Below are 57,671 nucleotides of genomic sequence, written 5' to 3'. Positions count from 1 at the left end.
AACTAAATAATCAAATGGGCCATGTGGTAAATGACAATCTTGACATTGCACTGTGACACCGGCTCTACCACCACCATGAGCTGACGCCATAACCTCATCTCTTAACGAATGGTCACGGTGACATGTCATACAAAAAGCATCGGTACTTGTTGCATGCAAAGTTTGTTGTGTTGTGAAATAACCTACGACACCCACTATTACACCAACCACTATAAGGGCAATAATCGAGTACTTCGCGCTTGGTTTAAATAGTGCACGCCAGTTCATTGTTCAATCTCCGTAATAGCAAAAAAGGAATTTCTAATATTTATAAGTCTAGTTTAGGATTATTCGAAATTATAAAATTGATTTTAGTCGCTATTTTGAGAATTATTTATCTAAAAAATGTCTAAAGTGCGAGCTAGGTCTCGACTTTTGCACATACATGACCGAAATAAATATCGATGACTAAATTTAGTTAACCAAGCGGTCAATAAAGATAATGCTGAACGAAAAAATGAGTTAAATGCCACCTAATTTGACTACGGCTATAAGCCTTCGCCCTTGGCTAGCGGCTGATAACACTTAAGGCAAAATATTAACCACAGCAAATTTAAGTCAATGCATTTTCTTGGATAAAGGTACGGCTATTGTCGTCCGTTGACAGCACTTGTTTAGCTTCACGATTAACATAAATTGCTGCAAACTATGAGTCACTTAACCGCTAATGCTAACTCGATGGTCATTTAAAGCCTGATTGACTCGCATAAAACGCTTTTTAACCAAACAAACAAACAAAAATAATAAGGTTAATTTAAATGCATAAAACTGCAAGAACACTCCATAAATGGCTAATGCTTTTTCTCGGACTACAGTTCGTTATTTGGTCAGTGACAGGAACATATATGGTGTTTATGCATATTGACTATATTCATGGTGATTCGCTGATCAGTAACCCCCAGACAAAAATCAACCCCGATAAGCTAGAGTATTCATTGGCAAAACTGTTACAAACTTACCCTAAAGCAGAGCAAATAAGCGTCGGTAAACTGATGCAACAAGACGTATACCGCTTTTCCATTCCAACCAAAACAGCAACTCAGCAGCTAATGCTAAATGCCCAGACAGGGGAACGTTTATCGCCACTTAATCAAACAACAGCCTTTGCATTAGCCCAATATTATTACCTTGGTAATGAGCCGATTACCGACGTGAGTTTACTGATCGATAATCCGCCTTTTGAACTTAGTGCTCGCCACTTACCTGCGTGGCGAATTAATTTCGACCACTTTTCCGCACCATCAATTTATATCTCTGCTGACAGCGGATTAGTAGTAGCAAAGCGCCATGCATTTTGGCGTTTATTCGACTGGATGTTTCGCTTTCATGTGATGGATTATGGCGATGCTGAAGAAATCGATAATCAGTTATTATTCTGGATAGCACTGCTCTCAACTTTAGCTGCCGTTAGCGGGTTAACCTTGACGTATTTCAGGGTATTACGTCGTACTAAAAACAAACGCAAGCCTATGTTGAGTAAGCGTAAACACAGTGGGGTTGCCTAATGCTTTGGATCAGAAAACTGCATAAATGGGCATCTGTCATTGTAGGGATCCAGTTACTGCTATGGTTAATCAGCGGCCTGTATTTTAATCTCATGGATCACAATAAAGCCCAAGGTCTTACCCACCTTAACGATACTCACGCTGACGTGGTAATAGAAACTCATCGTTTGCTTGAACCTAGCACTATTTTGGCCACATTTAAGCCTAGCGTGTCACTGAACCTCATGACTTTATTAGGTAAGCCTTACTACTTATTAACCCATGAAAAAGGCTTATACAATAATCTTAACCATGACTACACCTTAGTTGATGCGTATGACGGTAACCCAGTCGTAATTGATACCACAATGGCACAACAGCTGGCCAAAGCGTCCTACTCTGGAGAGGCCGAAATCAGTTCAACTCGCTTACTCACCCCACCATTAGACGACTTTCCAAAACAGCACAATGACACTTGGCAGATAAACTTTGCCGATAACATTACCACCAGCGTGTATATTGAAGCGCAGTCGGGTCGACTCGTCGGCCACAGTGATGAACATACACGTTTAGCCGATGTATTTTTTATGCTGCACTTTATGGATTACACCAATCAAGGCAGTTTTAATAACATCCCTATTATGATGTTTGCATTTATCACTTTATGGTTAACCTTCAGTGGATTAATTTGGGTGATTGATATGCTCAAGCGCAACAGGTATAGGCTCAAACTAAAAGGTAAATAATGCCGTTTTAAACCTAAGTGGACCCTAAATTAATGAAATGGAATGTGTATCACACGATAATGGTCATAAAAGCGTTATCATCATTTTCAGATTAATGAATATAATGTGTTATTACTTGAAAGATGTTTACTGAAGTAAAGGTCTGTTAAGCTAACCCCATAAAACGACTTGGTTAAGGCTAAATGAGAGCAAAGCAGTCAAACTATTGGATCATCATAATCACTTTGTTCGCACTTGTCGGACAGGGGTTGCTGACTAATGACAGTTTGATGGTGCCAATGGCCCATGCAGAAATGGCTCAAAAAATGTCCGCTAACACTGACAACACCACAACAACGATGACGATGCACGGGGCAATGAAGAATTGTCATGATATGCCAAGTGCTGTCAATAATGTGGATGAATCCATTGCTGCATCGTTACCGCAAACCAGCTGTTGTAATGGTTCAGGTGTTTGTAGTCCAGATTGTAACCACTGTTTGACTATTTCGTTTACCGCTAACCTAATTGATATGCCATTGGCGATGCTTAATATTCCGGTCTATCCTGCACCGCTTGCAATGGTTGTTAACCGTGTATCAATCGCTTTCCCTCCTGCGTTCCGCCCTCCTATCGCTTAATTCAATTGATCATTCTTGTGCGTTGAGCACAGTCAATACTATTGTTTTTTAGCGTTTATCATCATGACGATCGTCAGTATTATCATGATGAATATCGAGGTTATTATGAAAAATTTACCATTTTTTAGCGTGCTATTAAGCGCATTCGTTGGTGTCATCATCCCAGCAGCTCTCACATCACCTGTTGCTTATGGCGCAGAGCACGATCATACCCAGCATCAGTCGCAAGCCAGTCAAACCTATACTTGCCCGATGCACCCTGAAGTGATCAGCGATAAAGAGGGACGCTGTCCCATCTGCAATATGTTCCTCGTCGTCAAAGAGGAGCAAGCTGAGTCCAGCGCTGGCGACACTCATCATCCAATGGCAAACATGCAGCATCCAATGACAAACATGCAAAACGCTATCCCAGTAGAACAAAGCATAGCAAACAAGTTTAATTGATTATTCTTGTGCATTGCGTACGTTCAATATAATTGTTTTTAGTGTTTCTCATCATGACGATCGTCAGTATCGTCATGATGAATATCGAGGTTGTTATGAAGAAATTACCACTTTCTAGTGTGCTACTAGGCGCGTTTGTTGGGGTAATAATCCCTATTACTATGACATCACCTGTCGTTTATGGCGCAGAGCACGATCATGCCCAGCATCAGGTACAAGCTGGTAAAACCTATACTTGCCCGATGCACCCTGAAGTGATCAGTGATAAAGAGGGAACCTGTCCAATTTGTAATATGTTTCTCGTCGTCAAAGAGGAGGAAGAAGAATCCACAGTTGACGACACTCAGGCGCCAATGGCAAACATGCAAAGTGCTGCTTCTGTAGAAAAAAGCCAAGCAGATAAGGTGTTTAGTCAACCTGAACCCGCATTAGTCGCTAAATTAATGCCGACAGCCAATCAGAGCGATAGCACCAATGTAAAATATGTCTGTCCTATGCATCCACATGTGATATCCGATGCACCTGGAACTTGCCCTATCTGTGGTATGAACCTTGAAAAAGTGACCGTGACAGACCCAAGCCAAGAAATTGTGGTCGGTGTATCTGGCGGCATGCAGCAGGCATTAGGCATGCGAAGTCATGTCGTTGAAAGAACGAGCTTATCTCGCCAAGTTAACACCATAGGCACAGTAGAATATAACCAAAATGCGATTGGTCATGTGCATACACGCGCAACCGGATGGATAGAAACGCTAACGGTAAATAACGTGGGACAACAAATAAAAAAGGGCCAACTTTTATATGAGCTGTACTCGCCAGAACTGGTCAATGCCCAAGACGACTATTCCCAAGCACAAGACTACCTTAAACAAGATACAAAACGGGGCAGTAGTTTATTACGCAAAGCACGCAAACGCTTAGAACTACTCGGTGTTGATAGCTCTGTAATCAAGCACTTAGAAAAAACCGGTGAAACCATTTTTAAAGTACCTTTTTATGCTCCGCAAGATGGTTTTATCAGTAAATTAACCGTTCGCGATGGTATGTACATTCAGCCAGGTGATACCTTGTTTGAAATCGTTAATTTAGACAGCGTATGGGTGATTGCAGATGTGTTTGAAAACGAACAAAATTGGTTACAACAAGGTCGTAAAGTCACTGTGAGTGCCGCGGCGCAAGGACTGTTTGATATCGACTCAACCATTGACTACATCTACCCCGAATTAGACCCAGTCACCCGCGCAATGCGAGTGCGGATCAAACTGAATAATCATCACGACAAGCTTAGGCCCGGTAGCTTAGTGGATGTGACCTTATATGGTTTGCCTAAAAATAACGTGCTCACTGTGCCAACTGAGGCGCTGATTCTTACCGGACGTGAGAACCGTATTGTGGTGCAGCGCAGTGATACCAGCTTTGCTTCGGTGCCAGTCAAAATTGGTATGATGGCAGACGGTAGAGCCGAAATTTTAGAGGGACTGAATGAACATGACAAAGTGGTTATTTCAGGGCAGTTCTTATTGGACTCAGAAGCCAGTATTCAAGGCAGTTTACAGCGTTTAAGTAATGCGCCAATAAATGCCACTGCGACAGATGCTCACCAGCACTAAAGGAGCACAACAATGTTAGCAAAAATTATCAGTGCTTCAATAAAACAACGCGTTATGGTGTTGGTACTCACGGCCGTTATCGCCTTAGTGGGTTATCAAGCGATGCGCATGACACCACTCGATGCGCTTCCCGACTTATCCGATGTGCAAGTGATTGTTAAAACGTCATACCCAGGCCAAGCACCGCAATTGGTTGAAGATCAAATTACCTATCCATTGTCATCGGCCATGCTTGCCGTGCCCGGTGCTAAAACGGTGCGTGGGTTTTCAATGTTTGGCGATTCATTTGTGTACGTCATTTTTGAAGACGGCACCGACATTTATTGGGCACGTTCACGGGTATTAGAATACTTGTCTCAAACCCAAGATCAACTGCCTGCCGGCGTTACGCCAAGCATTGGGCCAGATGCTTCTGGTGTAGGTTGGATTTTTCAATACGCCTTAGTCGATCGCAACGGACAATATGATTTAGCTCAATTACGTTCATTACAAGATTGGTTTTTAAAGCTTGAATTACAAAGTGTTGCAGGAGTATCTGAAGTTGCTACCGTCGGTGGTATGGAACAAACTTATCAAGTGGTCGTCGACCCGCATAAGCTAGCTTTGTATCAAATCGACTTAATGACCATTAAAAATGCCTTAGATAATTCCAATAGCTCGACTGGCGGCTCGGTGATTGAAATGGCCGAAGCAGAATATATGATCACCTCAAGTGGTTATCGCCAGACCATTGCTGACTTTGCTGAAATTCCCTTAGGTATCTTGTCCGAAACCGGCACGCCGGTATTAATGAAAGATGTCGCGCAATTAAGAACCGGCCCGGCAGCGCGCCGTGGCATTGCAGAACTTGATGGTAAAGGCGAAGTCGTCGGCGGCATTGTCGTAATGCGCTACGGTGAAAATGCCCTTGAAACCATTAATAATGTGAAGAAAAAACTCGAGCAAATCAGTAATGGACTACCTGATGGTGTCGAGTTAGTCACCACTTATGACCGCTCAGACTTAATCTTGCGCTCAGTCGATAACCTTACTCATAAAGTACTTGAAGAAATGCTCGTAGTTGGGCTTATTTGCCTACTGTTTTTACTGCATGCCCGCTCAACCTTAGTGGCGATTATCACCTTACCTATTTCAATTTTAGTCAGCTTTATCGCCATGAATATTATTGGAGTCAATGCCAATATTATGAGCTTAGGCGGTATTGCCATTGCCATTGGTGCTGTGGTTGATGCCTCTATTGTGATGGTCGAAAATACTCATAAACATTTAGAACATTATCGTCAAAAACACGGTAAGGCTCCTGAGGGAGAAGATCACTGGCAACTGGTAAAAGAAGCCTCAATTGAGGTCGGCCCAGCACTGTTCTTCAGCTTATTGATCATTACATTAAGCTTTACTCCAGTCTTTGCCCTTGAAGCACAAGAAGGACGTTTATTCCATCCACTGGCCTTTACTAAAACCTTTGCCATGGCCGCATCTGCAATCTTAGCAATCACCTTAATTCCAGTATTAATGGGCTACTTTGTCCGCGGGAAAATCCCTGATGAGCGTAAAAACCCTATTAGTCGGGTATTGATTGCTATCTATCAGCCATTACTTAAATGGGTACTGAACTTCCCTAAAATCACCATTGGATTGGCGATTATTGTGCTATTCAGTGCTTACTACCCATTAAGCCAGATGGGATCAGAATTTATGCCCACCTTGGAAGAAGGTGATCTGCTCTATATGCCAACCACATTGCCCAGTGTCAGCGCGGGTAAAGCGGCAGAAATATTGCAGCAAACCGACCGACTAATAAAAACCGTTCCCGAAGTCAAACGGGTATTTGGCAAAGTGGGCCGCGCCATTACCGCAACGGATCCTGCACCGCTAACCATGCTCGAAACCACTATTATGCTCAAACCCACAGCAGAATGGCGTGATGGCGTAACCTTAGAAAGCATTATTGCAGAACTGCAAAAAACCGTGCGTATTCCAGGGATGACTAATGCTTGGGTGCAACCGATTAAGACTCGTATCGATATGTTATCTACTGGGGTGAGAACACCTGTTGGCATAAAGATATCGGGGTCGAATGTCGAAGAACTGCAACGTATTGGCGCTGAAATAGAAGCGGTAGTAAACCAATTACCTGGCACAGTGTCAGCATTTTCACAGCGCAGTAGCGGTGGGCGATATATTGATATTACCCCAGATCTTAAAAATGCTGCACGCTATGGCATGACCTTAAAAGATATCCAAGATGTAGTGCAAATGGCTATTGGTGGCATGACCATTGGTGAGTCAATTCAAGGCCAAGAACGCTATCCCATCAATATACGTTACCCGCGAGAGTTACGAGATAATATCGAGAAACTCAAAAACTTACCTGTGCTGACTAAAACAGGGAAATACTTACCATTAAGCTATTTAGCTGATCTCAACATCAGTGATGGTGCCCCCATGTTAGCCAGTGAAAATGGCCGCCTGATCTCATGGGTGTTTGTCGATCTCAAAGACATTTCGATTGGTGAATATATCGTTGCGGCTGAAAAGGCACTTAAGCAACAAATTACTCTGCCTCCGCGCTACAACTATAGCTTTGCGGGGCAATACGAGTACATGCAGCGGGTTGATGCTAAGATGAAAATGGTGATCCCATTAATGATTGCGGTAATTTTTATGCTGCTAATGATGACATTTAATTCGGTCATACAAGCATCGGTGATCATGTTAAGTTTGCCTTTTTCATTGGTAGGTAGTGCATGGCTACTTTATGGGCTGGATTTTAACTTTTCCGTTGCGGTATCGGTCGGTATGATTGCCCTCGCTGGGGTTGCCGCCGAGTTTGGCGTAGTAATGCAGGTATACCTTAATAATAGTATTAAGGCCTATAAACAAGCCGGCAACTACCACAGTAGAGCGGATTTAACTGCCGCCTTAGTTGAGGGTGCCGTAATGCGAATTCGCCCTAAAGCCATGACAGTCGCCACCATATTTTTTGGTTTACTGCCAATTATGTGGGGTAGCGGAACTGGCAATGAAGTCATGCAAAAAATTGCCGCACCTATGGTCGGCGGTATGGTGACTGCGCCGCTATTATCGCTATTTGTTATCCCCGCAATTTATTTGCTGATATATGGTCGCAAGTTGCCTAAGCAATAGCGGAAACGTTAACGCCAAGTAGATATAGACTACAAATATTTACAGCAGAAATATTTACGAAAAACAACAATCCCCAAGTCATCTTATGGCTTGGGGATTGTTGTATAAGCCTTGCTTTGGTGAAGTTAAATTCGGCTTAATCGATTATTAACTCAGACAACGACAATGTAAATTAGGCAGGTTTAGGCTTTAACGTAACCGGTTGAGGCCTTTTTTACCTTAGAGTAAAAGGTGTCTATGGATTTAGTTGAGCAGCACAAAGTCCTCAAGTTCAGAGTTTACTTATCCATTTCTACGCCAAGAAAACTAACTTATTTGTGGCCCATTATTGGCTGGTAGTTAAACTTTCGTCCGAATAATGCCCAACCTATTTCATATCTACTAGTTTGTTTTAAATCGTTAATTCAATGTTATTAATTACCTGCCGCAGGCTTTAGTGCAGATAATCCAGTGAGACGCCGCTGCACATCCTTGTGGGCTCAACCAAAACATCCGTGTTTTGGATACTCCCTAGCTTATCTACACCTGAATTTTATCTCTTCGATTCAACTTAATTGATGGCTATGGAAAAGTGCTATACAAGAACATGAGTTAACTTATTTCTGGACAAAAGTGGATTTAAGATAGACCTACGATCACTAACGCTTAAGATCGCAAGGTTCCACACTGCACGGGCCAAATACTTTGTCATTCCGGCAATGTTTTTGAGCCGGAATCCAGCTTTGTTTTTTATATCTTGTACTTATGGCCTTCGGCCTACTGCCGCTAACGTCGTGGCGCTTCGCCCACACCAGACCAAGTGGAAACCAACGGCTGTTCGCTCTTTACAAAACAACAGCTGCGAAAAGTCGCCATGGGGTCAGATTTAACTTTGACCTACATTTGCAGACTGCTTCGGCCCATCATGCAATAAAGAGTGAAAATACTATCGCTTCCGATGGTACATCTGATATGAATGGATTCACGAATGTCGTGATGGCAGGATGCCAAGGAACGACCTGTACCACGAAAGCTAGCGGGCTAGCTCACGCACTCTTTTATAAAAAAGACTTCAACGGCCTCAAGTTCAAAGCTGAATTTAGGCTTTTTCAATCAAGGAATCTAAATCATTTATGGACAAAAATGAGCTAGAACCAAACTCTAAAAATGACGACTAGTGTTAGGAAAAGTATGGGAATCGAATATTCGATAACGCCCAACTCAGCGGGCAATTGAAGCGCAGCGAAAATTGATCCGCTGCAGTTGCTTGTTAAACCTCGCCAACACGAAGAATACCTCTAAAGTCTTCCTCTACAGCATTGCGAGCTTGCCCCATTTCATAATTTACTTTTTCAAATAATTTTTGAAGATTCGGAGTGTCACCCTTACCCAATGATTCACCGGAGTTGATAGCAACGCGAGCTTGGCCCAGCGTCTGCGCTGCGGCCACATAAAACTCAGATACTATTTTTGCTATGTCAGCAGAAAAATATATTTTGTTCTTCTCAAAGCTTTCAACAAAAGAATCAAATTTTGGTAGTGCCAACTCATATGCTTCTTGTTTTGATGGCTTGTCCCTACCGAAGTAATCAGGTCGAATTGTGTCGTATATTGCCTCGTGTAGCTCAACTAATAGCTTGTAAACATCATCAATAATTGAGGCTCGTTTTTCGATTAGCTTTGCATGACCTAGTTGTGCTGCGTGTCTTTCAATCTGTAGTTCATGCTCAAGTGATTGAGTTTGACGTGCATGTGAAGATTCAATCTGCTTCAGTGCCGCATCAAATTGGTATTTTTCCCTCATATGAATGCGATTTTTCCATATGGCACCTAAAAAAGCTGAAAATGCAGCTAGTATCGCCGCTGCTCCCCCGACTTCTTTTAACGTGAAGCTTAAAATTTCATCCATTATCGATTACTACTCCATGAGGTTTAACAGCGTATTAACGAGAATTCCGATAAACATCCTGAGAAGCTCACCAAAACACAACATCCAAATGGCTTTAATTATTAATGATTTTAGTAACTTATCAGCTTAAATAATCCAAATCAATCACCTTTTAGTCTAGGCAAAAGCAAGAATTTAGATAATTGAGAATAATACAAACTCGTTATGCAGAGCAGATATGTTAACAAAAATCAGCTAATTCAATTAGATAGAATTATCCTTTAGGTAAAACCGAGAATTTTCGCAATTACATAACGAGAAACAACACTGTTGTTCTAACACAAATGAATTATAACTGTGTAAAAACACAGTATGCTGTCGCAAAGATTCTATGATGTTAATCGTAGATAAATTTATATCAAAATGGTGCTTTCATAAATTAGCGATAACTAAGTTCGAGCAAAGTTTAAATTGGATGCTCTCTAACAAGCTTTGGGGCAAAGACGTGTTTCAAGGTGGCCTAGTGAATGACCGTAAATTGCACAGAATTACTAAATCTCTACTACGTTCTGCCCCTGATAATGTTAAAATCTCCGCATCAGAATTACCGAGAAACTCAATGTTTATCCATCATGTTAACGGCATCGACTGGCTAGTGATCACAGCTTTTGAAGAACTGAAAACTATGTTTATCGAAGAAGCCGGTACGATACCCTCTTGCTTCTCTACCGCCAGCGAATTGAACCTGGTTGATCAAGCAAAGCGAACTTATAGATATTTGCCTACTCTCAGCGGCGTAATCACCGATATCGGCACATATCAAAGACAGGGTAACGAAGAAGATTTGGACCCACAGCTTGCCTGCTTAGTTGAGGGGCGTGGTCGGGTATTTATCTATCACGGCGGCTTTGTAGCTTTTGTGGATGACGAGCAAACCTTTATTACCCGAATAGACTGAAAATTATTCAGTAAGTTGAAATTGGCGAATTGGCATCCCTAGCAAGGAATGGGGCAAAACCAGGTTAGCTGTTAACTTAACATTCGTACCAAATGAAGCTAAATCGAAGAGATAGAATGACCCAGTGTAGATGCGCCTGAGGGTATCGAAAACAGGGATGTTTTCGTTAAGCGGCCATGGATGGCGCAAAGCGTCCCGAAGTAGTATCTGCACATCAGCTCACTGCAAGTGATTAACTGCATTGAAGGTACAAGCTTCAAACTCATTTAACCAACACCCACTCAGCTAAACACGACTCAACCAAACATAAAAAATGCCAAACCTTCATTCGAAGGCCAACAAAATTTAGGCACAACGAGTTCGTTTTCTTGACTTAGAAACGGACAAAAGTAAGTCAGCACTAAACCGCTCTATCACACCTTTGTAATCGCGACATTCGCTATCCTGTAGCACACTTGCAGCAGGTAGTGAGTAGCAATTAAATCATGTGATCAATCAAACTTAACCGAACAAAATAAGCTAAGTTAATCAATATCTCACTTACGTTGTTGTAATAAGAGTTGCTTTTCACGAGCAAGCATTACCATGCGAAACATGCCCCACGCCATAATCACAGCACCTAAAAGCAACATGACATTAACAATGACAGCTTGGTTAGCGAGTATAGGTAAAAAATCTTGGTCAAATCCGGCAACTAAACCGTAAATGCCTAGACCAAACAACAGTGCTCCAGGGAAATCAATTAAGGCGACTATCATCATACTGCGATGAATTCTAGCCAACTCGGCTTGGGTGTTATTCTGTGTCATTTGCTCATCCTTGCCTAAATACACTTAATGAGTATCTATTACAGATACCACGATTATGCCCAAAATAGCGCTTTGCAATTGAAGTATCAGCGTCATCAACGGCAACATAAACCATCCAATTGAGGATATGGTTATTGCTATCATGCCAGCAAATAGCTTATTGACCAACATACCATTGGTTGTTAAACATCAGCCAGAATAGTCACAAACAAAAAAGCCTTCAAACGAAGGCTTTCTGAATAATTATAATTCGATTGTAACAAGTTGCGGTTATTTAAATACCGGTAAGATATCTGCCATTGCCAGTAAGTGACATGTTGCGGTCACTATCCCAAACAACACCACAAGCACAATCAGTGGCGTTCCGCCTGGCACCTTAAAGCCAACATAATCGGGATACTGCTGCCTCACCTTATAAGCCAGCAAAGCTGGAACAATCACAGCCCATATGGTGGCTGCAAGTGCAGCAAAACCAATGGCGAGGATAAACCCATTCGGAAACAGCAAGCCCAATATTGTTGGCGGGATAAACGTAACCGCTGCAGTTTTAATCCGTCCGGTGCGCGAATCATCAAAACCAAATAGATCAGCAAGGTAGTCAAACAGACCTAATGTGACACCTAAAAATGATGATGCCACGGCAAGATTGGCAAACAGGGTCAACATGCTATCAAGCCATTGGCTGGCAATAACCCCTGACAACGCTGCAACTAACACCCCAATATTACCGCCTTGGGCAATAACATCGGCAAACTGGCTGCGCTGAATATTACCCATAGTTGCCACTAACCAACACACATAAATCACTAATGCGATTGTGGTTCCGCTAATGATAGCCTTAACAATGGTTTTAGCATCTTTACCGTAATATTTAACTAAACTGGGTACGTTACCGTGATAACCAAAACTGGCTAAGCCAAAAGGAATCGCAGCGAGCAGATAAGGTAAGTAACGCGACTCACCATCGGGTGATACCAGTTTCACGGTATCGATATCGATCAATAAATTACCAATGGCCAAGAAGAAGGTAATGACCATGCCACCAAGCATGATGGTGGTAATGCGATCAACCGCTTTAGTACTGACAAATACCACTAGCGCCAGCACCACGGCAAACACTAACCCTGCCACACTCTGAGGTAGACTGACACCCAATGCCGATAAACTGTGATTAACAATCGATCCGCCACCACTGATATAGGCATAAGTTAAAATGTACAACACAAAGGCTATAGAGACGCCGTTAATGACTCGCCAAAACTGCCCTAGGGTTACTCGAGTTAAGGTATCGAAACTGTCACCGGGTTCAAAATGCAAGTTAGCTTCTAATAACAGCAAACCCGACATTAGCATGCAAAACCAGACGCCGAGCAACATCGCTATTGAGTAACCAAACCACATCCCTGCACCAACAACTGGCAAGGAAAACATTCCCGCACCCACTGTAGTGCCAGCAATGATCATCGCCCCACCCAATACTGACTTACCACTAGTGCGATGCTTGGCCGCATTCATATGGTTTGCCATTATTGTCCGTGCTCCGCATCCACACTGTCTACTATGGTTTGTTTCACTGACGAACTCAGTAACTTGTTGGCATGATCTCGAATTCTGATCACTTCGTCACGATGTTCAACACTGCATAAGTAACCTAGTTCTTTTAACTTAACACTCAAGGTGTTATACAGTTTTTTGTCATAAAACTCTGGAGCGGTAATCCCGTGAAGTGCGCCTAGTCGTTGGGCCAACAAGTGACTGTCGGTTTCAAGAGCAGAACGTTCAAGCTCAGGCTTTATCGCCAGTAAATTAAAGATAATGGCATAACGCTGCAAGGTCTCACTGATCGTTTCAGCCAGAAGTAATACTTGGGTAATATGACGAGGCGTGATGACAAAGTTATCATTGTCGCTCAACAAACCTTGCTCAAGCATAAAGTCTAAAACGCCATCAACATATTTAGGCACATCATCAATGCCCATAAATAACTCTGCTTTCAACAATGGATAAAAATCCATCACGATGGCATGAATGCGCGCGCGATCGCAGTCATCATAGCGCAATAAACAACTGGCAATTAATGACGGTATCGCCATTAAATGAATAATATTATTACGGTAATAACTCATGGTGATGGCAATTTTTTCATCAACAGAAATAATCTCACCAATAGAATCTTTGGTACTAACAAACTTATTTAACGACAAACAATGATCAACAATCGACTTACCATCACCCTCGGCGACCGATGCGTAATCGGTATAAGGTACGGTTTTCAATAAGGCTAAATACAGATCAAGTTGGCGTTCTAACTGACTTCTTTCTAATGCATTTTGCTCTGAGGCTAATAACACTAAACTGGTTAATGTTACCGAGCTCGCGGCGGCAGCACCGTTAATATTGGTCATCACGCGGTTAGCGAGTAAATTAACCGATGGAGTAAACCACGATGGTTTTTGATCAGGCTCTTTCGCCAGTTCGCTACGCCATTCTGGCGCTTGTTGATTTAAGAAGTGCTGTAAGTTAATCGGCTCACCAAAATTAACATAACCTTGGCCAAAATTGCCGAGTTTACGCAGCGCACCAAATAACTGCCAAACAGATTCTTTTTTCTTTTTCTTGCCGCTTAATTCTTTGTGGTAAGTGGCCACTTCCATCACATGATCATAACCTAAATATACTGGCACTAACGTCACTGGGCGCTCTATGCCGCGTAGTACACTGTTTATGGTCATTGCCAACATGCCGGTTTTAGGCGCAAGTAAACGCCCTGTACGCGAACGCCCACCTTCGGTGAAATACTCAACCGAATAACCTTTAGCAAATAACTGATCTAAATACTCACGAAATACTGCGGTATACAGTTTATTACCATTAAAGCTGCGGCGGATGAAGAATGCTCCACCACGGCGGAACATTGGCCCTGCTGGCCAAAAGTTCAAGTTAATACCGGCCGCAATATGCGGCGGAACCATACCCTGATAATACAAAATGTATGACAGCAACAAGTAATCCATATGGCTGCGATGACAAGGTACGTAGACAATTTCATGGCCATCATGGTGAAGCTGTCTTACCTGTTCAGCACCTTTGATATTGATACCGCTATATAATTTATTCCATAACCAAGTGAGAAAACGCTCGGCAATGCGCACTAAACTATCTGAATAGTCTGCGGCAATTTCATCGAGGTATTCAATCGCAGTTTCACGGGCTTTTTCAGGAGATACTTTTTTGTTGACCGCTTCTTCTTCAATAGCCTTTTTAATTGAATCTGACTTTAATAAAGAGGCAAATAGCATTTGACGATTAGGTAATTGTGGCCCTGTCATAACTTTACGTTGGCGACGGAAATGCACTCGCGCGACACGGGTTAATTTATGCGCAATTCTTTTATCTGTACCGTGCTCATCCGCCATATGGCGCAGCGATAACGCATTAGAAAACTGCACAAAATTATGTCGCCCTAAAAATAAAATCATCAGCCACTTACGTAACCAAGTTGGGTTTTCTCTTTCAAAAACAGCCGCTGTCATGCTGTCTTCTTCCTTACCAGGAGTACGTCCCCAATAAAGACAAACTGGCACTAATTGAATATCAAGGTCAGCATTCTCACTATGAAGCGATAATAAACGGGTAAAATAATTAAGGAACTTCTCACCACTTTCACGTTTACCAAATAGAGGTTTACGCCCCTCTAAACACACCACTCGAGGCACTCTTAAACCATCAAGCTGTAACGGCTCATAAGGACTTGGCATACCAAATCCTTCAGTGATTTCGCTCAAGGCGGCAATATCACTAATAGATTCCGTTTTCATCAAATAAACCAAGGGCTTGGTCGGATCTATATTGAGGTCATCAAACGGATCATGGGGCACCACAATGGTCTGTACCATCCATTTCTGAACCCATTTTAATGCTTGTAAAAATATTGAATCTGGTTTTGACATGGTTATTTTCGCAACATAAGCCATTGTAATATTATCGTATAGGATACCAGAAACCACCCTGCTTACACTATCTGGCCGACTTATCTTTACGCGTAAGCTCTCACTTTAAGGCATAGTGCAAGATAAAAAATATATAATAACTAATAAAAACATCAATTTAAGTTACAAAAAACCAATAAAACACAAAAAATAGTTGGTTAATACTTGCACGAACACAAACACTGTATATAATGACAGTCACTGTATAAAAAGACAGGAATCATCATGAGACCGTTAACGCCGCGCCAAGCAGAAATATTAGACTTAATTAAAAACAATATCGCCGAAACAGGTATGCCACCCACTCGTGCTGAAATTGCGAAACGTCTTGGCTTTAAAAGTGCTAATGCTGCCGAAGAGCATTTAAAAGCATTAGCCAAAAAAGGCTTTATCGAGATCATGCCTGGAACCTCTCGAGGTATTCGCTTACCTCATGAAGAACAGATTGAAACCGGTTTGCCTCTGATTGGACAAGTTGCAGCTGGTGAGCCTATTTTGGCTCAAGAGCACGTTGAACAGTATTATCAAGTCGACCCGAGCATGTTTAAACCTGCCGCAGACTTTCTGTTGCGCGTTCGTGGTGACAGCATGAAGAACATCGGTATTTTAGAAGGCGATTTACTCGCGGTTCATAAAATGCAACAAGCACGTAATGGCCAAGTTGTAGTAGCGCGTGTTGATGATGACGTCACCGTAAAACGATTTGAACAAAAAGGTAATGTGATTTATCTGCACGCAGAAAATGACGATTACACCCCGATTAAAGTTGATTTAAGTTGCCAAAGCCTAACCATCGAAGGGCTTGCCGTTGGCGTTATCCGTAATGGAGATTGGTTATGAACAAACTAATGGGCATCGCGCCACGTCACCCAGGCTTATGGGTAGATTTAGCTGAAACAGAATTGCATGGCAACCAAACCATTCGCACATTACAAACAGTCACCCAAGGTGAAGCTGAGTTGAGCCAGTTGTGTAGTCAACTCGCCACATTGAGCCAACAAGGTCGATGGATTGTGTTAATTAGCCCACCACACATTGGCTATAAACATATGCTGGCAAATGCTGGCGTGAGAATGGACCGTATTTTACTGGTGCACACTAAAGACGAAGTCGAAACCTTATGGGCGATGGAAAAAGCGCTTACCAGTGGAACATCAAGTGCTGTCGTCACTTGGACAAGCTCACTTGACGCTCGTGATAGTCGTCGATTAGAAATTGTGGCTAAAAGTGCACGGGCTTTAGGTGTGGTAATTGAGGATGTGAATGCTCACTTACCTCACAAACATCAACTTGTTAGCCCTACATTAATAAATGGAACAAGTAATTTTTGCTCATTTCACTAAGCATTAACCCTTACTTACCAAGCCCTGTATTGAATTCAGGGCTTTTTTTTCATCTTTTTTCAGTCAATTAGCCAACAAAGTGATCTTGATCAATGTTTAATCTACAGCTAATGTTGTTCCCAAGGATGAAATATTATTCATCTTTAATTGGACATGAATGACAGTGATTAAGATTACTTTCAGACAAATGAGCCAACTCAATATTGATAAGTTCAGTAGTAGGTACAAGCGTGGTGCACCGCTAATAATAAAACCGTAAACAACCTGTTTACTGCCACCAAGGTACTTTGAGGTCATCAAACTTTTTTCGGGAACCGAAAAGTTTGCATAGAGCAGAGAATTACTGTGTGACTTTTCTTTGTAATTGCTATTTGCAATGAACAGAGGAGCAGTCTTGTGAAGCAATGGTGGTATTGTTTACTGGTGGTGTTTATAGCACTTCCGCTTGGGGCATCAGAAATGTCCCTCAACATGACTCAAGGCGTGACAGATATCAGTGGTAAGGTTTATGGCCTCCACATGACGATACTTTATATCTGTTGTGCCATTGGGTTAGTGGTGTTTGGGATCATGATTTATTCAATGATTTACCATCGCAAATCAAAAGGCGCTGTTGCGGCAAATTTTCACGAAAGTACTAAAGTGGAAATAGCTTGGACCGTCATTCCTTTCATCATCTTAATCGCCATGGCTATTCCAGCCACTAAAACCTTAATTGCCATGGAAGACCCCAGCAATGCGGATCTCACCATCAAAATTACTGGGTCGCAGTGGAAATGGCATTACAGCTATTTTGATAAAGACATCGAATTTTACAGCACATTATCGACCCCCAGAGATCAAATCGATGGCATAGAGGCTAAAGGAGAGCATTATCTTCTTGAAGTCGATAAACCACTCGTACTGCCCATTAACCAAAAAGTGCGTTTTTTAATGACATCAGATGATGTGATCCACTCATGGTGGGTTCCGGCTTTTGCGGTTAAAAAAGATGCCAATCCAGGCTTTATTAATGAAGCATGGACCCGCATTGATAAGCCCGGAATTTATCGTGGCCAATGTGCCGAATTGTGCGGTAAAGACCATGGATTTATGCCCATTGTGGTGCAAGCATTATCAGAGACAGATTTTGATAACTGGTTAGTAGAGCAAAAGCAACTGGCCAGTAATGCCGCTGCTGCGGCAGCAGCATCACTGTCACAAACCTTATCTCTTGAAGAGTTAACCACCCAAGGTGAACAGATCTATCTTGCTCGTTGCGCCGCTTGTCACCAACCTAATGGTGCCGGCCTTCCAGGCGTATTCCCATCACTAATTGGCAGTCCTATCATAAAAGGCCCTATTGCAGGTCACCTCAACATCGTCTTAAACGGTAAACCAGGAACCGCAATGCAAGCCTTTGCCAAGCAACTTACCGCCCAAGAGATTGCCGCAGTGATTACCTTTGAGCGTAATGCTTGGGGCAATAATACCGGTGATGTTGTTCAAGCTGCTGATGTGAGTAATTTCTCTGGCGGCAATGAAGCAAGTACTGAAGCAAGTACTGAAGCAAATAAGACTGAAAGCACAATGGCCGCAACAGCAACTGAGAGTACCAATACTGCGACAGAAAAAGCGACTCAGGCTCTTGAAACCGTCGTAAAGGCTGTAACGCCAGAGGTTGTTGCCGTTGAAGATCTGCCCACCTTAACCTTGGAGCAATTAATCACAGAAGGTGAGCAGGTTTATGCCACCACTTGCGCCGCATGTCATCAAGCCACTGGTGCTGGTTTGCCAGGCGCTTTCCCTTCACTTATTGGCAGCCCTGTGGTTACCGGACCGGTTAGCGGACATATCGATATCGTTATGCACGGTAAACCAGGCACCGCGATGCAGGCATTTAGTAGTCAACTTAGCCCACAAAAGATGGCTGCGGTGATTACTTATGAGCGCAATGCGTGGGGCAATAATTCTGGCGAGGCGGTGCAACCTGCCGATGTCGCTAGCCATGGACAGTAGGGGAAGACAATGAGCACAACAACGCACGATACACTAGCTACCGCTCATGATGATCATCATCACGGAGCGCCGAAAGGGCTCATGCGCTGGCTACTCACAACTAATCATAAAGATATCGGTTCGCTGTACTTATGGTTTAGTTTTATTATGTTTCTCACTGGTGGCGCCATGGCAATGGTCATTCGGGCAGAGTTATTTCAGCCTGGATTACAGCTAGTAGAACCTAACTTTTTTAATCAAATGACCACGGTTCATGGTCTTATCATGGTATTTGGCGCAGTGATGCCAGCTTTTACCGGATTAGCTAACTGGTTAATTCCGATGATGATCGGTGCACCAGACATGGCTTTACCGCGGATGAATAATTGGAGCTTTTGGATTTTACCGTTCGCGTTTACCATATTACTCAGTTCGCTATTCATGGAAGGCGGTGGTCCTAACTTTGGTTGGACATTCTACGCACCGCTATCAACCACTTATAGCCCTGATAGCACCGCTCTATTTGTATTCGCCATCCATATCATGGGTATCAGCTCGATAATGGGCGCGATTAACGTTATCGTAACCATTGTTAACTTGCGCGCTCCTGGCATGACATGGATGAAACTGCCTTTGTTTGTGTGGACTTGGTTAATTACTGCCTTTTTATTAATTGCGGTGATGCCAGTGCTCGCAGGCGCAGTGACTATGGTGTTAACCGACAAGTTTTTCGGTACCAGCTTTTTCGATGCTGCAGGTGGCGGTGACCCAGTGATGTTCCAGCATATTTTCTGGTTCTTCGGTCACCCAGAAGTTTACATCATGATTTTACCCTCATTCGGCATTATCTCCGCCATTATACCGACCTTTAGCCGCAAGAAATTGTTTGGCTATTCCTCTATGGTTTACGCTACTGCCAGTATTGCTGTGCTGTCGTTCTTAGTATGGGCACATCATATGTTTACCACAGGCATGCCGGTATTCGCCGAGTTGTTTTTCATGTATTGCACCATGCTAATTGCGGTTCCTACTGGGGTTAAGGTGTTTAATTGGGTCGCTACCATGTGGCGCGGTTCGATGACATTTGAAACACCAATGTTATTTGCGGTGGCGTTTATCATTCTGTTTACCATTGGTGGCTTTTCCGGTTTGATGCTGGCAATCACCCCTGCTGACTTTCAGTATCACGACACTTACTTTGTGGTGGCGCATTTTCATTATGTACTGGTGACTGGGGCGATATTTTCCATTATGGCGGCGGCATATTATTGGCTGCCAAAATGGACCGGTAATATGTACAACGAAACCTTAGGCAAGTGGCATTTTTGGTGCTCAGTGATCTCTGTCAACGTATTGTTTTTCCCAATGCACTTTTTAGGCTTGGCGGGTATGCCTCGTCGAATCCCAGACTACGCAGTACAGTTTGCCGATGTGAATCAAATTGTTTCGATTGGTGGATTCGCATTTGGTTTATCGCAGTTTATTTTTCTCGCTGTGGTGCTCAAATGTATCAAAGGTGGCAAACCGGCTGGCGATAACCCTTGGGAAGCTGCAGAAGGTTTGGAATGGACCATTGCCAGTCCAGCGCCATATCACTCGTTTACCACTCCGCCGGAGATAAAATGAGATGACACAGCCAAAAAAATCAAATCGTAAGTTATTAATCATGCTGATTGCTGGATCAATTGGTATGTTTGGGTTTGGTTTTGCATTGGTACCGCTTTATGACGTGCTCTGCGATACATTGGGGATTAATGGCAAAACCCAAAATAGCGCCAGTAGCTATGAAGCGGTAGTGGTTGATAAAAGCCGTACCGTTACCATTGAATTTGTGACCCAAGTTCAGTCAGATATGCCATGGGAATTTAGCCCTAAAGTGAACCAAATAAGCGTGCATCCTGGTGAGCTCACTCACGCACAATTTTTGGTTAAAAACCTGTCTGCACACGACACCGTAGGCCAAGCAATCCCTTCAGTATCACCTGGACAAGGAGCGGCGTACTTCAATAAAACGGAATGTTTTTGCTTTAACCAACAACCCTTGGCCGCATCAGCAACAGCAGAATTACCACTGATTTTCTACGTGGACCCGGATTTACCCGCGTCTATTAATACATTGACTCTCTCTTATACCCTCTATGACATCACCGATAAACAGACGATCGTCGTAGAGCAAGGAGCAGCAAAATGACCACAAAGTATCAAACTTATTATGTGCCAAACCAAAGTGCTTGGCCGATAATCGGTGCTATAGGCTTATTTTTAATTGCATTTGGCGCAGGCACTTATGTACAACAATTAGCCACTGAAAAAACCTCAGGAAGTTACATATTAATCACTGGTTTTGCCGTGATTATCTTTATGATTTTTGGTTGGTTTAAAACCGTTATTGATGAATCAATGGCAGGACTTTACTCACCACAAATGGATCGTTCATTTAGGCAAGGAATGAGCTGGTTTATTTTTTCAGAGATTATGTTTTTTGGGGCTTTTTTTGGCGCATTATTTTATGCACGTATGATTTCAGTACCTTGGCTTGGTGGCGCATCGAACAATGCCATGACTCATGAGGTACTGTGGCCTGCCTTTGAAGCAATTTGGCCTTTGGTGAAAACACCTGATGGTAGCGCAACCGAGGCGATGCCATGGACGGGTTTGCCATTAATCAACACCATCATCCTGTTAACCTCATCGGTTACCTTGCACTTTTCCCACATCAATCTCGAAAAAGCCAATCGTAAGCCATTGATCATCTGGTTGGCGTTAACGGTGATGTTGGGGATTGCGTTTCTCAGTTTACAGGTCGAAGAATACAGCCATGCCTATCAAGAAATGGGCCTAACCCTGTCTTCAGGAGTGTACGGTAACACCTTCTTTTTGTTAACCGGATTTCACGGTATGCACGTGACGATTGGTACCCTGTTCTTGATTATTTTATTACTCAGAATTATCAAGGGTCACTTTACCCCCGACAAACATTTCGCATTTCAAGCGGGTAGTTGGTATTGGCACTTCGTTGATGTGGTTTGGCTATGCTTATTCATTTTTGTTTATGTGCTGTAAATCAGCACTAATAAGGTCTGGGGTTAGGTTGAATGTAGCCTAGCCCTAAGGCCACAAGCAGCACCACAATCACGACAACAGAAAATAACACTCTACGACCAAGATAATGACTCATTGATTGTTGATGCTGCCCTTTAACCATAATAAATAAGGCTCTAGCTAAGTTAAATAATATGAATACAAGCAACGAGACTAAAACTAACTTAACAATGAAAGGTGTTGTCACAGGCAATCCTTTTAGGAGTGTGGGTGTGTCTCGGGTGTTATTTGTAATGATTACTTTGGTCGTGTTTGGCTTATTGGTCAAGTTAGGATTATGGCAATTATCACGGGCAGCGTTTAAACAAGAGTGGCAAAGCACATTACTTGTGCGCCAACAACAGCATGCACTCAATTATGAGGCAATGTTAGCACTGGTTAATTTATCAAAGTTACCCACTGGGTCTGAGTCAGAGGCGGCATTGCTCACAGGTTACCGCTTATCGATTTTGGCAAAACCCGTTAATAACACAATAATGCTGCTAGACAATCAGGTGTATCAAGGGCAAGTGGGATATTTAGCTTACCAAGTGTTTGAAATAACCCCAGAGCAGCCTTGGATACTCGTTGAACTAGGTTTTGTTGCCGCCAACAAAGACCGTCGAATATTGCCTCAACTTGAACCACTAGAAACACGCTACTACACCCTCTATGGACGGGTATATCAAAAACAAACCAATCCATTTAGTGATCAGTTAGATGCTGAACAACGCGCCGATGCGCCAATACGTTTTCAAAACATCAACACTGCAGCATTAGCTGACATGTTAGAACATTCGCTAATACCTGTAGTGCTACAACCTGAAAATGTCCCGCGCTATAACTTACCGCAACCTTGGGTGCCGATCCCATTATCGGCGCAGAAGCATCAAGGTTATGCCTTGCAATGGTTCACTATGGCAGGAGTATTTTTAGGATTAATGAGCTGGATAGCATATCGACAATATCGACGTTAACTCTCGTCGTGAATAAATAACTTAACAATAATATCAATATGATAAAGAGGAGATGGAATGAACTCCCTACCGAAAAAGAGCAATAAAGCGCTAATCGTATTACTGCTGGTGTTTATTTTACCGGTTGCAATAGCCAAGTTAGTGCTAAGCCTAGAACTCTATAATGGTGCGGCGACGAACAAGGGGGCACTGATCACTCCCGAAGTGAGTTATGCCAACTTAGCCATGGAAAACCCTAAACCACATATTTGGCAGGTACTTTTTTTTCTCCCCGAGCAGTGTAACGAGCAGTGTCAAGAACGTCTGTATATTTTACACCAGAGCTATATCGCACTAGGCAAAGATAGAGATCGCGTTATCCCTATCATAGTGGTGAATAATCACAGCGACACCAAGATACTCAAACAATTGAATATCGGCTTTGATCAAGTCAATGCCAATGATGCACTTGCAACATTGTTGACTGAACAACAGCTGATCATTGTCGATCCTCTTGGCAGCCTGGTGATGCAATATGACAATGTGATTGGCCACGACGCCAATATTGCCCAAGGTAAAGCCATGATTGCTGATTTACGCAAAATGCTTAAATTATCGAGGGTGGGCTAATGACCATTAATCGGCTGATAAAATTTACCTTGGTATTTACCTTAGCGGTCATTTTAATGGGGGCTTACACACGCTTATCTGATGCCGGACTGGGTTGCCCTGATTGGCCTGGATGTTATGGCCATTTAGCGGTACCCAGTGCAAGCCATGACTTAGCAAAAATCGAAACGCATTTTCCACAAATGACCATAGAGCCAGAAAAAGCATGGCTTGAAATGATCCATCGCTACATCGCCGGTGCATTAGGATTAATGGTATTAGCTATCCTTGTATTGTGCCTTAAACAACCTCATGCACCGAAAAAACTCCCCAGTTTTATAGCCGTCTTAATTGTATTTCAAGCAGCGCTTGGCATGTGGACTGTCACAATGAAACTAATGCCTATTGTGGTGATGGCACATCTTATTGGCGGTTTTAGTCTATTTGCCTTGTTACTACTGCTGTACCTTAGGCTTAAGCCATTACGGATCCCAGGAGGTGATACTTATGCCCGCAAACTGGTTCCGTTAGCTTTAGTCAGTCTAGGAGTATTAGTCATTCAAATTGTACTTGGCGGCTGGACCTCATCAAATTACGCGGCTCTCGCCTGTACTTCGTTACCCATTTGTGAAGGTAATTGGGTCGATAACTTACGTATTGCCGATGCTTTTTCACCATTCCAGGGCGATCATCCAAGTTTTGAATTTGGGGTATTAGACTATGCAACTCGAATGACCATTCATGTCAGTCATAGAGTTTGGGCCGTTGTTACTGCCATAACATTGATCCTACTAGCGCTAAAATTACGTTATGCACAATCACATGTAATGCGAAACAGTGGTTACTTATTACTGTTATTGGTAATCACCCAAGTCGGACTGGGTATTAGCAATGTGGTGATGAATTTACCTTTGGGCATCGCGGTATCACACAATGCAGGTGCAGCCTTATTGCTGCTTACCTTAGTCTTTATTAATTACGCCCTGTGGCGTAAAGCATAAGCGAGGATCGACCATGACAAAACCTCTTACTATTAGTCAGGTTCAACCTAAATTAACCCTACAATGGCGCGCTTATTTTGAAATGACCAAACCAAAAGTAGTTGCACTTATGCTACTGACCGTATTGGTTGGCATGTGTTTATCGGTACCGGGCATAGTGCCGCTGCAACCTTTAGTTGCTGGTATGGCAGGCATTGCAATGATGGCGGGGGCAGCAGCAGCATTTAATCATTTAATCGATCGCAAAATTGATGGCTTGATGGCCCGCACTTATAACCGACCTTTACCCAAAGGTAAAATATCGACAACCAAAGCGGCTGCATTTGCGGTGTCTCTCGGAGCCTTAGGCTTTGTGGTACTGTATGCCTTAGTCAATCCCCTAACCGCTTGGCTGACGTTTGCCAGTTTAATCGGCTACGCCTTGGTGTATACCGCTTACCTTAAACGAGCAACTTCACAAAATATCGTTATCGGCGGATTAGCAGGCGCTATGCCACCATTACTTGGCTGGACCGCGATAACCAATGAAATGCATGGTTACGCCCTATTACTTGTGATTATTATCTTCACTTGGACCCCACCGCATTTTTGGGCGTTAGCGATTCACCGCCGTAAAGAATATGCCAAAGTTGATATTCCAATGCTCCCCGTAACGCACGGAGTAGAATTTACCAAAACCTGTATTTTGCTTTACACTATTTTACTCGCCATTGCCTGTTTACTGCCTGTTTTAGTCGGTATGTGTGGTCCAATCTATTTGGTCGGCTCTACCCTACTCAGTTGTGGCTTTATCTATAAAGCGTGGCAGTTAAAGTTTCATGATTATCCAGAACTGTCGATGCAGGTGTTTAAATTCTCAATTTATCATTTAATGGTGTTATTCATTGTCCTATTAGTAGACCATTATTTTTGGGTAAACACTTAACCTAGAAAAGGAAATATATTGAAAATAATCATAGCATTAGGGCTGATATTATTAGCCATAGGCGGAGGTGTTGCTTACCAAAAGATGCAAACAGAACCTATGGTACTGGCAACCAGTTATGTATTTGAACAACAGCGGGCATTAGCACCATTTACATTAGCAGACCAGTACGGCAACACCTTCAATAACCAATCATTACAAGGTAAATGGAGCTTATTTTTTATAGGTTACACTGCTTGCCCTGATGTATGCCCTACTACCTTGAATAAACTCGCCGCGGCTTATCCACAGCTACAAAAAATAGCCAAGAATATACAAGTGGTGTTTGTGTCGGCAGATCCTAAACGCGACACTCAAGCGAAACGTTTGGATTACATCAATTTTTTTAATCAGGACTTTATAGCGGTCACTGCACAACACGCTGATTTGTTTCCCTTCAGTCGTGACTTAGGCTTTGTATACGCTATGGTTGGAGACGGTAGCGATTATCAGGTAGACCATAGCGCATCTTATGTATTAGTTTCGCCCCGAGTAGAAAAGATTGCGGTATTTAAACCAAAACCTCAACCCGGCCAATTAGCGCAAATTCTTAATGCAGAACTGATTGCTGACTTTGAGAAAATAGTAAAATCCTGGCAATAGCGCAGACTCATTAACCAGAACGGTAACTAACTGAGATAACATTATTCTTCGAGCCACTGCCCATTATCTTGCGGGCGGATCCACGCTTGTGAAAACCAATAATAACCGGTTTTTGTTTTGCTCGGTGCCGTACAATTATAACGCGAACGTCCTGGGGCTAAATCTGATGATGCCTGAATCGATAAGCGATTTTTACTTAACCAAATGGGCTTTTTAGGGCCTTGCCCTTGAATAAAACACATCACCTGATGTGGATAAATATCTTCAGTATCGAGGGTTAATATTAACTTAGGTCGCCATTGGCCAGATACAAGTAGAGGGTCGCTTATATTTTGCTTAGTTACAGGCATAGGTAAACTGGAAAATTTGACCTTCAAACTCGCCAAATCAGCGTAAGCATTGGCCACAGGGAAACGCGGTAACGCCGTTAATGAAGCATACTCTCCAGCGGCCCCCGATTGCTGACCAAAACCAACAAAGCCGTGTTTAGTCAAAATAGCTTCTAACTTGCTAGTGTATTCGCCGTAAGGATAAGCAAACATTTTTACGCTTTGGCCAGTACGTTTTAAGATCTCGGCTTCCGTTGCGAGAATATTGTCTTCAACTCGTGCTTGCCATTGGTCTTGGGTTTCTTTACCTTGGCGACGAATTAAATGTTCATGCCCCCAACTGTGATTCGCTATTGTCACCCCTTGCTCTGACAGAGTGTTAATATCTTGCCAGCTCATCATCCCTTGGTAACCTGCTTCAATCGGAGCAACAGAAATAAATACCGTATAGGGAAACTTGTGTGTGGCTAAAATAGGTGCCGCATTTTGAATAATGCTGTCATAGCCATCATCAAAGGTAATCACAATACTTTTATGATTTAAGGTCGTGTTATGCTTAATACTATCAACAGCATCGGTTAAAGAAATAACCGTAAAATCATTATCAGCTAAATACTGCATTTGCTCAGCAAACTGACTGGGGGTCACACTGGTACTTTTAGGCGTGTTTTCAGACACATGATGATACTGTAAAATAACCACTGCATTGGCATCTAAATGCAATACACTCAAACTGAGCAATGCCAACCATAACGCTATTTTCTTAACCATGATTATTCATACCTATGTCAGTTAGTACACTACTGTTAAATCGCCAAAAAAATCGTCAATTATTGGCATTAGCAACACCCATGATCCTGTCTAATATTACTATTCCGCTCTTAGGATTAGTTGATACAGCTGTGATTGGGCACCTAGGACACGCTTATTATCTTGGTGGCGTAGCCTTGGGAAGTACCATCATCACCTTGATGATATGGTTGCTTGGTTTTTTACGTATGTCCACCACCGGACTTGTCGCACAAGCCTTCGGGGCTAATGATACCTCAACTCAGCAACAATTACTGATACAAGGTTGCAGCTTAGCATTAACCTTAGGTTTCGTTGGCGTCATGCTGCAATCTCCGCTGCTCAATTTAGCGCTCAGTCTCAGTGATGCCAGTGAGCAAGTCATGCTCTATTGCCGCCAGTATGTGTCGATTCGAATCTGGTCCTTGCCTTTTGCCCTAACCAATTTAGTGCTACTGGGTTGGTTGCTTGGGCGCCAAAAGCCCAAAGCGGCTATGTGGCAGCTGATTATCGCCAACAGCGTCAATATTATTCTCGATATTGTATTTGTCATGGTATTTAAATGGAATGTGCAAGGCGCGGCATTGGCATCGGTTATTGCTGACATCTGTGCTTTTTCAGTGGCATTAGTCATGGTTAAACGCCAACTTATTGATATGGGTGGACTCAAATTTAGCCAGGTTATCGCGCATTTATCTTGGCGCGGTTATGCTCGTTTACTCACCTTAAATCGTGATATTTTTATTCGCAGTTTATGCTTACAAGCCGCGTTTAGCTTTATGACTTTTTATGGTGCCGGCTTAGGTGACAATATTATTGCTGCTAATGCCGTGCTGCTTAATTTACTGATGCTGATCTCTTATGCATTAGACGGCATAGCCTATTACGCCGAAGCAGAAGTGGGCCGCGCATTTGGTCAAAAAAATCCAACCTTACTCCATGACAGCGTAGTGTTAGCTTTTTGCTGGTCGGCAATAGTGGCAGGATTATTTAGCCTACTATTTTGGTTGGCAGGGCCGTGGATAATTCAGCTATTAACCAATATAGAAGCGGTGCAAGATACTGCCAACAATTACTTAATCTGGCTCATTTTTATGCCTATATTGGCGTTTGGCTGCTATTTATTTGATGGGGTATATATTGGCGCAGCACAAGGACAAACCATGCGAAATAGTATGATAATCGCGACCTTTGCAGTTTACTTTCCGAGTTGGTACCTGTTGCAAGCTTGGGGCAACCACAGCCTTTGGGCTGCGATGTCGATATTCATGCTATGTCGAAGTGTAACACTCGGCTGGCACTATTATTATAAACTCAGGTATCAACTGGTGAGCGTATAATATATTGAAGACCTCGCTATAAAAATGTAACATCCTAACAACATTTTATCGCTCTTCAAACGGATCTTTAATGAAACGGATTTTATGGCTTGTTGTTAGTTTATGTCTATTTTCGCATAGCTCTTTTGCCAAGCCCCTGCCTGTAGAAGCCTTCGCCAGCATCCCAGATGTCCGCTTTGTTAGCTTATCGCCGGACGGAAAAAAAATAGCATCTCTCATTCGAGTCAGTACTAATCAGCTTGAAGGTCAAGTACTCTCTATTCGCGACATTAAAACCAATAAAGATATTTTCCCATTACAGACTGACAACCAAAAATTTGTCATCTTATCGTTAACCTGGGCAAATGATGATGTCATCTTAATCGAATCTAAATATCCTTCTATTCGTCGAGGCATACCCACAACCGAAACCCGCTTAATGAAATACACACTGAGCGACAACAAAACCACAAGTGTCTTTTCTAATCACTCGCTATCGCGCTTTTACGGGTATGGGTTACCGCAATTACAAGCATCGGTTATTGACTACCTTGACAATGATCCCGGTCATATCCTAATGCAAATTCAAGGCTTAGGTTCTAAACCACAATATGAAAGCGTCATTAAAGTCAGTTTAAAAACCGGCGCTATCAAGACATTACAACCGGCACGTATGCATATTGGAGACTGGTTAACCGATAGGCAGCACAACGTGCGTATTGGTATTTATCGCGATGACACAAGCTACCGTATTTACGAGCAAAAAGCAGCGGGTGAAGATCTGCGTATATTATGGGAGTTCGAAGCGCTAGCAGAAGATGTCATCTGGCCTATAGGTTTCGACCATGATCCTAATATCTTGTATATCAGCGCCTATCATCAAGGTCTAAAAGCCATCTTTAAAGTCAACTTAACTGACCCAACATTGACTAAAGAGCTGGTGTTTCACAATGAAAATTACGATATTGAAGGCTGGTTAGTTTATTCTGAACTAAAGCAAAAAGTGATTGGTTTAAGCACCGACATTGAAGGTGAATATCTGTTCTGGGATCAAGACTATATCAAGTTAAATAATGGTCTAACGGCAGCATTACCCGAGTCACACAATGCCATCACCCAGTTCAGTGATGATGAACGTCGTTACATCGTTTATGCAACTGGCCCAATTGAATCTGGGGCGTATTACTTTGGCAATAGAGATCAAAATGCACTTTACCCTGTGGCTTATCGATACAGCCAATTGCCACCAGAGCTATTATCAACACCTAAAACGGTTAATTACCAGGCTCGCGATGGTTTAGCTATTGAAGCCTTTTTAACCACCCCAAAAGACGCTATCGCCAAAAACTTACCGACCATTATCTTTCCTCATGGCGGGCCAATTAGCTATGACTCAACCACCTTTGATTATTGGGCGCAGTTTTTAGCTAACCGCGGTTATGCGGTACTGCAAATGAACTTTCGTGGCTCGGCAGGTTATGGCTTCAACTTTATGAGCTCGGGTCTTAAAAACTGGGGCCTAGAGATGCAAACCGACATTGAGGATGGTGCTCACTGGCTGATAAGCCAAGGTATTAGCGATCCTAAGCGCATGTGTATTGTTGGTGCGAGTTACGGCGGTTATGCCGCATTAATGGGTGTTGCTATCACACCTGATCTGTATCAATGTGCTATTAGTGTTGCGGGCGTGACAGACCTTGAAGAATTAGTTAAATCATCGCGTGGATACGACAATAGTAAAATTGTTAAAAAACAAATTGGTGATGATTACGACGATTTATATCAGCGATCACCGATTAGCAAAGTGGCCAGTATTAAGGTACCAGTGTTATTAATCCACGGTACGAAAGATCGTGTGGTGCGCGTAGAGCAAAGTGAAAAAATGTATGATGCGCTTAAGGATTTACAGAAGCCAGTAAAGTATATCGAATTAGAAAATGGCGATCATTACTTAAGTAATAACCAACACCGTCTTACTACATTTATTGAAATAGAACGCTTTTTAGCAGCTAATCTTGGAGTACAATAAAGCCAATTTAGTGTTTAACTATTATCTAATTAGTCATAATGAGAACAGCATGACCGAACAATTGATTATTACTGACCTTGAGATCGGCAAGGGTAAAGCGGCAGTAAAAGGGGCATTAATTACCACTCGCTACAGTGGACGTTTAGCCGATGGCACTCAATTTGATGCGTCAGATGCATTTCAATGTGTTATTGGCACAGGCAGAGTAATTAAAGGTTGGGACCAAGGTATTATCGGTATGAATGTTGGCGGTAAAAGACAATTATCAGTACCGGCACATTTAGCCTATGGTGAGCGTCAAATGGGTGATCGTATTCCAGCAAACTCTGATTTATTCTTTGATATAGAATTACTTGAAGTGCTCACTCGAGACGACTAATTGACATGAATATATCAGTGTAACAAACGAAAACGCGACCTGTGAGGTCGCGTTTTTTGTAGTGTGCAATTCGTTATGCTTACGCGTAAGAATGATCACCGTGTTGGTGTTCTGTCACGTCACGCACCCCAGTCAATTCTGTAGGGAACATGTCTAGTAACTGCTTCTCGATACCATCTTTTAAAGTGATATCAACTTGAGAACAACCGTTACACCCACCACCAAACTGCAATACTGCAACACCCGCGTCGGTAATTTCTACCAGCATGATGTTACCGCCATGGCTGGCAAGTTGTGGATTAATTTCTGACTGAATAACGTATTCAATACGTTCAACAAGAGGTGCATCGCCAGAAACTTTACGCATTTTAGCGTTAGGTGCTTTTAACGTTAACTGCGAACCAAGCTGATCAGTTACGAAATCAATGCTAGCATCATCTAAAAATGGCGCGCTTTTTTCATCAACCATGGCGCTAAAGCCATTAAAAGGCAGTTCAACATCATCAGCTTCAGCAGCATCTGGTGGACAATAAGACACACCACACTCTGCTTGTGCAGTACCAGGACTGATAACAAACACACGAATGTGAGTGCCTTCAGGTTGATCGGCCAATAGTTTGACGAAATGGGCCTGAGCTGTATCGGAAATGGTGATCATAAAAACCTGCTCCGTCAGGGAGTACCTGAGTAAATTAGTAAGAATTAGACCTATGATACTCTGTGTTGCATTAGCTTTGTAGTGTCCATGAGATTTGATCGTAAAAAAATGATCTAGTTCAACGTTTTTTAAGCTTACAAAAAATGCAAAACGCACTGTAACAGGGCTTGCAGCAGGTATTAGCCAATTGTTTTTATTTATAAAAAATATTGTTATTACTCAAGTCGAATTAATCTAACCTACAATCGAGCTAATCTAATAATCCCGGAGCCTCAGCCCGCGCAAGGCACCATGTTTGTACATGAACAAATTGTGCACTTAATAATCGGCTTATTTCATCTACGGTTGTACCGGTTGTCACCACATCATCAATTAACGCAACACGCTGATAAGGAATCTCCGCTTGTAACTGGAATGCGCCATGGCAGTTCTTGCGCCGCTGTTTACCCGCTAAGCCTGTTTGCGGCGCAGTATCAACCACCCGAGTTAAGCAACTGTCGTCTAGGGGAATACCCGTTAATCGGCTAAGTTGTTTCGCAATTAACCAAGCTTGGTTAAAGCCTCGCTGTCGTAAACGATTTGGATGCAAAGGCACAGGGATCAACACCTGTGGTCGCCTAATGATGCCATGTTTAATCAGTAAGGCAATTCGACAAGCTAATTGCTGAGTTATCGCGTTAAGCGGTGCACATTGTTGTTGGTATTTTATCGCGGCAATCAGAGGGCCTAATCCTTGATGATAACTGCAAGGTGCCACTACAACATTGGGCGTATGTTTAAGGCATTTACCACAATATGCTTGCAACAGTGCGATTTCACGGCCACAACCTAAACACACTTCATGTTGGTACAAACTTGCCGCTAAACACACCTGGCATACACCAGTGAGCACTTGATTAGCAAACAATTGTTCATAATCCATTTGATCTATCCTTTGCTGGCACAGCAAGCAACGGTTGGGTAAACTGCCTAGTAAAATAACCCTAGCACGCTGAATGCGCTTGACGCATAAACGTAATATGTGGGTGATGTTGATTGAATTATTGATTGACGGCATTGGCTATTCATTCCATTAAATAGACTCAAAAGAGGTGTTAACCGTGAGTTTTCCTGCATTGCATATTGATACCCTAGGCTCACAAGGCCAAGACATAGTGCTATTACACGGTTGGGGCGTGAATAACCAAGTCTTTAGTCCGTTAAAAAGCGCCTTGCACCAGTATAGAGTGCATTATGTGGATTTGCCGGGATTTGGCCTCAGTGGCAACATTGATGGTGACATAACGCAATGGTCACAAGCACTTGCAGCGCAACTTCCACAGCAGGCAATTTGGATTGGCTGGTCATTAGGCGGCTTAATTGCGAGTCAAATTGCCATTGATTATCCAGAGTCTGTAGCTGCATTAGTGACGATTGCCTCATCGCCCTGCTTTATGGGCCGGGAAGCAAATGAGCTTAATCCAACTTGGCCTGGTATCCAGCCAGATGTATTGGCACAATTTTCAAGCCAATTAAGCCGTGACTTAACTCGTACCGTTGAACGATTTTTGGCGATTCAAGCCATGGGAAGTGATAATCCCAAAGCGGATATCCAACAAATAAAAAGCTTAGTGTTAAGCAAACCATTGCCGACACAACAAGGATTATCCCAAGGATTGGATATGTTAGCGCAAGTAGATTTGCGTACAAGAATGGCTCAAATACAACAGCCGTGGTTACGAATTTGGGGTAAGTTAGACAGTTTGGTACCGAGAAAGATCATCAGCGCATTACCGCAAAGTGACAGCATTGAAGACGTCGTATTACATAAAGCATCCCATGCGCCCTTTATTTCACATCCAGAGCTATTTTTAAGCCATTTATTACCCTGGATCATAAAATACAGCCAAAAATAACCTAATAACACTTTAGCCTTAGTGAAATATTGACTATAATTTAGCCAGCACATCTTATGGACAAGGTCTAGATGATTATTACCACTCATTATCCGCAGATACCGCTAGCAACTTCAAATGTTGCGACGGATCTTGCTCGTGTGGACAATCAACAAAAACCGCCGGTTATTCCACCACAAGAACCCACCAAAGGCCATGAAGAACGCCAATTAAATCCGCAAAATGAGCGTGCTAACGCGTATATTGTTGCAGAGAAAAAACAGCAAGAACAAACTAAACGTCAACAACAAAATGTCGCTCAACAGTCAGTTGAGTCTAAAATACCCGCTTCACCTATGGCTCGGCCTCAGACCATCAGAATTATTGCTAGTCAGACTCCAGCGCTGCAACGTAAAGATATTCAGTTAAAGACCCAACCAAATAACCCTAAAGCAGCAGCAGAACCCAAACAACGCCAGTTTATAGACTCTGGCTTATCAAGTGCGGCATACCAACAATTTGGTCAGCGGATTGGTCAATTCTATCAACAACAATCCGCTCCAAATATTGAATCTCAGTTAAAAATCTTAGCGTGATACTGCGGGAGTAGCCAGATCAGTGATCGTCGGCTTTGCTTGTGTATTTTCCGAGCGATACAACATTTTGTTATAGGCTAGACTGCCCCACAACGCCCAACCTAATGCCGCTTCTGCTTGTGCATCATCTAATTTGGTTGGCGTTAGCTTTTCAGTCGCAAAATCATAAGTCACACTTTCAGGCGGTAATTCAGGTTGTAAAATAGTCATTTTATTCCCTTCTAATAAGCCAAAGTTTTTATCATATTGCATCATCGCGCGGCCAGGCCAAGAATCAGGTTCTTTGGTTAAATCACGGCCTAGCATTGGATAACTATCTGAAATACCCAGTAACGAAACTAACGTCGGCGACATATCAATTTGGCTCACAACCCGTGGATCGTGCTTCACCGCAATTCCGTCACCTAAAATAAGCCCTGGGATACGGAAACGAGAAACAGGTATTAGTGCAGCACCGCCAACACGACTGTCATGATCGGCCACAATCAAAAATATGGTGTCTTTCCAATATTCTGATTTTTTGGCTTTCTTGAAAAACTCACCCACGGCATAGTCGGCATATTTTACCGCGTTATGCATGGTGTATTGTGGTTGCTCATACAGCTCAATACGGTCATCAGGGAACTCATATGGATCATGATTACTTGAGCTAAACACTAAACTGAAGAATGGTTTGCCCTCTTTGTGCATGCGTGAAAACTCTTCATCAGCACGGAACAATAAGTCCTCATCAGACACCCCCCAAGATGCGACAAATGCAGGATCTTTATAATCACCTTGATCAACAATATCGGTAAAACCATTACCTAAAAAGAAGCTGCGCATATTATCAAAGTGACTTTCTCCACCATAAATAAACTGTGTGGTATAGCCATGTTGTTTTAATAAATCAGCAATGGTAAAAAAGCCAGTTTGACTCTTACCCAGCTTAACCACTGCACGAGCTGGCGTAGGCGTAAAGCCAGTTGTCACCGCCTCAATGCCTCTTACCGAGCGTGTGCCTGTAGCGTATAGGTTTTCAAAAAACCACCCTTGTTGAGATAACTCATCAATATTAGGTGTTAGCGGTAAACCACCTAAACTGCCGACAAAACGCGCACCAAGACTTTCTTGTAAAATGATCACTAGATTCTTTGGTTTGCCAGTATAACTAGCTTGATTGAACGACAAGGTTGGAATGGCGGATGACGTAAATGCACTCAGTGGCCTGCCACTTTCACGGCGCACAATATCAATCACTTTTTGGTCAGCTAGCTTGCCATACACTTTCGATGCATCTTCTTCGTTACCCATTTGTTTAATCGCAAAAACTAATGAAAAAGATGAATTAAGTACCAGAGAATTAACTAAAGGATCGTCAGAAAAAGCCACTAATGAGGGATTAAGTGGTCTATGCCCTAACGATGAACGCGCACCTAATATAGTCACGGCAATCACAATCACAGCAAGCACCGGACGCCAGTACCATTTAGGATAACGAATATTCTGCGTAAGCTTACCAGTAAACCACCAGCCACCCCATAAGGTCGCAATGGTGATCACTGCCGACAAAATAAGCTCGGCTTTACGCCCTGCCCATAACATCGATAATACTTCTTTTGGATACACCAGATATTCAACATACAAGCGATTAGGTCTAAAACCATATTCGGCAATAAATGACGGCGATGATGCTTCAAGGAAAATGATCACCCACAAGCCCAGCGTTAGCCACACTCGTAATATTGTTACCCAAACTCGGCCAACTAAATGCTCACCTGAAAATACGACTGTGCCTAAGGCTGCAATGCCCCATAACCAACACATAGAAGCAAAATCAACTCGTAAACCTTGAATAAAGATATAACCCCAACCTTGCGCATCACTGACGCGATCGGCCTGCCACAAAGACAAACCTAGGCGACTCAAGCTCAAGATAATAAGTGACATAACACTGAATATAATAATGGCTTGGAGTAAGCTTCGTGAATGTTGTGATGAAGAAGGCAGCGCAGAACGTGCGTTATACCTAAAGGAATTTACAGCCATTTATTGCTCCGATATTTTGTTATTTTTTGCTACATGCGCAATTTAGATGCAACAAGACGAGCCAAACGTAACATGATTGTTATTTACAACAGACTAATGTTGGTATCTTTACCCGTATTATGCTGATGAATAAGGCCTTAATAATTTGATCTATTCAATCAAATTAAATATTTTATTCTTTTACTTATCAATATATTAATGAAAAATTATAAAGACAGGGATCATTGGATCTAAAACTATCTTAGTCTAAGACCCTGATTCATTATCAAAGTTCACTGATAAGGGCGGCTATACTAACCTTTTATTAACGATTCAGCTCAATCGTTTATCTCTTCAATGCGATCTGACTTAACATAATCATGTCTCACGGTCAGCTTTTACTGGAATATGTAAAGTAAACATAATCTTATCTGTCGACACTAACTCAAAGCTAAATGTAAACCCGTTCAATTTGGCAACATTTTCCACAATGGCTAAACCTAACCCATGGCGATCGCTATTTGAACGTGATTGTTCCGCTTGAAATAAAGGTAACGTGAGTCGTTCTAAATCATTGGCATTAATACAAGTGAGTAATTGGTTTTCAATACTAATCACTAACCCTTGGCTATCTGACGTTAATCGTATTGGAATCATTGATTTTGCTGGACTGTAGTACAGCGCATTATCAAACAGATTGGTTAAAATAAGATGTAAAGAAAACTCATCAATAAGATAATTTTTATCCGCAGCACGATTATCAATCATTAAACGAGCATGAATGGCTGAATACTTAAAGGCCAGCTCATCGATAACGCGGCTCATCAGATCATTAATATTGATAGGTTGACAGTGCAGATTAATGCTTTCAGATGAGGCTTGTTGCAATAATAATAAATTATTAACTATCGTTTTCATCCGTAAGCTAATACTAAGTACATCTTGTTTGTAACTTCCCCCAATGCGCTCATCGTCTGGATAACGAATGTAAATTTCACTCAAACTGATCAATTCACTGATAGGTGTTTTCAGCTCATGGGCAATATCAGCAGTAATACGCTTTTCAGTTTGTAAGTATTGTTGGCTAATTTTGACAAACTTATTGAGCTCTGTGCGTATGGGTTCAATCTCAAGATAGCGCTCAGAGTCGGAAGACAGCGGAATATGTTTTTCATTAACATTGACCGTTTTTAAAGACATATTTAATTCGTTCAGCGGTGTTAAACCACGATAAATAACCTTAATGACGGCCCAGCGTATCAGCACAATAACCAGCAATAAACCAATACCTAAGGTGGAATCAATAATCACTGAAATTTGACTTAAGTCTTCCGTTGTAATGGCTATCGTTAACCACATGGGTTCGACTTTGCTTATCATTGCGCGGTTTGCTTTGGGAATTTGCGGCTCAAAGTAGGACACCATTGCTCGACCGTCTCGCCCATCGGGCAACACGACATCAGCAAAAACCGCACTGTTAAGTGGTATGTCTTTTTTGAGTAAATTTGCATCGCTGTATTGAGTTAACGATTCAGAGCGCTCGAATACGTTCGAGCCTTGCCATAATTGAAAGAAACTCGCTTTAGTGGACGAACCAAATTCAGGCATAAATTCGCCAGAAAAATCAAATTCAGTACCTTTTGGAGTGACTTTAACTAAGGTCTTTAGGTAATTAGACTTGTCGGTTAAGGCATTATCAAATTCAGCATCAACCCAATTATCTATACTGATATCAATAGCAAAAAAAACTAAAATCAAAATAGCCGATACCACATAGGTCATGGTGTTGGCTAAATTGGTGGTTAACGATTTCATTCGTGCTCACCCACAAAATAACCAAAACCGCGCTTATTTTTAATGGGTAGCGTTGATCCAACGGCTTTGACCTTTTTACGCACCGACGACAAATGCGCTTCAATAGTATTTTTCGACAAATGGTTAAAAGAGCCTACGACGGCTTCGCTAATTTGTTCAGGATTAAGCACTTGCTTAGGGTTGTTAAATAAATACTCAACGATTTTAAATTCGTTTTTAGTCAGGTCGATATAGTGACCGTTTACATGCAGAGACTTATTACTGGTATCGAGAACAAAGTCAGCAATGCAAATCGATTTAACTTGCTGATTAAGTACACCCCGTCGCCCAAGAGTGATTAATCTGGCTTGTAATTCGTCAAACGAAAAAGGTTTAGTTAGGTAATCATCGGCCCCCGATAATAGTCCATTGACTCGATCTTCAGCTTGAGATTTAGCTGATAAAATAATGACTTTAGCCTGATTACCCAGTTTACGGATGCTTTTGAGTAAACTGATGCCATCGACGTTAGGTAACATTAAATCTAAAATAATAAAGTCGTACTGGTTAGTCAGCGCCATGCTTAATCCCTCAGAACCATCACCGGTTTCATCAACGGTATAACCTAAATGATCTAAGCCAACTCTAATGCCGCGACGCAAGGCTTCTGAGTCTTCAATTAACAACACTTTCATTGAGTGTCCTTTATCATAATTACGCCTTTATCCACATCGAGATTGATGTTGCCAAAAGAACCATCACCTAAAACGATTATGAGTCTTTATTGCAACTATTTTGCATAACAAGCTAGCAACTAGGGTTAAGTCAGCTATGCCGACAAAATAACCCACCACACAATGACAGCCATTAACATACTAATAAACACAAAGGCCGAGGCAATATCTTTGGCTAAACCGGACAAGGTATGAAACTCTAAGCCAATACGATCAACCACTACCTCTATGGCGGTGTTAACCAGCTCTGCAAACAACACAAACAATAATGCCAACACTAATATCGCCGATTGTGGTGCGCTAATATTGGCCATACAAGCAAATATCGTTAATGGGATAAACAGCAGTAACTCTTGTTGGAATGCTGCTTCATTGCGACACATCCACTTTAAGCCATTAAAGGTATTTTTACAGGTATAAAGTAAACGCATTATACCGGTACGTTTAACCACTATTTTTTCCATGTTGATGCTCTCGTCATTGCGCTGGCTAGAAGATGAATTTGAAATTGATGAGGTCATTTATTCGGCCACTTTAATTAGTTTTACACGCTGTGGTGATGTCTAACTTTGGATCATGTACCGAAGTTGCAACCCCATAAAGCCCTAGTAATGAGTGGAACAAATTGTCATGGGAAAAAGTCCCTGTTTGAGCTAAATTAACCAAACACTGACGATCCATTCCTTTCGCTTGAGTGTAGTCTTGTGGCAACCACATAAACCAAGGAATATGAGTTTGCTCCTTAGGTGCAAAGGCATAAGGTGTGCCATGTAAATACATGCCGTTTTCACCCAGAGACTCTCCATGATCAGAAAGATACACTAAGCTGACATTATATTTATCTTGGTATTGCTGCAGTACTTTAATGGTTTCGGCTAATATATAGTCGGTATATGCTAGGGTATTGTCATATACATTGACGATCTCCTCATCAGTACAGTTTTCAATATCACTGCGACTGCATGCTGGTGAAAATCGCTGCATATTTTCAGGGTATCGCTTCCAATAGGTCGGGCCGTGGCTCCCCATAGTATGCAAAGCAATCATCTGATTATTTAAGCTGTTTTTGCCTGAAGAAGTTTGGTTTTCAACATCTTGCTTCAACTTAGCACTAAGCTTATTGACTAACACTTGGTCATAACAACTTGAACCATCACATAATATAGGATCATCGTTAGGCGCAATATCAATCTTGGTCAAGCGGGCTGCGACTTCTTTATCACCGCCATCACTATCAAACCAAGTGACTTCAACACCGGCATTCTTTATCACATCTAGGACATTATTTTGCGCATCAGCAGCTTCACGGTTGTAATTATCGTGAGTCAACCGTGAAAACATACAAGGTAAAGAGTAGGCAGTTGCAGTCCCGCAAGAAAACGCATTTTGCAGCGCAATAATCCCTAAATTTTGGGTGTAAGGATTGGTATCACGTTGATAACCGTTATAAGCCATATTTTGCGCGCGGGCTGTTTCACCAACAACTAAGACCATCAACGTCGGCTTGTTATTACTGTTAGCCAGCAAGTGTGCATCTTGACCAATAGGATTAAAGGTTAATTTTTCAGTAAAATAACGGTTATTTAAATACTTAACTGTATTAAAAATATGTGCCGGAATAATCATCTTATTAAGATATTTATTATTACGCCCTACCGATGCGTAATCTTTGTAGAAAAACAGCACCATAACTCCGATTATTGCCAAGCTCACTAGCGTAAATCCAACACGCCGCAAGATGGCTTTAACGAATGATGGGCCACTGGTTAATTTAGCGCGATAAAGCAAAATAGATGGCAAAATGCCTAGCAGCAACACATAGCCAACGGAAGGGAGACTGACATATGACAATGCTTCGCCTGAATTGGTCTCGAAAATATTTTCAATCATGCCGTAATCAAACATGACGTTATATTTTAGCATGGCGTACATTGCCGCAGATGACGTCAGAAGCAATACAATCATCACGGGTTTAAACACAAATCTATACGCAAAGAAGCTGAATATCAGCATAAAACAGCCGGTCAGTAAAATGGCTGGCGACAGAGAAAAAAGTACATGCCCCTCTGTGGATAACTCATAAATTTTACGTATTAACGGAATATTCAGCACAAACCCAAAATAAATAGCAATGATGAAGATCATTGCCTCATAACTGAAACTTTTCTGGGTAATACGAGATAGTGTTTGCGTTAGTAATTTCAATGTTGCCACTCACTATTAACTTAATTGGTGGCGATATTCCACTCTGAAACTTAAGATTCACTTAATATAAACTGAATTATTGCTGTTTTGTTAATTCAGTTTCAATAATATGGCCTAATAAGCAAAAAACCCTAACATCTAAGATGAAAGGGTTTTAATAATTAACATTCTATTAATATAAAGTGTGGAGTCTGGACGTTAATAGACTATTTTTTAAGTTTAGCAAAAGCGTCAGCAAACGCATTGCCCATAGCAGCATTTTGCTGCACTTTGACTGGCTTATTAGTAGGTTTATTATGCCCCGCAGTTTGGGTATTAGTTGAAGGCTTAGCCGCGGCTGACTTTTTATGGTGACTATTTTGTGGCTTAGGTTGTGACTGTCTGGTCGCTTTTTCAGTATCGATTTTTTCATCAAGACGCATACTTAATGCAATGCGACGACGCTCAATATCAACTTCCATGACTTTGACTTTCACCACATCACCCGCTTTAACTATGGTGTGCGGATCACTAACAAATTTGTCGGTTAACGATGAAATATGCACTAAACCATCTTGATGTACGCCCACATCGACAAAAGCACCAAAATTAGTCACGTTAGTGACCACGCCTTCCAAAATCATCTCAACTTTAAGATGCTTTAACTCTTCGATACCGTCTTTAAACGTCGCGGTTTTAAACTCGCCGCGAGGATCGCGACCAGGCTTGTCTAGTTCGGCCAAAATATCATTAATGGTAGGTATACCAAATGCGTCAGTGACAAAATCGGCAGCGTTAATCTGTTTTAACAAATCACTATTACCGATCAGTTCTGTTAACGGCAATTGCTTAGCGTTAGCAATCGACTCAACCAAGCTGTAGGCTTCGGGGTGAACAGATGAAGAATCCAGAGGATTATCGCCATTACGAATACGTAAAAAACCTGCCGCTTGCTCATAAGCTTTAGGCCCTAAACGGGCCACACTCAATAGTTGCTTACGGTTAGTAAATTGGCCATTCGCATCACGAAAATCAACCACGTTTTTGGCTAGAGCTTTGGTTAATCCAGCCACTTGAGCCAATAAAGGTGCCGATGCCATGTTTAAATCAACACCCACGGCATTCACACAATCTTCGACCACAGCGTCCAGCGACTGCGATAACTGACTTTGGCTAACATCATGCTGATATTGCCCTACGCCAATGGCTTTAGGTTCAATTTTTACCAGCTCGGCCAACGGATCTTGTAAGCGACGTGCAATAGAGACAGCGCCACGAATAGATACATCAAGATTAGGAAATTCATTGGCAGCAAATTCAGAAGCCGAATACACAGATGCCCCCGCTTCACTGACAATCACTTTAGTCAGCGTTGGATGCGTCTCTTTCATGGCCGCAATTAACTCGCCGGTAAGCTTGTCGGTTTCACGTGAGCCAGTACCGTTACCAATCGCGATAATGCTCACTTTGTGCATTGCGACTAAGTTACTTAGGGTGCGAATTGACTTGTCCCACAAGTTCTGTGGTGCATGGGGGAAAATAGTCGTGTGAGCCACCAGCTTACCTGTGTTGTCTACAATCGCTACTTTCACACCCGTACGAATCCCAGGATCAAGCCCCATGGTCGCTTTAGCACCTGCAGGTGCTGCCATCAATAAATCACCCAGATTACGGGCAAACACTTTAATAGCTTCTTCTTCTGCGCTCTCACGCATCTTGGCAATAAACTCAGTTTCCATTTGCAGAGCAACTTTAATCCGCCATGTCGAGGTCACTACTGTTTTCAGCCATTCATCAACACTACTGTTGCTGAGACGCAATCCAAAGTGATCGCTAATAATCACTTCACAATAACTGCCTTCAGCAGCTTGGGTGTCTGGATCGGCATTCATCGATAGGCTTAACATGCCTTCATTACGACCGCGTAACATGGCTAAAGCACGATGTGATGGGATTTTGCTCATCAACTCATTGTGCTCGAAGTAGTCGCGGAATTTAGCGCCTTCTTTTTCTTTGCCTTTTACCATGCGGCTTTCAAGAACGGCTTGCTGACTTAAATGCTGGCGAACTTTACGCAGTAATTCTGCATCTTCGGCAAAGCGTTCCATTAAAATAAACCGTGCACCATCCAGCACAGCTTTAATGTCGGCAAAACCGGCTGCAGGATTAATAAATTCACTGGCTTTGCTATCTAGATCTAATTGGCGATCAGCCAACACAGCATCGACCAGCGGCTCAATACCTGCTTCGATAGCAATTTGGCCCTTGGTGCGCCGCTTTGGCTTGAATGGTAGGTATAAATCTTCAAGACGGGTTTTACTGTCGGCGTCATTAATCGCTTGAGTTAACGCTGGAGTTAATTTCCCTTGAGCGCCAATACTCGACAAAATCACTTCACGGCGATCGTGTAACTCACGTAAATACCCTAAGCGAGAAAACAAGTTACGCAACTGGGTGTCATCTAAACCACCGGTTGCTTCTTTACGATAACGCGCCACAAACGGCACTGTTGCACCATCATCTAATAGCGCAATGGTCGCTGTGACCTGTTGTTCACGGACATTAAGTTCTTGAGCGATAATCTGGGCAATATTATGCATAATCAATCGAATTCGACATGGTTTAAAATAAAATTATGCCAAAGATACCATAAAGACCATCAGTTCGCTGCTAGTACGAAAGGCTTTTAAGATAATCAATAAAAAGAATGCATCATCAGGCCTGAAGTGCTAAAACACACAGATAAATATTGCGGCTTCTTAGTTGTAAATTTTTTAACAACAGACAACATGGCACAGTTAATCGACCACATAGAAGAGTACCCAGCGTGAAAACAAAGCTAATCACTTTAGAAGGCTATAACAAACTCAGAATTGAGCACGATTACTTGTGGAAAGAACAACGTCCTGAAGTGACGAAAATTGTCACCTGGGCGGCAAGTCTTGGCGATCGCTCAGAGAACGCAGATTACACTTTCAATAAGCGTTTATTAAGGCAAATTGACCGTAGAGTGCGCTATTTACGTAAGCTGCTGCCTGAGCTCAAAATCGTCTATTACGCCCCAGAGCAAGAAGGCAAAGTGTTTTTTGGCGCCATTGTCGAAATCGAAAACGATGCCGGTGATATCAAAACGTTTAAAATTGTCGGTCCAGAAGAAATTTATGACGAACGCAAAGATTACATCTCCATCGACTCACCAATGGCGCGCGCCTTACTCAAAAAACAAGTCGACGATGAAGCCGTGGTCAGTACTCCCCAAGGCGATAAAATCTGGTACATCAATAAAATCACCTATGCCAAACCATAGCCTAGTGTGCCTAACTGCAACCTACTTCGTGGTGTTTATCATAAGCAATGACAACTCATTTATGAATTTAATGATGAATCACCTAACCACAACTACCACGCTGCACAACTGAAATAACTTTTTGAATTGCCAGCGATAAACGCCATCGTTTTGTTCTAGATTATATGCAGAGTACCTTGCTCACCACGCATTAAAGCGCCAAAGCCCAAAGGTTATTTTCGCCACACAAACTGATCAATATACTAAGACTATATCGATGATTTTATAAAAATATTGAATATTGAATATGGAGTGAAGATGTTACAACCTGAGTGGATTTTACTATTTTTATTATTAGGCTCCTTTGTCGGTTTTATGGCTGGGTTATTAGGTATCGGTGGTGGTGGGATTTTAGTCCCGACATTAACCTCTATATTCCTATTGCACGGTATCGCTATCGATCATGTAGTGCATTTGGCGTTGGGAACTTCAATGGCTTGCATGGTGATCACTTCTTTTTCCAGTTTCCGATCTCATAATGCAAAAGGTGCGGTTGTATGGTTGGCTGTTAAAGGTATGGTTTTAGGCATTATTTTAGGTACATTTACTGCAACATTTTTAGCCTCATATTTAAGTTCGTTATATCTGGGGATCTTTTTTGCATTATTTATGGCATTTGTATCGACGCAGATGTTTTTAAATAAAAAACCAAAACCGTCAAGGCAGTTATCAGGGCCTGCAGGCTTATTTTCAGCGGGTTTAGGTATAGGATCTATATCAGCATTAGTCTCGATTGGTGGTGGCTCTCTAACCGTCCCCTACCTAACATGGCAGAACATTGACATTAAGAAGGCCATTGGTACATCTGCAGCTATCGGGCTCCCCATTTCTATTACAGGTACTATTGGGTATTTGATTAATGGTTGGAGTTTTTCGTCAGTAAATGACTATATCTTAGGTTATGTATATCTGCCTGCGGTGGTATTAATTTCAGTAACCAGTTTTATAACCGCACCCTATGGTGCACTACTGGCCCACAAGTTACCCGTGTCACTGTTAAAGAAAGTATTTGCGGTTCTGCTGATTATATTGAGCATTAAGATGTTGATTTCAATAATATGATATTAAACTGAAATACGTTATCAACGATTATCAATACAGCTTAAAACCCATAATGGGTGTTGAGCTGTAATCCATACTCTAAAAATAGTTGCTAATAATTGTCACTAGCGTTTTATTGCGACTTTATTCCTGAATAAAATCTTCCATAAACCATGCGCACAAAGTATGGCGACCATCGACTTGTGCTTTACTATAAATGGTTGATGCTTGTTGGCGAACGGTTTTTTCTTTGGTTAAACGTACTTCGGCAATTTCTTTGAAACTGAGGCCTTTTAACAGTAAAAGTGCCACTTGTTGTTCACTTTTGGTAAATCCCCAAGCAGTAAATTGTGCTGCAATTGTTAGGCTGTATTCTTGTCTGGCAGCATGCATTTGGCTCGACATATTATTAATCTGCTTATCTGCTTTTACGAGTTTGCTCCTGAGGGCTTTTACCTGGCGAGAGCTGCGTATCAGATCGAAACCTAAATAAATACTGCCCAATATGGTAAGCAATACTAAGATCCCCTCTTGTGCAATATGCCAAGTTGGGAGGTTGAGTTGCAAGTCAGCAAAGATGTCAAAAAGTTTAAATAACGTTATCAACAGCAATAATATAATAATAAAAACATCTTTTTTCATGGTAACAATCCTGACGCAAAGCAATAATAAAAAATAACCCCAAAAATAACACAAGATAATTTAATAAATTAAATCAAAATCTTACGCTGTGGTACATATGTACCATAAGGGGGTTTATGATACATGCTACCCATGCGATGTAACACCAACATGAATATTATGATTATACATTTTGGGTTACAGAAATCACTTATGTCTGCTGTTAAGTTTAGTATCAAGATATGTCTTCTCATCGCGTTTATAAGTTGTGGTACTTACAGCTATGCAACGCCTAATAACCAACTGCCACAGCTGTTGCAAATCAGCCAAGATAGGTTAAAAGCGACACAAGCTAACAAGATGTCAACCAATGATGTCCGCGGGGTGGAATTAAGCAGTTCAACTTGGTTGTCCGGCTTACCCAGTATTAACTTAAGTTACCTTAGCGACCTTGATAATAGTAACATTTATGAGCAAGAAGTATCGCTTAACCTACCTATCAAATCATTCAGTTTGCACTCTAGTGATAAACAGCTGAGACAATTGACCCAAGACTTACAAGGTCAGCAGGTCGCATTACAAAGACTGTACTTATCTGGTTTGCTCAGGCAAAGCATGTGGGAGCATCGCATCGCATCGGTCAAACTTAGCCAGCTCAATCGCAAAGCCACCTTACTCGAAAAATTACACACTCAACAAAAACAACTTTCCGATGCTGGAGAGTTACCTTTAGTGAATTTATTATTGTTAGAACGTGAGCGCGTTGACATTGATCTAGCCCAAATTGATCTTAAGCAGCAACAAGCTGATGCACTATCCCTTTTTCGTTCGTTAACAGGCCGAAATGAAATGCCTGAGCAAATAGAAGAACAACCGTATCCCGTGTCTGTTCCTGACTCAGCTACCCCTGATACGGTTAACACGGCCTTAATGCAGCATCCATTGTGGCGCTTGCAATCACTGCAACAGCAGCAACAATTGTTAATGATCAAAAGTCAGCAAGCGGGAGAGCAAGATCCTTGGACTGTGTCGTTAACGGCAAAAGAAACCGCTGGCGATCAATTTAATGACCAACATTTAGGCCTAGGGATTAGCGTACCGCTGAGTTTTGGCTCGGCACTATCACAAAGTGATCTGTCTATTTGGCAAAAAGATTATCAAGAACAAAACCTAAACAGTGAACGCATCTATCTTGAATTAAAGACCCAAACAGAAAAACTGGCTATGCAACAGCAAAGTCTTCGCCAACAACAGGCGTTACTGCAGCGCGGACTGTCTTTAAGCAGAACCATCACCGAACATTTGGCCAAAGTGAAAGATCACAATCAAATTGGCTATGAAATCTGGCTGCGTCGCTATATGGACGCGCTTGATACTGAATCGCAATTAGCGCTTAACCAAGTCACTCAGCAACAACTTCATTCTCAGCAACTGCAAGCCTTAGGAATTTCATTATGATGGCCAAATTTGGCGTTAGCCTTTTATGCGTACCTTTTTATTTATTAGCCAGTATCGCGTCCGCGGAGTCGATATTGCTTGAAGATTTGGGTAACTTAGAATTGAGCTATATCCAGCCTCGAAAAGTAGCCAGTTATGAAGGTAGTTCACTGCCAGCACAAATTGAGCGTTTACCCGGTAATGATTATTGGGTTATGACCCCTGAGAATATCCAACAAGTGACTTTCTTAGTCGGTCAGGGGCAAATCGTCACCAAAGGTCAAGCGATTGTGAGGTTGACGGGTCCTGAAGTGTTTCATTTTCTGGCTCAAATAGAGGCTGCTAAAAGTCTTTATCAACTAGCCAAGCAGCGTTACGACCGTAATAAACCATTATTAGAAAGTGGCAGTATTAGCACGGAAAAGTGGCGTGAGATCAGCCAAGATTATTTCAGCACTCATCTTGAATATGAACATATGCAGCATTTTATGGAGATGGTGCAAAGTATCGATGCCAAAACAGAATCATTAGTCGTGATTGCCCCTGTTGCAGGCATTGTCAATCTGAATCATCTCAATAGTCCTTACACCGCAGGAGCCCAGCTATTTTCGCTAGTACCTGCGGACAGCATAAGGGTTAAAGTCAATGTGCCCATGAGCCAATCAACGTCATTATCTGCAGTAAACATTAATCAGTGTCATATTTCGATAGATGAAGTATCGGCTATTGCTGATGGTGTGTTTTTAACGGCATGGTCAAAGCCGGTACCTCAAGAGTGTAACTTACTGTTAGGCCAACAAATCACTGTGATACCCGAGTATCAAAAAGCCGTGTATATGTTACCTAAAAATAGCGTATTTAGCTGGCAACAAGAGAGCCAAATCTTTATCCAAACAGCGCAAACATTATCGGCGCTCAGTATCGATATTTTAGGTTCGACCTCTGATGAATATATTGTTGCGAGCGATCAAGACCTAAGCCAAATTCAAGTATTATCTCAATCTGTTGCGGCTGTTAAAGGGATATTACTTGGCTTAGGAGGCGAATAATATGCTCGCTTCCGTCATCCGTTTTTCGCTGACTCAGCGCATATTTGTTCTGATTGTCGCGCTGATATTAATGCTCGCTGGTGCTCGCGCTTGGTTTGCTATTCCGCTAGATGCTTTTCCTGATATCTCACCGACTCAGGTTAAGATCATTTTAAAAGCGCCAGGTATGACCCCTGAAGAAATCGAAGCACAAATTACCGTGCCTATCGAAACTGAATTATTGGGGATACCTAATCAGGCTATTTTACGTTCAACCACCAAATATGCCATTAGCGACATTACCCTAGACTTTACTGAAGGAACTGATATCTATTGGGCCAGACAGCAAGTGAGCGAGCGACTTGCCGCAGTGTGGGACAGTTTTCCGGAGGGGGTATCGGGTGGTGTTGCACCTATGAGTACACCATTGAGTGAGATTTTTATGTTCACTCTGGAAAACCCTAATTTATCTCTAATGGAACGCAGACAGCTACTGGAGTGGGAGGTTCGTCCACTCCTGCGCACCGTTGCTGGAGTAGCCGATGTCAATATTTTAGGCGGTTATGCTAAGAGTTTTAGCATTAATCCTAATCCGTCTGCGATGGCCGCTGCTGGGGTGAGTTTTGCCTCACTTCAACAAGCCATTATTGATAATAACCACAATGAAGGTGCCGGAAAACTCACTATCGGCACTGATACTATTATTGTCCGTGCTGAAGGTCGAATTGATAATATTGATGAGCTAAAGCAACTGGTTATTAAGGTTGATGATGCCAAGGTATACCGCCTTCGAGACTTAGCAGATATTCAGATTGGTCATTTAGCTCGTTATGGCGCAGTAACCAAAGACGGTGAAGAAGCTGCTGAAGCGTTAATTATTGCTCTTAAAAATGCTAACACGGCCAAAGTGGTCAGTAGTATTAAAGAAAAGCTTGATCAAATCAGCACCACATTACCTGAAGGCAGTGTGATTAATACCTTTTATGATCGCGCAAACCTAATTAATACCGCCATCGATACCATTTCGAGTGCATTGTTTGAGGCTGTGCTGTTAGTTATTGTGCTACTGGCACTGTTTCTAGGCAACGTCCGCGCCGCTTTGGTGGTGTCACTGTCTTTGCCTCTTGCGGCATTAATGACCTTTTTAATGATGGATTTATTCGATCTTTCCGCCAACCTTATGAGCTTAGGTGGATTAGTGATCGCCATAGGTATGTTAGTCGACTCTTCCGTGGTGGTGGTTGAAAACATGGTCAACCTGATTGCGACTAAGCAACGGTTACCCCGTTTACACCTTATTTATCGCGCCACGAAAGATGTCGCAATTCCGGTGGTATCGGGCACTGTCATTGTAATGATTGTGTTTTCGCCATTACTGACACTTACAGGGCTGGAGGGCAAACTGTTTACTCCAGTCGCCGTGACGATTGTGTTCGCCATGTTGTCTGCATTGGTGTTATCACTCACCGTTATTCCTGTGGTGGCGTCTTATCTGGTGAATGAAAAGTCTGCCCAAGAACCTAAGGCCATCGAGAAATTAAAAGCCGCGTATCTTCGCAGCCTTAAAAGTACTTTTAACCATAAAAAGCCTTTTATGATCATCGCGTTTGCCTTACTCATTGTCAGTTTAGGCTTGTTTAGCTTAGTGGGTAAAACCTTTATGCCGACCTTAGATGAAGGTGACATTATTTTACAGTTAGAAAAGTCGCCCTCTATCTCGCTTGCTGCCTCTATTGCGATAGATAAGCAAATTCAGCAGACCTTGCTTGCTGCGGTTCCTGAAATTAAGCAGATGGTTGCTCGTACCGGAGCGGATGAAATGGGTTTAGATCCAATGGGCCTCAATGAAACCGATGTGTTTTTAGAACTGGCCCCACGCGATGAGTGGCGATTTGATACTAAAGAGCAATTAATTGAGGCGATTCGCAGCGAGTTGCTTAAGTATCCTGGAGTTAATTTTAACTTTACCCAGCCGATCCAAATGCGCGTTTCGGAAATGCTCACCGGCAGTATTGGTGATGTAGCGATTAAGGTTTTTGGTACCGATATCGATACTCTAGGGCAATTAACCGCGCAAATAGAACAGCTTGTTAGTGCAACGGCTGGCAGTATCGATGTCAAAATGTCGATGATTGAAGGCAGTCCTTTTATTAACTTAACCTTAGACAATGAAATGGCACGTGGATTTGGCATGAGCACCATGGAGTTTGCTCGCTATTTAAAGAGTCAGCTTGAAGGAGTAATTGTTACCGAAGTGCTACAGGGTAAAAAGCGTACTCCAGTTCTGATAGCCAATAATCAAGGTGGCTTAAGCAGCATTCATGAACTGAAAAATCAGTTATTGGTGATGCCAGATCATTCCTTAAAGCGTTTAACCGATGTGGCTAAGTTAAGCTATAAAGAAGGACCTATCTTAATTGAACGTGAGCAAGGTGACCGTTTCTCGGTGATCACCACTAACGTTCAAGGGCGCGATATCGTCAGCTTTGTTGAAGAGCTCAACGCGAAAATCACGGCCGATATTAAGTTCCCTAGCGGATACAGTGTCAGCTTTGGTGGCGAGTTTGAAAACCAACAACGTGCGACTAATAATTTACTCTTGGTTATCCCCATTGCAATTGCGTTAATCACGCTGATTTTGTTCACTACCTTTGGATCATTAGCGAAAGCCGGTTTAATCCTCGCCAACGTGCCATTTGCCATGATGGGCGGTATTGTGAGCTTATATTTGTCTGGCGAATATTTGTCGGTACCGGCATCGGTTGGGTTTATCGCCCTGCTTGGCGTCGCGGTACTTAATGGTGTCGTGATGGTGAGTTATTACGAGCAAACCAAGCATCTATTCAGTGGTTTATTAGCACGAGTTGAACAGGGTGCCGCGAGGCGCTTACGACCCATCTTGATGACTGCCACGACAGCAATGTTTGGCTTAATGCCGTTGGTATTTGCTTCTGGTCCTGGGGCTGAAATCCAAAAACCGTTAGCGATTGTTGTGATTGGTGGCTTGTTAACATCAACCATTACAACACTTTATTTATTACCAATTCTTTATTACTGGCTGGAGAAACGTAAATGATCACTGAGCAATTGTTAGTGCTGATCGCTCAAAATGATATCAAGGATGATATCGTCGATACTTTAATCGAGCTGGATTTCTTATCAGGTTTTAGCCTAGGTGATATTTGTGGTTTTAGTCGCGAACATAGCCACTTTAATATTAAGGAACAGGTTGAAGGTTACCGAGAATTTTGTAAATTTGAAATTATGCATCCAGTTGATCAGCAGCAGGCATTATTGAGCGCCCTTGCGCTAGTGTGCAAACATAATCCGTGTCGTTACTGGATCATGCCAATCGTGCATACCGGCACCTTATGTTAGCCGAAATAATAGCAATCGGACTAAAGCATCTTGTGTCAAACAAGCGATAAACTTACACAGGTTTGCGGTCGCTATTGAATAAAATGGTAAGGCGTTGAGATGAAAATCTACCACGGTTTAGGATTATTCTTATCTACTGCGTTGGTCACAAATAGTGCTGTGGCCAACGAATTAACGTCCAATGATAGCGCTGTGGCGGTTGAGTTTATTATGGCACCGGCGAGTAAAATAAAGCTGTCATTTGATGAGATAGTGACATTAGATTCACTAACGTTTAACGACATGGACGGCTACTGGCTCAATTTAAACATTCAAGTGCCGAAAGGTGAAAGCAAGGTCTTTTCTGTTGAGATACCCTCACTTATGCCGACTGATTATGTTGTTTTATGGCAAGTCCACAATCATGATAACGTCGCTAAAAAGGGAACGCTTAAGCTAACCATTGAAGATGACGATAGCTACCCTCGAGCATCAACCAAAAAACATAAGTACGCTATCCTGCATAACAAATTGCATCATTAAATAATTTGCCGATAGTTTGGCTCACAAGATTGCTAATTAGCGACTAAAGCATTTACTTACTCGCAGATCATCACCAATACAGTTCGAGATGATCCGCGGGGCTAAAGCGATTTAACATATCAAATACGCCAACAGCATCCATTATGTGGCTTGTGAAAAGTCGGACAGTAAGCGCTCAATATGAAATAAAAAGCGATAGCAATAAGCAAAATAGTATTGTGGCGAGTATTCTGCTAAGTTCAATTGTTATCAATTAGTTGTGTGTGCATTGATACTGATACTCAAGCTGAATGGGCATAATCAGTATTCGAACACTGTCATTATCATTGAAAGGAATACTTGTTTATGAAAGGATTCACACTCATTTTAGTCGCGCTATGTACATTTTCATGTGCAACCATTAAAACCATTGATCCCCCACAAAATCATCTTAATATCTCGCAGAATGGCAAAAAAAGTTATTGTGAAGAGATACCAAGAGTCTATAGCGGTGTTTCGTATAACTTCTGCCTTTTATATGGTGAGCCAAGTAAAACGGTCAATTTAGGTGGCTCAGTTAACAAGGTCCCTCTTATTGTTTTTGATACGGTGTTTTCTGTGGTTTCTGATACCGTCGTTTTACCCTACACCATAAAAATGCAAGCTGACAAAGGCTCACTTAAGGTTAATTAACATGCCTATTCTTTAGCATAAATCTGGGCAAATCGGATGGTTTATCGATGATAATTTTTAGCAGGTCATTAATGGCTATAAGGATCAATCACTATGTTTGAGCCATTGTAGAATGAAAGTTCTGATCAATTGACAGTGTGAACAAGATAAGCCTGAATTAACCATAAAACAGACCGAACACCAGACAAGAAAGCGAAGAATAACAGCCATGAAAAGACTGTCAGGAATAGCATTAATTAGCTCAGTTATTTTATATAAATTACTGTCCACATATTTTGATTACCATTTATATTTCTACAGCTTTGAGAACTATAAAATATTTGATGCAACATTAAATTTACTGCTGTTTTCAATACTGCTATGCGGTTCTTTATTGGCTGAACTCAAAGTGAAACTATTATTAATCATAGTAGGCTTTGTATTAGCTTCTTATCATGTATCAACATTTTTAAAATACGGCGAAAAATACAAATCTATATATGAAGTCAATAAAAATAGCACCTTAGTGTTAACTAGTTACGATTTAGGTGCACTAGGAAGTGGCTTGGTAAACGTTGAACTTTACCAAAAAAATAACTTACTGATGAAACCTATCACGCTAAAGTCATATGAGCACATAATGAATGGTGAAATAGTAAAATATGGTAATTGCTGTGTAAAAATAACCATGACAACTTATGACAGGAAAACCATCGAAGATATCATAAGCTTAAATGAAGTCCTTGTTAGGCCAAGTATGACTCGGTAAACCTATTCCCAAGGCGTATTGACCTCTACGCGAGGTTCATACGCCAACGGACGACTGATAAAAATAATCGCGACTCATTATAATTGTTACCACCTGCACTAACGTTACAGGCCGACAAATGTTAAGCCGCTTGTGGTAACCACTGCCCCTGATAGTAACGTTCAATTACGCCTTCATCTGACCAGCGCAGTAAATACAACCATTGGTTATCGACAAGCCAGCGCACATTGTCATGTTTAGCCGTGATCTGCTCTATGGGCTCTCTTGGTGCAGCGAGATACACAGCTAAACGTTGTGGTTGATGCATCCATTTTTGGCCATCATGCAGCGTTTGCATCGACAGGCCAATACGTAAATCGCCACCGTTACCTTCAAACACACCAATATGACCCGCGACAGCGTTATGCAGTAACTTATTACCACTACCGTATTTAACATTATCGCTCACCGATGCGTTATATTGCATATTAATCCAATTGGTTACCACCATAGGCGCGGTCATGATCAATTCTAAAACGCCAAAGTCAGCATCATTTTGCCATTGGTAATCATGTAAAAAGCTTCGACCTTGCAGATTGACATTTCTGGTCCAAGATCGAGGCGCCACAATAAAAGCGGCATTGTTTACCAAACCCCATTCTGGACGCACTTGAGACCAATCATTACTGCGCTGAATATAAAATCGATCTAATTCAGCTGCACTGCTACCAGCTAACTCTGGGGAGATGTGAACCAAACGCTCTCGCTGCGCCGTTTCTGTAGCCGCTGTTAGCCATGAGACTAGAACGGGATCGATGTCGGTATCAAAGCAATCAATATGATCTGTGGTGGTGTTATGCAATGCGGCCACAAAATGGGTCGTGGAAGGAATTACAACCTCGAGATCTAACAATGCTTTACGTACATCTTGCTCATTTAATAATTGGGCTAAAACCCGCACGTTTACTTCACCAGTTTGACCGCCACAGGCACCACAATCCAAGCCCGCAGCATGTAAGTTATTGGTGGTGTGGCTTCCATGTCCGACCAATAATACCGTAGGTGAGAATTGGCTTAATCCCATGGCATTTAGGATACCTTTAGCCAGTTCAGCTTTATCGGTTAACGACAGTAGCTGATCATTTTTACGTAAGATCCAGCTTTTTTGATGAGTCAGTGCATTAACAGGATTGTGGGTTTGTTTGGCAAAAAATGATTTTTTGAGCATTTTAAAAGCATAGAGCCAGCCCATGGATTCCACCATAGAAAATGCTGACGGCGCAGCTTGTGACCAGGTTTGCCAACGAGCCTTGCTATTTAGCGTATCGGTTTGAGCCTGCGTATCACGCCATTCAGACACTCGGATGATCGGCTGTAACAATCCCGGTAACTGAGGGCGAGACAATTCACTGTCGTGCGGTTGATACTCGATAGGTAATCCGAAAAAGCCCGCAAACCCCATGGTTTGGATATCATCACTCTGATTTTCTAACGCCCGGCGTATGACCTCTGAACGAACGTCGATACAAAATGCGGCCTGTAACTTTGGCGCTGTTATAGGGTGCTTTTGAGCATTCACTAACTGAGTGTTCAGCTTGTGTTGATAACTCAGTTCAGCTGCCTTTGCCCACACCCAAAGGGGCTGTTGTGCTTGCTCATGCTGCGCGAGTAAATGCGGCAGTTGATCTTTTTCACGCATCCAAAGCGCGGCTAAGTGAATAAAACTGTCCGCTTGTTGTGCTTTTAAGTAACGCCAAATCACTAACTCCCAAGCCATACGAATTGCCAGTAGTTGCAGCATTTCATCGCTCGGCGTTGCCTGCAAGTCGCCTTGCCAGCGCAAATAGGCTACCCAAGAAGCCCAGCCATTAATATCAAGTAACAATGCATGGGCATAAGACTCGATTACAGTGTCATCAATCCCCAACTCAGCAACAGCTTCTGCGAGCAAGGTCGGTACATCTTGCGGTAATTGCTTGAAATAGTGCAGCAAGCCTGGCTCATCCATAATAATACTCAGGCCGCGATCCCGACCGGTAACCTCGAGCCAATGACAGTATAGATCTGGCTGTGCTGAACTATCACGACAAGGCAAAATGGGCCGCAACTGTTGATAATATGCGGCACAAAATTGACTGATTTGATGAATGATTTCATCCCGCCATGCCATTTTGTATCGGTCGCGTTGATTATCTAATAAATCGGCAATATTGTGAAAATGAGTCAGATCATCGGCTTGATCAAGAAAGGCTTCAAGCTGATCCACTGACATTGCAACCTCTTGTTGCTCAGCCGCTAATAACAACGCATGCTGGCTAATATCGCCTTGTGCATATAAATGCTGATAATGGCCTTTGGGCATTAAACACTGAATACGATCAAGTGCCGATACTCGCGCCGACACTTGTTCAATCGGTTGCTCACGCATTTGCCAAAATGGATTAACAGCAATCATTTTATCGAGCGGCCATGTCGGGGCAATGTTGTTACCCGCGGAAGTTAATTTTGCCTGCTGGCTATCAGTCAGTTGCGCTATCAAAGGTGATTTAACTGCGATACTCATGGTCATACTTCCTCAACTTCGGTGGCTTTATCTAATACTTTATTATTGCAGGGTGCTGGCAACTGCACTGGCCACACTTGTAACGTCAATCGAGTGAGCCATTCATCTAAATATAAACCAGCAAATAAGGCGATATGTAAATGATGTATTGAGGGTCTATGTGGCTGATAACGCAACATCCAATTGAGCACAAACAAACTAACAAATAACAGTATTGCGACAATATCGACCGCACTTAACGCATCAACATGCATGGCTGATGTGGCGGGAATGATGGCCCCAAACAACCACTTAAACCCGCTGTAACTGATCACTAATAATATGCTTAAGAGGAAAACGGGCATCATGCTGCTGCGCAGTCGCTCACTGTGGCGCTGAGCCAATAACATGGTGAGTGCTAATACCAATAACAACCAAACACTCCATACTCCTTGATAGTCTATAACCATCACTGCCATCGAGACGATAATGCTTGAAAATACCCCTGCCACTATCCAATCTATCATCTTAGGATTGGCCGCTGGCGCAAGACGCCTTTGCATATCCTCATAAACCGCACTGCTTGAATTCAAAAATGCATAGGCTTTGTAAACTGAGTGCGTTAATAAATGCAGTAAGGCTAATTCAAACAACCCTAATGCACATTCAACTAACATCAAGCCCATTTGCGCGCTGGTAGACCAAGCTAAACGCACTTTGATGCTAATTCGAGTGGTCATGATTAATGCCGCCATCACAGTGGTTAATCCTGCAACAATTAGCACTAGCCACTGCGCGACAGTAGATTGAATAAACAAGGGCGCAAATAAAATCAGCAAGAAACCACCGAGGTTAATGACACCTGCGTGCAGTAAAGCACTAACCGGTGTCGGCGCTTCTACAACCTGTATCAACCAGCCGTGAACCGGTAATTGCGCACATTTAATTAAGGCCGTGAGTGCAATTAGCACTGCAGCAATATGATCGACTGTCGTTAGTTGTAAGTTGTCGTTTGTGGCCACCGCATTAAAGTGGCTAAGTAAATCACTTATCAATAAGCTGCCGTGCTGCTGATACAACAATATAATTGCAGCCAATAACGAGGTTTCTGCGGTGCGTGCTAAGAGGAATTTTTTATGTGCCGCCAGCGCAGCGCGAGGGCGTTCAGGATAGAAGGTTAAAAGCTTATGCAAGGCTAAGCTAATTGATACCCAACCGAGCCAGAATAATAATAAATGGTTACTAATCACCACCACAGACACTGCCGCGAGAATATTCAGTAGCCAGTGCCAATAAGTGCCGCTACGAGGTTCGCCCGCCATATAATTACGCGAAAATACGATTAAGATAACACTCATAAAGACCACTAGCCCCATCATCAAGAGGCTGAGTCGTGATTGGCTAATATATTGCGCATC

The 57,671-nt window shown here is 42.3% G+C and carries 49 protein-coding genes and 1 pseudogene (2 of these 50 cut by a window edge); 32 read left to right on the top strand and 18 right to left on the bottom strand.

The features are described from left to right. Positions 1-267, bottom strand: the 5' portion of a protein-coding gene (locus H5123_RS08585) for a NapC/NirT family cytochrome c (RefSeq protein WP_124017396.1). The gene continues 297 nt to the left of window position 1, outside the view; the window shows 267 of its 564 coding nt (coding positions 1-267); its start codon is at positions 265-267; its stop codon lies beyond the left edge, outside the window. A 530-nt stretch (positions 268-797) separates the two neighbouring features. On the opposite strand from H5123_RS08585, the gene H5123_RS08580 reads away from it, so the two are divergent. From H5123_RS08580 to H5123_RS08555, 6 genes and pseudogenes are all read left to right on the top strand, one after another. Beyond that, entirely contained in the window at positions 798-1,544 is a 747-nt protein-coding gene (locus H5123_RS08580; protein WP_182697693.1) for a PepSY domain-containing protein, read from the top strand. Then, the gene (locus tag H5123_RS08575) at positions 1,544-2,269 is read left to right on the top strand and encodes a hypothetical protein (RefSeq protein WP_182697692.1); all 726 of its coding nucleotides are present in this window, start codon (positions 1,544-1,546) and stop codon (positions 2,267-2,269) included. Before H5123_RS08580 ends, H5123_RS08575 begins: the two co-directional genes overlap by 1 nt. A gap of 248 nt (positions 2,270-2,517) precedes the next feature. Then, on the top strand, positions 2,518-2,889 hold the full coding sequence (locus H5123_RS08570) for a hypothetical protein (RefSeq protein WP_182697691.1): 372 nt from the start codon (positions 2,518-2,520) through the stop codon (positions 2,887-2,889). Positions 2,890-2,994: 105 nt separating this feature from the next. Beyond that, positions 2,995-3,214: pseudogene (locus H5123_RS08565) on the top strand (heavy metal-binding domain-containing protein); the annotation flags it as partial. A gap of 214 nt (positions 3,215-3,428) precedes the next feature. After that, positions 3,429-4,943: an efflux RND transporter periplasmic adaptor subunit gene (locus H5123_RS08560; protein ID WP_182697690.1), complete on the top strand. Its 1,515-nt coding sequence runs from the start codon at positions 3,429-3,431 to the stop codon at positions 4,941-4,943. 12 nt (positions 4,944-4,955) lie between these two features. Continuing rightward, positions 4,956-8,090, top strand: coding sequence for an efflux RND transporter permease subunit (locus tag H5123_RS08555; protein WP_182697689.1), 3,135 nt, complete (start codon positions 4,956-4,958; stop codon positions 8,088-8,090). A 1,249-nt stretch (positions 8,091-9,339) separates the two neighbouring features. Here the strand turns inward: H5123_RS08555 and H5123_RS08550 are convergent. Beyond that, positions 9,340-9,978 (bottom strand): hypothetical protein, encoded by a 639-nt coding sequence (locus H5123_RS08550; RefSeq protein ID WP_182697688.1) that lies wholly within the window; start codon positions 9,976-9,978, stop codon positions 9,340-9,342. 598 nt (positions 9,979-10,576) lie between these two features. Here H5123_RS08550 and H5123_RS08545 point away from each other — a divergent pair. Further along, positions 10,577-10,915 (top strand): cytosolic protein, encoded by a 339-nt coding sequence (locus tag H5123_RS08545; protein WP_124018459.1) that lies wholly within the window; start codon positions 10,577-10,579, stop codon positions 10,913-10,915. Between the two features lie 536 nt (positions 10,916-11,451). On the opposite strand, the gene H5123_RS08540 is transcribed toward H5123_RS08545, so the two are convergent. The 3 genes from H5123_RS08540 to plsB all read right to left on the bottom strand — a co-directional run bounded on the left by H5123_RS08540 (position 11,452) and on the right by plsB (position 15,674). After that, positions 11,452-11,724 carry a hypothetical protein gene (locus tag H5123_RS08540; RefSeq protein ID WP_182697687.1) on the bottom strand — a complete coding sequence of 91 codons (273 nt, stop codon included), beginning with the start codon at positions 11,722-11,724 and terminating at the stop codon, positions 11,452-11,454. Between the two features lie 270 nt (positions 11,725-11,994). Then, entirely contained in the window at positions 11,995-13,251 is a 1,257-nt protein-coding gene (gene mtr / locus H5123_RS08535) for a tryptophan permease (protein WP_124018276.1), read from the bottom strand. Further along, entirely contained in the window at positions 13,251-15,674 is a 2,424-nt protein-coding gene (gene plsB, locus H5123_RS08530; protein WP_124018275.1) for a glycerol-3-phosphate 1-O-acyltransferase PlsB, read from the bottom strand. The genes mtr and plsB overlap by 1 nt, the downstream gene beginning before the upstream one ends. A gap of 264 nt (positions 15,675-15,938) precedes the next feature. On the opposite strand from plsB, the gene lexA reads away from it, so the two are divergent. The 6 genes from lexA to H5123_RS08500 all read left to right on the top strand — a co-directional run bounded on the left by lexA (position 15,939) and on the right by H5123_RS08500 (position 22,096). After that, complete coding sequence (gene lexA, locus H5123_RS08525) at positions 15,939-16,553, top strand: transcriptional repressor LexA (RefSeq protein WP_124018274.1); 615 nt, start codon at positions 15,939-15,941, stop codon at positions 16,551-16,553. Then, on the top strand, positions 16,550-17,056 hold the full coding sequence (locus H5123_RS08520; RefSeq protein ID WP_124018273.1) for a cell division inhibitor SulA: 507 nt from the start codon (positions 16,550-16,552) through the stop codon (positions 17,054-17,056). Before lexA ends, H5123_RS08520 begins: the two co-directional genes overlap by 4 nt. A 396-nt stretch (positions 17,057-17,452) precedes the next feature. Then, positions 17,453-19,054 (top strand): cytochrome c oxidase subunit II, encoded by a 1,602-nt coding sequence (gene coxB / locus H5123_RS08515; protein ID WP_182697686.1) that lies wholly within the window; start codon positions 17,453-17,455, stop codon positions 19,052-19,054. Positions 19,055-19,063: 9 nt separating this feature from the next. Next, positions 19,064-20,659 (top strand): cytochrome c oxidase subunit I, encoded by a 1,596-nt coding sequence (gene ctaD / locus H5123_RS08510; RefSeq protein ID WP_124018271.1) that lies wholly within the window; start codon positions 19,064-19,066, stop codon positions 20,657-20,659. Position 20,660: 1 nt separating this feature from the next. After that, positions 20,661-21,224, top strand: coding sequence for a cytochrome c oxidase assembly protein (locus H5123_RS08505; RefSeq protein WP_182697685.1), 564 nt, complete (start codon positions 20,661-20,663; stop codon positions 21,222-21,224). After that, positions 21,221-22,096: a cytochrome c oxidase subunit 3 gene (locus tag H5123_RS08500; protein WP_124018269.1), complete on the top strand. Its 876-nt coding sequence runs from the start codon at positions 21,221-21,223 to the stop codon at positions 22,094-22,096. Before H5123_RS08505 ends, H5123_RS08500 begins: the two co-directional genes overlap by 4 nt. A 7-nt stretch (positions 22,097-22,103) precedes the next feature. Here the strand turns inward: H5123_RS08500 and H5123_RS08495 are convergent, their stop codons facing one another. Then, entirely contained in the window at positions 22,104-22,322 is a 219-nt protein-coding gene (locus tag H5123_RS08495; RefSeq protein WP_124018268.1) for a DUF2909 family protein, read from the bottom strand. A 25-nt stretch (positions 22,323-22,347) separates the two neighbouring features. Between H5123_RS08495 and H5123_RS08490 the strand changes: the two genes are divergently transcribed. Genes H5123_RS08490 through H5123_RS08470 form a run of 5 tightly spaced genes read left to right on the top strand, consistent with a single transcriptional unit; the run spans position 22,348 to position 26,247 of the window. Then, positions 22,348-23,091 carry an SURF1 family protein gene (locus H5123_RS08490; RefSeq protein ID WP_310736134.1) on the top strand — a complete coding sequence of 248 codons (744 nt, stop codon included), beginning with the start codon at positions 22,348-22,350 and terminating at the stop codon, positions 23,089-23,091. A gap of 57 nt (positions 23,092-23,148) precedes the next feature. Continuing rightward, the gene (locus H5123_RS08485) at positions 23,149-23,700 is read left to right on the top strand and encodes a hypothetical protein (RefSeq protein WP_124018266.1); all 552 of its coding nucleotides are present in this window, start codon (positions 23,149-23,151) and stop codon (positions 23,698-23,700) included. Next, on the top strand, positions 23,700-24,680 hold the full coding sequence (locus tag H5123_RS08480; protein WP_124018265.1) for a heme A synthase: 981 nt from the start codon (positions 23,700-23,702) through the stop codon (positions 24,678-24,680). The genes H5123_RS08485 and H5123_RS08480 overlap by 1 nt, the downstream gene beginning before the upstream one ends. Before the next feature lie 13 nt (positions 24,681-24,693). Further along, a complete protein-coding gene (gene cyoE / locus H5123_RS08475) occupies positions 24,694-25,605 on the top strand; it encodes a heme o synthase (protein WP_124018264.1) in 912 nt (303 codons plus the stop codon). Between the two features lie 15 nt (positions 25,606-25,620). Then, positions 25,621-26,247, top strand: coding sequence for an SCO family protein (locus H5123_RS08470; RefSeq protein WP_182697801.1), 627 nt, complete (start codon positions 25,621-25,623; stop codon positions 26,245-26,247). A gap of 41 nt (positions 26,248-26,288) precedes the next feature. Here H5123_RS08470 and H5123_RS08465 read toward each other — a convergent pair whose 3' ends face one another. After that, a complete protein-coding gene (locus H5123_RS08465; protein ID WP_182697683.1) occupies positions 26,289-27,347 on the bottom strand; it encodes a polysaccharide deacetylase family protein in 1,059 nt (352 codons plus the stop codon). 14 nt (positions 27,348-27,361) lie between these two features. On the opposite strand from H5123_RS08465, the gene dinF reads away from it, so the two are divergent. From dinF to H5123_RS08450, 3 genes are all read left to right on the top strand, one after another. Then, a complete protein-coding gene (dinF, locus tag H5123_RS08460) occupies positions 27,362-28,705 on the top strand; it encodes an MATE family efflux transporter DinF (RefSeq protein WP_182697682.1) in 1,344 nt (447 codons plus the stop codon). A gap of 70 nt (positions 28,706-28,775) precedes the next feature. Then, positions 28,776-30,713 (top strand): S9 family peptidase, encoded by a 1,938-nt coding sequence (locus H5123_RS08455; RefSeq protein WP_182697681.1) that lies wholly within the window; start codon positions 28,776-28,778, stop codon positions 30,711-30,713. Between the two features lie 49 nt (positions 30,714-30,762). Next, on the top strand, positions 30,763-31,092 hold the full coding sequence (locus tag H5123_RS08450; protein WP_124018259.1) for an FKBP-type peptidyl-prolyl cis-trans isomerase: 330 nt from the start codon (positions 30,763-30,765) through the stop codon (positions 31,090-31,092). A gap of 79 nt (positions 31,093-31,171) precedes the next feature. Here H5123_RS08450 and nfuA read toward each other — a convergent pair whose 3' ends face one another. Both nfuA and H5123_RS08440 read right to left on the bottom strand, forming a co-directional pair. After that, positions 31,172-31,750, bottom strand: a complete 579-nt coding sequence (gene nfuA / locus H5123_RS08445; protein WP_124018258.1) for a Fe-S biogenesis protein NfuA — start codon at positions 31,748-31,750, stop codon at positions 31,172-31,174. Between the two features lie 250 nt (positions 31,751-32,000). Next, entirely contained in the window at positions 32,001-32,807 is an 807-nt protein-coding gene (locus tag H5123_RS08440; protein ID WP_182697680.1) for a ComF family protein, read from the bottom strand. 43 nt (positions 32,808-32,850) lie between these two features. Here H5123_RS08440 and bioH point away from each other — a divergent pair, with 43 nt between their 5' ends. Beyond that, on the top strand, positions 32,851-33,645 hold the full coding sequence (bioH, locus tag H5123_RS08435) for a pimeloyl-ACP methyl ester esterase BioH (RefSeq protein WP_182697679.1): 795 nt from the start codon (positions 32,851-32,853) through the stop codon (positions 33,643-33,645). Positions 33,646-33,716: 71 nt separating this feature from the next. Beyond that, positions 33,717-34,220: a hypothetical protein gene (locus H5123_RS08430; RefSeq protein WP_182697678.1), complete on the top strand. Its 504-nt coding sequence runs from the start codon at positions 33,717-33,719 to the stop codon at positions 34,218-34,220. Here H5123_RS08430 and H5123_RS08425 read toward each other — a convergent pair. The 6 genes from H5123_RS08425 to H5123_RS08400 all read right to left on the bottom strand — a co-directional run bounded on the left by H5123_RS08425 (position 34,212) and on the right by H5123_RS08400 (position 43,539). Beyond that, entirely contained in the window at positions 34,212-36,149 is a 1,938-nt protein-coding gene (locus H5123_RS08425) for an LTA synthase family protein (protein ID WP_243641000.1), read from the bottom strand. The genes H5123_RS08430 and H5123_RS08425 overlap by 9 nt on opposite strands. A 456-nt stretch (positions 36,150-36,605) precedes the next feature. Then, positions 36,606-38,042, bottom strand: coding sequence for a sensor histidine kinase KdpD (locus H5123_RS08420; RefSeq protein ID WP_182697677.1), 1,437 nt, complete (start codon positions 38,040-38,042; stop codon positions 36,606-36,608). Beyond that, positions 38,039-38,716: a response regulator transcription factor gene (locus H5123_RS08415; protein ID WP_124018253.1), complete on the bottom strand. Its 678-nt coding sequence runs from the start codon at positions 38,714-38,716 to the stop codon at positions 38,039-38,041. The genes H5123_RS08420 and H5123_RS08415 overlap by 4 nt, the downstream gene beginning before the upstream one ends. A 134-nt stretch (positions 38,717-38,850) precedes the next feature. Next, a complete protein-coding gene (locus H5123_RS08410) occupies positions 38,851-39,219 on the bottom strand; it encodes a diacylglycerol kinase (protein ID WP_124018281.1) in 369 nt (122 codons plus the stop codon). A 70-nt stretch (positions 39,220-39,289) separates the two neighbouring features. Then, positions 39,290-40,960 carry a phosphoethanolamine transferase gene (locus H5123_RS08405; protein WP_259395616.1) on the bottom strand — a complete coding sequence of 557 codons (1,671 nt, stop codon included), beginning with the start codon at positions 40,958-40,960 and terminating at the stop codon, positions 39,290-39,292. Between the two features lie 206 nt (positions 40,961-41,166). Next, a complete protein-coding gene (locus H5123_RS08400; protein WP_182697676.1) occupies positions 41,167-43,539 on the bottom strand; it encodes a Tex family protein in 2,373 nt (790 codons plus the stop codon). Between the two features lie 227 nt (positions 43,540-43,766). On the opposite strand from H5123_RS08400, the gene greB reads away from it, so the two are divergent. Both greB and H5123_RS08390 read left to right on the top strand, forming a co-directional pair. Beyond that, on the top strand, positions 43,767-44,246 hold the full coding sequence (gene greB / locus H5123_RS08395) for a transcription elongation factor GreB (protein ID WP_124018251.1): 480 nt from the start codon (positions 43,767-43,769) through the stop codon (positions 44,244-44,246). Positions 44,247-44,543: 297 nt separating this feature from the next. Then, positions 44,544-45,347: a sulfite exporter TauE/SafE family protein gene (locus H5123_RS08390; protein WP_182697675.1), complete on the top strand. Its 804-nt coding sequence runs from the start codon at positions 44,544-44,546 to the stop codon at positions 45,345-45,347. Between the two features lie 123 nt (positions 45,348-45,470). On the opposite strand, the gene H5123_RS08385 is transcribed toward H5123_RS08390, so the two are convergent. Then, on the bottom strand, positions 45,471-45,968 hold the full coding sequence (locus H5123_RS08385) for a LuxR C-terminal-related transcriptional regulator (protein WP_124018249.1): 498 nt from the start codon (positions 45,966-45,968) through the stop codon (positions 45,471-45,473). A gap of 192 nt (positions 45,969-46,160) precedes the next feature. On the opposite strand from H5123_RS08385, the gene H5123_RS08380 reads away from it, so the two are divergent. The 7 genes from H5123_RS08380 to H5123_RS08350 all read left to right on the top strand — a co-directional run bounded on the left by H5123_RS08380 (position 46,161) and on the right by H5123_RS08350 (position 53,732). After that, entirely contained in the window at positions 46,161-47,405 is a 1,245-nt protein-coding gene (locus tag H5123_RS08380) for a metal transporter (protein ID WP_182697674.1), read from the top strand. Further along, entirely contained in the window at positions 47,402-48,433 is a 1,032-nt protein-coding gene (locus tag H5123_RS08375; RefSeq protein WP_182697673.1) for a membrane fusion-like protein, read from the top strand. The genes H5123_RS08380 and H5123_RS08375 overlap by 4 nt, the downstream gene beginning before the upstream one ends. A gap of 1 nt (position 48,434) precedes the next feature. Further along, complete coding sequence (locus tag H5123_RS08370; RefSeq protein ID WP_182697672.1) at positions 48,435-51,488, top strand: efflux RND transporter permease subunit; 3,054 nt, start codon at positions 48,435-48,437, stop codon at positions 51,486-51,488. Then, positions 51,485-51,790 carry a DUF3240 family protein gene (locus tag H5123_RS08365; RefSeq protein WP_182697671.1) on the top strand — a complete coding sequence of 102 codons (306 nt, stop codon included), beginning with the start codon at positions 51,485-51,487 and terminating at the stop codon, positions 51,788-51,790. The genes H5123_RS08370 and H5123_RS08365 overlap by 4 nt, the downstream gene beginning before the upstream one ends. Before the next feature lie 99 nt (positions 51,791-51,889). Next, complete coding sequence (locus H5123_RS08360; protein WP_182697670.1) at positions 51,890-52,312, top strand: copper resistance protein CopC; 423 nt, start codon at positions 51,890-51,892, stop codon at positions 52,310-52,312. 345 nt (positions 52,313-52,657) lie between these two features. Further along, the gene (locus H5123_RS08355) at positions 52,658-52,984 is read left to right on the top strand and encodes a YceK/YidQ family lipoprotein (RefSeq protein ID WP_124018243.1); all 327 of its coding nucleotides are present in this window, start codon (positions 52,658-52,660) and stop codon (positions 52,982-52,984) included. 208 nt (positions 52,985-53,192) lie between these two features. Next, on the top strand, positions 53,193-53,732 hold the full coding sequence (locus H5123_RS08350) for a hypothetical protein (RefSeq protein ID WP_182697669.1): 540 nt from the start codon (positions 53,193-53,195) through the stop codon (positions 53,730-53,732). A gap of 121 nt (positions 53,733-53,853) precedes the next feature. Here H5123_RS08350 and H5123_RS08345 read toward each other — a convergent pair whose 3' ends face one another. After that, positions 53,854-56,274: a YbcC family protein gene (locus H5123_RS08345; RefSeq protein ID WP_182697668.1), complete on the bottom strand. Its 2,421-nt coding sequence runs from the start codon at positions 56,272-56,274 to the stop codon at positions 53,854-53,856. A 2-nt stretch (positions 56,275-56,276) separates the two neighbouring features. Then, positions 56,277-57,671, bottom strand: the 3' portion of a protein-coding gene (locus tag H5123_RS08340) for an NADH-quinone oxidoreductase subunit L (protein WP_182697667.1). It continues 198 nt past the right edge of the window; only the last 1,395 of its 1,593 coding nucleotides appear in the window; the start codon falls outside the window, past its right edge; the stop codon is at positions 56,277-56,279.

The organism is Shewanella sp. SR43-4 (genome assembly GCF_014163845.1).
Taxonomy (GTDB): Bacteria; Pseudomonadota; Gammaproteobacteria; order Enterobacterales; family Shewanellaceae; genus Shewanella; species Shewanella vesiculosa.
This window is presented reverse-complemented; position numbering and strand designations above follow the sequence as displayed.

Coding starts and splice junctions, on each gene's coding strand:
- H5123_RS08380 (WP_182697674.1), top strand. CDS start 46,161: ATGTCTGCTGTTAAGTTTAGTATCAAGATATGTCTTCTCATCGCGTTT.
- H5123_RS08455 (WP_182697681.1), top strand. CDS start 28,776: ATGAAACGGATTTTATGGCTTGTTGTTAGTTTATGTCTATTTTCGCAT.
- H5123_RS08520 (WP_124018273.1), top strand. CDS start 16,550: ATGAACAAACTAATGGGCATCGCGCCACGTCACCCAGGCTTATGGGTA.
- H5123_RS08425 (WP_243641000.1), bottom strand. CDS start 36,149: ATGTCACTTATTATCTTGAGCTTGAGTCGCCTAGGTTTGTCTTTGTGG.
- H5123_RS08500 (WP_124018269.1), top strand. CDS start 21,221: ATGACCACAAAGTATCAAACTTATTATGTGCCAAACCAAAGTGCTTGG.
- H5123_RS08465 (WP_182697683.1), bottom strand. CDS start 27,347: ATGGTTAAGAAAATAGCGTTATGGTTGGCATTGCTCAGTTTGAGTGTA.
- H5123_RS08350 (WP_182697669.1), top strand. CDS start 53,193: ATGAAAAGACTGTCAGGAATAGCATTAATTAGCTCAGTTATTTTATAT.
- H5123_RS08375 (WP_182697673.1), top strand. CDS start 47,402: ATGATGGCCAAATTTGGCGTTAGCCTTTTATGCGTACCTTTTTATTTA.
- H5123_RS08420 (WP_182697677.1), bottom strand. CDS start 38,042: ATGAAATCGTTAACCACCAATTTAGCCAACACCATGACCTATGTGGTA.
- lexA (WP_124018274.1), top strand. CDS start 15,939: ATGAGACCGTTAACGCCGCGCCAAGCAGAAATATTAGACTTAATTAAA.
- H5123_RS08450 (WP_124018259.1), top strand. CDS start 30,763: ATGACCGAACAATTGATTATTACTGACCTTGAGATCGGCAAGGGTAAA.
- H5123_RS08540 (WP_182697687.1), bottom strand. CDS start 11,724: ATGACACAGAATAACACCCAAGCCGAGTTGGCTAGAATTCATCGCAGT.
- H5123_RS08360 (WP_182697670.1), top strand. CDS start 51,890: ATGAAAATCTACCACGGTTTAGGATTATTCTTATCTACTGCGTTGGTC.
- H5123_RS08370 (WP_182697672.1), top strand. CDS start 48,435: ATGCTCGCTTCCGTCATCCGTTTTTCGCTGACTCAGCGCATATTTGTT.
- H5123_RS08580 (WP_182697693.1), top strand. CDS start 798: ATGCATAAAACTGCAAGAACACTCCATAAATGGCTAATGCTTTTTCTC.
- H5123_RS08485 (WP_124018266.1), top strand. CDS start 23,149: ATGAACTCCCTACCGAAAAAGAGCAATAAAGCGCTAATCGTATTACTG.
- H5123_RS08505 (WP_182697685.1), top strand. CDS start 20,661: ATGACACAGCCAAAAAAATCAAATCGTAAGTTATTAATCATGCTGATT.
- H5123_RS08385 (WP_124018249.1), bottom strand. CDS start 45,968: ATGAAAAAAGATGTTTTTATTATTATATTATTGCTGTTGATAACGTTA.
- H5123_RS08355 (WP_124018243.1), top strand. CDS start 52,658: ATGAAAGGATTCACACTCATTTTAGTCGCGCTATGTACATTTTCATGT.
- H5123_RS08415 (WP_124018253.1), bottom strand. CDS start 38,716: ATGAAAGTGTTGTTAATTGAAGACTCAGAAGCCTTGCGTCGCGGCATT.
- H5123_RS08410 (WP_124018281.1), bottom strand. CDS start 39,219: ATGGAAAAAATAGTGGTTAAACGTACCGGTATAATGCGTTTACTTTAT.
- mtr (WP_124018276.1), bottom strand. CDS start 13,251: ATGGCAAACCATATGAATGCGGCCAAGCATCGCACTAGTGGTAAGTCA.
- H5123_RS08430 (WP_182697678.1), top strand. CDS start 33,717: ATGATTATTACCACTCATTATCCGCAGATACCGCTAGCAACTTCAAAT.
- ctaD (WP_124018271.1), top strand. CDS start 19,064: ATGAGCACAACAACGCACGATACACTAGCTACCGCTCATGATGATCAT.
- H5123_RS08575 (WP_182697692.1), top strand. CDS start 1,544: ATGCTTTGGATCAGAAAACTGCATAAATGGGCATCTGTCATTGTAGGG.
- H5123_RS08555 (WP_182697689.1), top strand. CDS start 4,956: ATGTTAGCAAAAATTATCAGTGCTTCAATAAAACAACGCGTTATGGTG.
- cyoE (WP_124018264.1), top strand. CDS start 24,694: ATGACAAAACCTCTTACTATTAGTCAGGTTCAACCTAAATTAACCCTA.
- dinF (WP_182697682.1), top strand. CDS start 27,362: ATGTCAGTTAGTACACTACTGTTAAATCGCCAAAAAAATCGTCAATTA.
- H5123_RS08400 (WP_182697676.1), bottom strand. CDS start 43,539: ATGCATAATATTGCCCAGATTATCGCTCAAGAACTTAATGTCCGTGAA.
- H5123_RS08545 (WP_124018459.1), top strand. CDS start 10,577: ATGTTTATCCATCATGTTAACGGCATCGACTGGCTAGTGATCACAGCT.
- H5123_RS08365 (WP_182697671.1), top strand. CDS start 51,485: ATGATCACTGAGCAATTGTTAGTGCTGATCGCTCAAAATGATATCAAG.
- plsB (WP_124018275.1), bottom strand. CDS start 15,674: ATGTCAAAACCAGATTCAATATTTTTACAAGCATTAAAATGGGTTCAG.
- nfuA (WP_124018258.1), bottom strand. CDS start 31,750: ATGATCACCATTTCCGATACAGCTCAGGCCCATTTCGTCAAACTATTG.
- H5123_RS08390 (WP_182697675.1), top strand. CDS start 44,544: ATGTTACAACCTGAGTGGATTTTACTATTTTTATTATTAGGCTCCTTT.
- H5123_RS08550 (WP_182697688.1), bottom strand. CDS start 9,978: ATGGATGAAATTTTAAGCTTCACGTTAAAAGAAGTCGGGGGAGCAGCG.
- H5123_RS08440 (WP_182697680.1), bottom strand. CDS start 32,807: ATGCCGTCAATCAATAATTCAATCAACATCACCCACATATTACGTTTA.
- H5123_RS08345 (WP_182697668.1), bottom strand. CDS start 56,274: ATGAGTATCGCAGTTAAATCACCTTTGATAGCGCAACTGACTGATAGC.
- H5123_RS08480 (WP_124018265.1), top strand. CDS start 23,700: ATGACCATTAATCGGCTGATAAAATTTACCTTGGTATTTACCTTAGCG.
- H5123_RS08560 (WP_182697690.1), top strand. CDS start 3,429: ATGAAGAAATTACCACTTTCTAGTGTGCTACTAGGCGCGTTTGTTGGG.